The 48,132-nt window shown below is 50.6% G+C and carries 54 protein-coding genes, 5 tRNA genes and 1 pseudogene; 3 read left to right on the top strand and 57 right to left on the bottom strand.

From position 1 onward, the window contains the following. The 47 genes from PZA18_RS20275 to PZA18_RS20045 form a co-directional block, all read right to left on the bottom strand. A partial coding sequence (locus PZA18_RS20275; protein WP_284102699.1) for a transposase occupies window positions 1-242 on the bottom strand: 242 nt, incomplete at its 3' end. A 181-nt stretch (window positions 243-423) separates the two neighbouring features. Next, window positions 424-813, bottom strand: coding sequence for a 50S ribosomal protein L17 (gene rplQ / locus PZA18_RS20270; protein ID WP_284102698.1), 390 nt, complete (start codon window positions 811-813; stop codon window positions 424-426). A gap of 33 nt (window positions 814-846) precedes the next feature. Then, entirely contained in the window at window positions 847-1,830 is a 984-nt protein-coding gene (locus PZA18_RS20265; protein ID WP_284102697.1) for a DNA-directed RNA polymerase subunit alpha, read from the bottom strand. A gap of 29 nt (window positions 1,831-1,859) precedes the next feature. After that, window positions 1,860-2,480 carry a 30S ribosomal protein S4 gene (rpsD, locus tag PZA18_RS20260; RefSeq protein WP_284102696.1) on the bottom strand — a complete coding sequence of 207 codons (621 nt, stop codon included), beginning with the start codon at window positions 2,478-2,480 and terminating at the stop codon, window positions 1,860-1,862. Between the two features lie 15 nt (window positions 2,481-2,495). Continuing rightward, a complete protein-coding gene (rpsK, locus tag PZA18_RS20255) occupies window positions 2,496-2,888 on the bottom strand; it encodes a 30S ribosomal protein S11 (RefSeq protein WP_284102695.1) in 393 nt (130 codons plus the stop codon). 18 nt (window positions 2,889-2,906) lie between these two features. Next, on the bottom strand, window positions 2,907-3,269 hold the full coding sequence (rpsM, locus tag PZA18_RS20250) for a 30S ribosomal protein S13 (RefSeq protein ID WP_284102694.1): 363 nt from the start codon (window positions 3,267-3,269) through the stop codon (window positions 2,907-2,909). 58 nt (window positions 3,270-3,327) lie between these two features. Continuing rightward, complete coding sequence (gene rpmJ, locus PZA18_RS20245; RefSeq protein ID WP_284102693.1) at window positions 3,328-3,441, bottom strand: 50S ribosomal protein L36; 114 nt, start codon at window positions 3,439-3,441, stop codon at window positions 3,328-3,330. Window positions 3,442-3,470: 29 nt separating this feature from the next. Continuing rightward, the gene (gene infA, locus PZA18_RS20240) at window positions 3,471-3,689 is read right to left on the bottom strand and encodes a translation initiation factor IF-1 (RefSeq protein WP_284102692.1); all 219 of its coding nucleotides are present in this window, start codon (window positions 3,687-3,689) and stop codon (window positions 3,471-3,473) included. Window positions 3,690-3,720: 31 nt separating this feature from the next. Beyond that, the gene (gene secY / locus PZA18_RS20235; protein WP_407951199.1) at window positions 3,721-5,010 is read right to left on the bottom strand and encodes a preprotein translocase subunit SecY; all 1,290 of its coding nucleotides are present in this window, start codon (window positions 5,008-5,010) and stop codon (window positions 3,721-3,723) included. 33 nt (window positions 5,011-5,043) lie between these two features. Next, the gene (gene rplO, locus PZA18_RS20230) at window positions 5,044-5,478 is read right to left on the bottom strand and encodes a 50S ribosomal protein L15 (RefSeq protein ID WP_284102690.1); all 435 of its coding nucleotides are present in this window, start codon (window positions 5,476-5,478) and stop codon (window positions 5,044-5,046) included. A 1-nt stretch (window position 5,479) separates the two neighbouring features. Further along, the gene (gene rpmD / locus PZA18_RS20225) at window positions 5,480-5,665 is read right to left on the bottom strand and encodes a 50S ribosomal protein L30 (protein ID WP_284102689.1); all 186 of its coding nucleotides are present in this window, start codon (window positions 5,663-5,665) and stop codon (window positions 5,480-5,482) included. After that, window positions 5,658-6,179 carry a 30S ribosomal protein S5 gene (gene rpsE, locus PZA18_RS20220; protein ID WP_284102688.1) on the bottom strand — a complete coding sequence of 174 codons (522 nt, stop codon included), beginning with the start codon at window positions 6,177-6,179 and terminating at the stop codon, window positions 5,658-5,660. The genes rpmD and rpsE overlap by 8 nt, the downstream gene beginning before the upstream one ends. A gap of 13 nt (window positions 6,180-6,192) precedes the next feature. Then, on the bottom strand, window positions 6,193-6,552 hold the full coding sequence (gene rplR, locus PZA18_RS20215; protein WP_284102687.1) for a 50S ribosomal protein L18: 360 nt from the start codon (window positions 6,550-6,552) through the stop codon (window positions 6,193-6,195). A gap of 12 nt (window positions 6,553-6,564) precedes the next feature. Further along, window positions 6,565-7,098, bottom strand: coding sequence for a 50S ribosomal protein L6 (gene rplF / locus PZA18_RS20210; protein WP_284102686.1), 534 nt, complete (start codon window positions 7,096-7,098; stop codon window positions 6,565-6,567). A gap of 15 nt (window positions 7,099-7,113) precedes the next feature. After that, window positions 7,114-7,509, bottom strand: coding sequence for a 30S ribosomal protein S8 (gene rpsH / locus PZA18_RS20205; RefSeq protein ID WP_284102685.1), 396 nt, complete (start codon window positions 7,507-7,509; stop codon window positions 7,114-7,116). A 15-nt stretch (window positions 7,510-7,524) separates the two neighbouring features. Continuing rightward, window positions 7,525-7,830, bottom strand: a complete 306-nt coding sequence (gene rpsN, locus PZA18_RS20200; RefSeq protein WP_284102684.1) for a 30S ribosomal protein S14 — start codon at window positions 7,828-7,830, stop codon at window positions 7,525-7,527. Window positions 7,831-7,837: 7 nt separating this feature from the next. Next, window positions 7,838-8,377, bottom strand: coding sequence for a 50S ribosomal protein L5 (rplE, locus tag PZA18_RS20195; RefSeq protein WP_284102683.1), 540 nt, complete (start codon window positions 8,375-8,377; stop codon window positions 7,838-7,840). Window positions 8,378-8,388: 11 nt separating this feature from the next. Further along, entirely contained in the window at window positions 8,389-8,706 is a 318-nt protein-coding gene (gene rplX / locus PZA18_RS20190) for a 50S ribosomal protein L24 (protein WP_284102682.1), read from the bottom strand. Window positions 8,707-8,716: 10 nt separating this feature from the next. Next, window positions 8,717-9,085 (bottom strand): 50S ribosomal protein L14, encoded by a 369-nt coding sequence (rplN, locus tag PZA18_RS20185; protein ID WP_284102681.1) that lies wholly within the window; start codon window positions 9,083-9,085, stop codon window positions 8,717-8,719. 171 nt (window positions 9,086-9,256) lie between these two features. Then, a complete protein-coding gene (gene rpsQ, locus PZA18_RS20180) occupies window positions 9,257-9,523 on the bottom strand; it encodes a 30S ribosomal protein S17 (protein ID WP_284102680.1) in 267 nt (88 codons plus the stop codon). Then, complete coding sequence (gene rpmC / locus PZA18_RS20175; protein ID WP_284102679.1) at window positions 9,520-9,711, bottom strand: 50S ribosomal protein L29; 192 nt, start codon at window positions 9,709-9,711, stop codon at window positions 9,520-9,522. Before rpmC ends, rpsQ begins: the two co-directional genes overlap by 4 nt. Beyond that, complete coding sequence (gene rplP, locus PZA18_RS20170) at window positions 9,712-10,128, bottom strand: 50S ribosomal protein L16 (protein WP_284102678.1); 417 nt, start codon at window positions 10,126-10,128, stop codon at window positions 9,712-9,714. After that, the gene (rpsC, locus tag PZA18_RS20165) at window positions 10,112-10,816 is read right to left on the bottom strand and encodes a 30S ribosomal protein S3 (protein ID WP_308447433.1); all 705 of its coding nucleotides are present in this window, start codon (window positions 10,814-10,816) and stop codon (window positions 10,112-10,114) included. The genes rplP and rpsC overlap by 17 nt, the downstream gene beginning before the upstream one ends. 9 nt (window positions 10,817-10,825) lie before the next feature. Next, entirely contained in the window at window positions 10,826-11,155 is a 330-nt protein-coding gene (gene rplV / locus PZA18_RS20160; RefSeq protein ID WP_284102677.1) for a 50S ribosomal protein L22, read from the bottom strand. Between the two features lie 9 nt (window positions 11,156-11,164). Beyond that, window positions 11,165-11,440, bottom strand: coding sequence for a 30S ribosomal protein S19 (gene rpsS / locus PZA18_RS20155; protein ID WP_284102676.1), 276 nt, complete (start codon window positions 11,438-11,440; stop codon window positions 11,165-11,167). A 6-nt stretch (window positions 11,441-11,446) separates the two neighbouring features. Further along, window positions 11,447-12,280, bottom strand: coding sequence for a 50S ribosomal protein L2 (gene rplB, locus PZA18_RS20150; RefSeq protein WP_284102675.1), 834 nt, complete (start codon window positions 12,278-12,280; stop codon window positions 11,447-11,449). A gap of 11 nt (window positions 12,281-12,291) precedes the next feature. Then, entirely contained in the window at window positions 12,292-12,588 is a 297-nt protein-coding gene (gene rplW / locus PZA18_RS20145; protein WP_456238577.1) for a 50S ribosomal protein L23, read from the bottom strand. A gap of 5 nt (window positions 12,589-12,593) precedes the next feature. Continuing rightward, the gene (gene rplD / locus PZA18_RS20140; RefSeq protein WP_284102673.1) at window positions 12,594-13,211 is read right to left on the bottom strand and encodes a 50S ribosomal protein L4; all 618 of its coding nucleotides are present in this window, start codon (window positions 13,209-13,211) and stop codon (window positions 12,594-12,596) included. Then, a complete protein-coding gene (gene rplC / locus PZA18_RS20135; protein WP_284102672.1) occupies window positions 13,211-13,855 on the bottom strand; it encodes a 50S ribosomal protein L3 in 645 nt (214 codons plus the stop codon). Before rplC ends, rplD begins: the two co-directional genes overlap by 1 nt. A 96-nt stretch (window positions 13,856-13,951) precedes the next feature. Continuing rightward, window positions 13,952-14,263, bottom strand: coding sequence for a 30S ribosomal protein S10 (gene rpsJ, locus PZA18_RS20130; protein WP_284102671.1), 312 nt, complete (start codon window positions 14,261-14,263; stop codon window positions 13,952-13,954). A gap of 14 nt (window positions 14,264-14,277) precedes the next feature. After that, window positions 14,278-15,468, bottom strand: coding sequence for an elongation factor Tu (tuf, locus tag PZA18_RS20125; protein WP_284102659.1), 1,191 nt, complete (start codon window positions 15,466-15,468; stop codon window positions 14,278-14,280). 43 nt (window positions 15,469-15,511) lie between these two features. Next, window positions 15,512-17,608 carry an elongation factor G gene (fusA, locus tag PZA18_RS20120; RefSeq protein ID WP_284102670.1) on the bottom strand — a complete coding sequence of 699 codons (2,097 nt, stop codon included), beginning with the start codon at window positions 17,606-17,608 and terminating at the stop codon, window positions 15,512-15,514. 46 nt (window positions 17,609-17,654) lie between these two features. Continuing rightward, window positions 17,655-18,125 carry a 30S ribosomal protein S7 gene (gene rpsG / locus PZA18_RS20115; RefSeq protein WP_284102669.1) on the bottom strand — a complete coding sequence of 157 codons (471 nt, stop codon included), beginning with the start codon at window positions 18,123-18,125 and terminating at the stop codon, window positions 17,655-17,657. Between the two features lie 108 nt (window positions 18,126-18,233). Then, a complete protein-coding gene (rpsL, locus tag PZA18_RS20110) occupies window positions 18,234-18,608 on the bottom strand; it encodes a 30S ribosomal protein S12 (RefSeq protein ID WP_284102668.1) in 375 nt (124 codons plus the stop codon). 116 nt (window positions 18,609-18,724) lie between these two features. Next, window positions 18,725-22,924, bottom strand: a complete 4,200-nt coding sequence (rpoC, locus tag PZA18_RS20105) for a DNA-directed RNA polymerase subunit beta' (RefSeq protein ID WP_284102667.1) — start codon at window positions 22,922-22,924, stop codon at window positions 18,725-18,727. Window positions 22,925-23,015: 91 nt separating this feature from the next. Then, entirely contained in the window at window positions 23,016-27,185 is a 4,170-nt protein-coding gene (gene rpoB, locus PZA18_RS20100) for a DNA-directed RNA polymerase subunit beta (protein ID WP_284102666.1), read from the bottom strand. A gap of 162 nt (window positions 27,186-27,347) precedes the next feature. Next, window positions 27,348-27,716 carry a 50S ribosomal protein L7/L12 gene (gene rplL / locus PZA18_RS20095; protein ID WP_284102665.1) on the bottom strand — a complete coding sequence of 123 codons (369 nt, stop codon included), beginning with the start codon at window positions 27,714-27,716 and terminating at the stop codon, window positions 27,348-27,350. A gap of 46 nt (window positions 27,717-27,762) precedes the next feature. Continuing rightward, a complete protein-coding gene (rplJ, locus tag PZA18_RS20090) occupies window positions 27,763-28,260 on the bottom strand; it encodes a 50S ribosomal protein L10 (protein ID WP_284102664.1) in 498 nt (165 codons plus the stop codon). A gap of 248 nt (window positions 28,261-28,508) precedes the next feature. After that, a complete protein-coding gene (gene rplA / locus PZA18_RS20085; RefSeq protein ID WP_284102663.1) occupies window positions 28,509-29,204 on the bottom strand; it encodes a 50S ribosomal protein L1 in 696 nt (231 codons plus the stop codon). Continuing rightward, window positions 29,205-29,636 (bottom strand): 50S ribosomal protein L11, encoded by a 432-nt coding sequence (gene rplK / locus PZA18_RS20080; protein ID WP_284102662.1) that lies wholly within the window; start codon window positions 29,634-29,636, stop codon window positions 29,205-29,207. Between the two features lie 100 nt (window positions 29,637-29,736). Then, a complete protein-coding gene (gene nusG / locus PZA18_RS20075) occupies window positions 29,737-30,270 on the bottom strand; it encodes a transcription termination/antitermination protein NusG (protein WP_284102661.1) in 534 nt (177 codons plus the stop codon). An 18-nt stretch (window positions 30,271-30,288) separates the two neighbouring features. Next, window positions 30,289-30,651: a preprotein translocase subunit SecE gene (secE, locus tag PZA18_RS20070; protein ID WP_284102660.1), complete on the bottom strand. Its 363-nt coding sequence runs from the start codon at window positions 30,649-30,651 to the stop codon at window positions 30,289-30,291. A gap of 84 nt (window positions 30,652-30,735) precedes the next feature. Then, window positions 30,736-30,811 (bottom strand) — tRNA-Trp (locus tag PZA18_RS20065). 20 nt (window positions 30,812-30,831) lie between these two features. Continuing rightward, window positions 30,832-32,022, bottom strand: coding sequence for an elongation factor Tu (gene tuf, locus PZA18_RS20060; protein WP_284102659.1), 1,191 nt, complete (start codon window positions 32,020-32,022; stop codon window positions 30,832-30,834). Between the two features lie 40 nt (window positions 32,023-32,062). Next, window positions 32,063-32,137 (bottom strand) — tRNA-Thr (locus tag PZA18_RS20055). Between the two features lie 12 nt (window positions 32,138-32,149). Further along, window positions 32,150-32,223, bottom strand: a tRNA-Gly gene (locus tag PZA18_RS20050). 59 nt (window positions 32,224-32,282) lie between these two features. Then, window positions 32,283-32,367: transfer RNA gene (locus tag PZA18_RS20045), tRNA-Tyr, on the bottom strand. A 354-nt stretch (window positions 32,368-32,721) separates the two neighbouring features. Between PZA18_RS20045 and PZA18_RS20040 the strand changes: the two are divergent. Continuing rightward, window positions 32,722-33,703 (top strand): annotated as a pseudogene (locus PZA18_RS20040) (IS3 family transposase). 129 nt (window positions 33,704-33,832) lie between these two features. On the opposite strand, the gene acnB reads toward PZA18_RS20040, so the two are convergent. Further along, a complete protein-coding gene (acnB, locus tag PZA18_RS20035; protein ID WP_284102658.1) occupies window positions 33,833-36,427 on the bottom strand; it encodes a bifunctional aconitate hydratase 2/2-methylisocitrate dehydratase in 2,595 nt (864 codons plus the stop codon). Window positions 36,428-36,632: 205 nt separating this feature from the next. On the opposite strand from acnB, the gene gcvA reads away from it, so the two are divergent. Then, window positions 36,633-37,532, top strand: coding sequence for a transcriptional regulator GcvA (gene gcvA / locus PZA18_RS20030; RefSeq protein WP_284102657.1), 900 nt, complete (start codon window positions 36,633-36,635; stop codon window positions 37,530-37,532). Window positions 37,533-37,627: 95 nt separating this feature from the next. Here gcvA and ychF read toward each other — a convergent pair whose 3' ends face one another. From ychF to PZA18_RS19990, 8 genes are all read right to left on the bottom strand, one after another. Further along, window positions 37,628-38,719 carry a redox-regulated ATPase YchF gene (gene ychF / locus PZA18_RS20025; RefSeq protein WP_284102656.1) on the bottom strand — a complete coding sequence of 364 codons (1,092 nt, stop codon included), beginning with the start codon at window positions 38,717-38,719 and terminating at the stop codon, window positions 37,628-37,630. 37 nt (window positions 38,720-38,756) lie between these two features. Continuing rightward, window positions 38,757-39,383 (bottom strand): aminoacyl-tRNA hydrolase, encoded by a 627-nt coding sequence (gene pth, locus PZA18_RS20020; RefSeq protein WP_284102655.1) that lies wholly within the window; start codon window positions 39,381-39,383, stop codon window positions 38,757-38,759. A gap of 71 nt (window positions 39,384-39,454) precedes the next feature. Further along, window positions 39,455-40,039, bottom strand: coding sequence for a 50S ribosomal protein L25/general stress protein Ctc (locus PZA18_RS20015; RefSeq protein WP_308447432.1), 585 nt, complete (start codon window positions 40,037-40,039; stop codon window positions 39,455-39,457). Window positions 40,040-40,128: 89 nt separating this feature from the next. Continuing rightward, window positions 40,129-41,061 (bottom strand): ribose-phosphate pyrophosphokinase, encoded by a 933-nt coding sequence (locus tag PZA18_RS20010; protein ID WP_308447434.1) that lies wholly within the window; start codon window positions 41,059-41,061, stop codon window positions 40,129-40,131. A gap of 114 nt (window positions 41,062-41,175) precedes the next feature. Further along, window positions 41,176-41,250 (bottom strand) — tRNA-Gln (locus PZA18_RS20005). 13 nt (window positions 41,251-41,263) lie between these two features. Further along, entirely contained in the window at window positions 41,264-42,127 is an 864-nt protein-coding gene (gene ispE, locus PZA18_RS20000) for a 4-(cytidine 5'-diphospho)-2-C-methyl-D-erythritol kinase (RefSeq protein WP_284102654.1), read from the bottom strand. Continuing rightward, on the bottom strand, window positions 42,124-42,597 hold the full coding sequence (locus tag PZA18_RS19995) for an outer membrane lipoprotein LolB (protein ID WP_284102653.1): 474 nt from the start codon (window positions 42,595-42,597) through the stop codon (window positions 42,124-42,126). The genes ispE and PZA18_RS19995 overlap by 4 nt, the downstream gene beginning before the upstream one ends. A gap of 95 nt (window positions 42,598-42,692) precedes the next feature. Then, the gene (locus tag PZA18_RS19990; protein WP_284102652.1) at window positions 42,693-44,609 is read right to left on the bottom strand and encodes a tetratricopeptide repeat protein; all 1,917 of its coding nucleotides are present in this window, start codon (window positions 44,607-44,609) and stop codon (window positions 42,693-42,695) included. 42 nt (window positions 44,610-44,651) lie between these two features. Here PZA18_RS19990 and mutM point away from each other — a divergent pair, with 42 nt between their 5' ends. Next, on the top strand, window positions 44,652-45,464 hold the full coding sequence (mutM, locus tag PZA18_RS19985; RefSeq protein ID WP_284102651.1) for a bifunctional DNA-formamidopyrimidine glycosylase/DNA-(apurinic or apyrimidinic site) lyase: 813 nt from the start codon (window positions 44,652-44,654) through the stop codon (window positions 45,462-45,464). A 93-nt stretch (window positions 45,465-45,557) separates the two neighbouring features. Here mutM and PZA18_RS19980 read toward each other — a convergent pair whose 3' ends face one another. Further along, window positions 45,558-47,750 (bottom strand): PAS domain-containing sensor histidine kinase, encoded by a 2,193-nt coding sequence (locus PZA18_RS19980; protein WP_284102650.1) that lies wholly within the window; start codon window positions 47,748-47,750, stop codon window positions 45,558-45,560. Window positions 47,751-48,132: the final 382 nt, after the last annotated feature.

Below are 48,132 nucleotides of genomic sequence, written 5' to 3'. Positions count from 1 at the left end.
AGTTTTTCCCACACGCCCTTGTCGCGCCATCTGCCAAAGCGACGGTGGGTGTTATTCCAGTCACCATAACTTTCGGGCAGATCTCGCCAGGGGGCTCCAGTGCGCAGAATCCAGAACACAGCATTGACAAACAATCGGTTGTCTTTGGCTACGCCTCCCCACTGACCTGCCTGGCCCGGAAGATGAGGGGACAGCAAGGCCCAAGTGGCGTCGCTGATGTCATGCCGGTGGGGGCTGCTCATGTCAATCCTTATAAATCACACAATACTCTTATTCGCCTAAATCCTAACTCGTGACGACACTATCTAGCCTGAAATCAGTGAGCTCCACAAAAAGTCAAGGGCGTCTAGCATAAACATATACATAAAACAAAAGGCACTTGCAAAATGCAAGTGCCTCCCATTACAAGCCTAAGACGTAAAATTAATCGCCTTGCTCGTCTTCCGGCTGGGCCAGATCCTGATCAACCAACTGAACTAAAGCCATAGGCGCATTGTCACCTTGACGAAAGCCGTTCTTCAGAATCCGCAAGTAACCACCATTGCGGTTAGCATAACGCGGGCCTAGCACGTCAAACAACTTAACTACAATCTCACGGTCACGAGTGCGATCAAAAGCCAAACGACGATTTGCCAAAGACGGCTTTTTACCTAAGGTAATCAGCGGTTCAGCTACACGACGTAACTCCTTAGCTTTTGGCAAAGTGGTAGAAATAGTCTCGTGTTTCAACAGCGCGTTCGCCAAATTGCGAAGCATCGCCAACCGATGCGACGTAGTGCGATTCAGTTTGCGATTACTCAAACGATGACGCATTTTAAAACCTCATATAAATGGAACGACCAAATGTCAAGGTTTTTCCAACCCAACAGGTGGCCAATTTTCCAACTTCATCCCCAGCGTTAGACCCTTTGAAGCAAGAACTTCCTTAATTTCGTTTAAGGACTTTCTACCAAGATTCGGCGTCTTCAACAATTCAGTCTCTGTACGTTGAATCAAATCGCCAATGTAGTAGATATTCTCCGCTTTCAAACAATTCGCAGATCTAACCGTCAGCTCCAGATCATCCACGGGCCGCAGCAGTATCGGATCGACCTGCGGCGCTCTTGGCGCCTCCACCTCAACCTCAGTACCCTGTAGATCAGCAAATACCGACAGTTGCTCGACGAGAATCCTTGCTGCAGACCTCACAGCCTCCTCTGGTTCGACGGCACCATTTGTCTCGATCTCCATTACCAAGCGATCAAGATCAGTACGCTGCTCAACCCGTGCACTCTCTACGACATAACTTACACGGCGGACAGGGCTGAATGATGCATCAAGTAGAATAGAGCCGATTGTTCGACCTTCATCACTACCAGCACGATTCATCGCCGACTGATAGCCACGACCCCTAGAAACCTTCACTTCCATGGAAAGCCTGCCACCTGAGGACAGCGTAGCAATCACATGATCTGGATTAATAACTTCCACATCATGAGGAATCTCCAGATCTGAGGCTCTCACAACGCCCTCACCCTCGCGGCGCAATTTAAGCAGCACTTCCTCTCTACCATGAACCTTGAGAACAACCCCCTTCAGGTTCAACAACACATCAACGACATCCTCACGAACACCATCCAAGGCAGAATATTCGTGCACAACACCGTCGATCTTCACCTCTGTAGGAGCAAAGCCAGTCATTGAAGACAGCAAGATACGACGAAGTGCATTCCCAAGTGTGTGACCATACCCCCTTTCGAAGGGCTCCATGATCACCTTTGCATGCGTACGGGAAGCAGTCTGAACATCAATGATGCGCGGCTTAAGTAAATCATTTGCATTACCTTGCATAGCCACCGTTCCAATCCGCTCTTACAATATTACTTGGAATAGAATTCAACGACCAACTGCTCGTTGATATCCCCAGATAGATCCGAACGCTCAGGGTAAGCTTTATAAATGCCTTCCATCTTCTTAGCATCAACAGAAACCCAGTTCGCGAACCCAATTTGCTCAGCTAACGCCAACGCCTCTTGAACACGCACTTGCTTTTTCGCTTTGTCGCGAATAGCAACTACATCACCGGCTTTCACCTGAAAAGATGGAATATTTACCGTCTGGCCATTTACCAGAATAGCTTTATGGCTCACAAGCTGCCTAGCCTCTGCTCTCGTAGAGCCGAAACCCATTCTATATACCACATTGTCAAGTCGAGACTCTAAAATCTTCAAAAGGTTTTCACCGGTAGAGCCTTTTCTACGACTAGCTTCCTCAAAATAGCGCCGGAATTGACGCTCTAACACGCCATAAATTCTACGAATTTTCTGCTTTTCACGCAGCTGTACTCCATAACCTGACAAGCGCGGCGTCTTGGCACCATGTTGACCAGGAGCAGTATCCAACTTACATTTACTATCAAGCGCTCTTCGAGCGCTCTTTAAAAACAAATCTGTGCCTTCCCTGCGCGACAGTTTGCATTTAGGTCCAATATAGCGTGCCATAAAAAGTCTCCGATATTAGATTCGCCGCTTCTTAGGCGGACGGCAACCGTTGTGCGGAATGGGGGTAACATCCGAAATGCTTGTAATTTTAAACCCAAGCGAATTCAATGCACGCACCGCAGACTCTCGGCCAGGCCCTGGACCTTTGATACGAACTTCAAGATTCTTAACACCATACTCTTGGGCAACTTTTCCAGCTTGCTCCGCTGCAACCTGCGCAGCGAACGGTGTACTCTTACGAGAGCCTTTGAAACCAGCACCGCCAGAGGTAGCCCAAGATAACGCATTCCCCTGGCGATCTGTGATGGTAACAATAGTGTTATTAAAAGACGCGTGCACATGCACAATGCCTTCAGAAACACTCTTCTTGACTTTCTTTCGTACACGGACTGTGTTTGCTTTAGCCATTATCGTTCCTTACAAACTTTACTTTTTCGCACCCACAGCTTTACGAGGCCCTTTACGGGTACGAGCATTGGTCCTAGTCCGCTGACCGCGAACAGGAAGACCTCTGCGGTGTCGTAGACCTCGATAGCAACCCAAATCCATGAGTCGTTTGATACTCATGGTAACTTCACGTCGCAAATCACCCTCTACGGTAAATTTTGCTACTTCTTCACGCAGAAGTTCCATTTCCCCATCGGTCAGTTCCTTAATCTTTCGACTTGTAGGAACGCCTGCCGCGACGCAAATCATGTGCGCGCGAGTACTTCCGATACCATAAATCGCTTGCAAACCTATTACGGTATGCTGATGATTTGGTATATTTACCCCAGCAATGCGGGCCATACGCCACCACCCCACTAAAAAAGTTGCGGATTATAACATTACCTACAGCAACTCACAACTAACCTTGTCTTTGCTTATGACGTGGGTCAGTGCAAATCACACGCAGTATGCGATTTCTCCGAATAATCTTACAATTTCGGCAAATCTTCTTTACCGATGCCTGTACTCTCATAAAACCACCTCTTCATCCCAAAGAGCCTACTACTTCGCGCGAAATACAATTCGCGCCCTCGACAAATCGTATGGCGTTAACTCAACTGTAACTTTATCGCCAGGAAGAATACGAATATAGTGCATACGCATCTTACCAGAGATATGACCTAGCACCACGTGACCATTTTCAAGCTTCACTCTGAAAGTTGCATTTGGAAGCGTTTCCAGCACCTCACCCTGCATCTGAATGGTGTCTTCTTTCGACATCTCTCGCCTATTACCAGAACAGTCAAACAAATTAGTTACTTTTGAAGTTGGCTCTTTTCAGCAAACTCTCATACTGATGAGACAACAAATAGGACTGCACTTGCGCCATAAAATCCATAGTCACGACCACAACAATCAGCAATGACGTACCACCAAAATAAAACGGGATACTCCATTGAAGGATCAATAACTCAGGTATCAAACAAACCACGGATATGTATATAGCCCCGACAAGAGTTAGTCGTAATATTATCTTCTCGATATGTCTTGCGGTCTGCTCACCGGGCCTGATCCCGGGAATGAAAGCACCACTCTTCTTTAAATTGTCAGCCGTCTCTTTAGGGTTAAACACCAACGCCGTATAAAAGTAGCAAAAGAAAACAATCGCAGCCGCATAAAAGAGAACATATAAAGGCTGACCAGGATGTAGCATATCACCCAATTGCTTCAACCAAGCAAGCCTATCAGCATTTCCAGACCAACTTAAAACGGTAGCGGGAAAAAGAATTATGCTGGAAGCAAAAATAGGAGGAATTACACCCGCCATATTCAGTTTAAGAGGCAAATGGGTAGCTTGACCTTGCATTACCCGATTGCCAACTTGCCTCTTCGCATAATTAACAAGAACTTTTCTCTGCCCTCTCTCGACAAAGACCACAGCTGCTGTGACAAGAACAACACCAGCAAATAAAAATAAAACAAGCAACGGATGCAATGCACCTTCTTGTGCGAGTGTTAACGTCTTTCCAATAGATGCAGGAATACCTGCGGCAATACCCGCAAATATTAGTATAGAAATGCCGTTACCCAAACCCCGCTCTGTAACTTGCTCGCCAAGCCACATCAAAAATAACGTGCCAGTAACCAAAGTAATCACAGTAGTGAAATAAAACTCATACTGCGCAGTAAGTACTAAATTTGGCTGACGATAAAGCATCGCTGCAATGCCAAAGCTCTGGAACGTTGCTAAAAGAACTGTCGCATAACGGGTATACTGAGTAATCTTGCGTCTACCTGCTTCACCCTCTTTCTTCAATTCCTTGAGACTAGGGACAATTTCAGAGGCCAATTGCAAAATAATAGACGCGGATATGTACGGCATAATCCCAATTGCAAAGACCGTAAACCGCGCAAGCGCCCCACCAGAGAACATGTTGAACATATTCAAGAGGCCAGCGCCTGACTTGGTAGAGTCAAAAAGTGCAGCCAACTCAGCGGGATTAATCCCCGGAACCGGGACGTGCGCACCTACCCTATACACCAAAAGCGCACCAATCAAAAACCAAATACGCTTTTTTAGATCTGCAAACTTATCTGTCACAACGTTCATTCCAGCTTTGGCTATCGATTGATATTACTCAGCGAAACTACCACCGGCAGCTTCAATAGCGCGCCGAGCAGCCGCAGACGCGGAGATGCCCTTCAACAAAAGTGGCCTATCAACTGAACCTGTCAAAACTACTTTAGCGAATTTTGCTCCCTGAGGGATCAGACCCGCTTGTCTCAATACAAGCAAGTCCACTTCAGAGATTGGAAGCACTGACAAGTCGCCAAGACGAACTTCAGCATGCAAAGCCTTAGTCAATGAGACAAAACCACGCTTTGGCAAACGGCGCTGCAAAGGCATCTGACCGCCTTCGAACCCGACCTTATGAAAACCACCGGACCGTGATTTCTGCCCTTTATGTCCACGACCACAGGTTTTGCCCAACCCGCTACCTATACCACGGCCAACACGCTTTTTTGCATGCTTACTGCCTGGTGCGGGAACAATGGAATTTAACTCCATCTCAACCCTCAACTTTCAGCAAATAGCCAATTTTATTGATCATGCCACGGTTTTCCGGTGTAGCAATGACTTCCACAGTTTGATTAATACGCTTCAACCCCAAGCCTCTGGCGCATCCCTTATGAGCCTCGAGTCTACCAATCAAGCTCTTAACTAAAGTTACTCGAATCTTTGAAGAATCACTCATTGGCGCCAACTCCAAAAATCTCTTCGACTGACAACCCACGCTTCGCCGCAACATCCGAAGGCGTTGTCATCTTAGAAAGGCCATCAATTGTTGCCCTAACAACATTGTATGGATTTGTAGACCCATGGCACTTTGCAGATATATTTTGCACACCCATAACTTCAAAAACAGCACGCATAGGACCTCCAGCCTTTATACCCGTACCTTCGGGAGCAGGCTGCATAAACACCGTTGTCGCGCCATGTCTACCAACAACAGTATGTTGAATAGTCCCATTGCGTAACGATACCTTCTGCATCTTACGCCGAGCTTCTTCCATAGCTTTCTGGACAGCAACAGGCACTTCCTTAGACTTGCCTTTGCCCATGCCAATTGCGCCATCACCATCACCGACAACCGTCAAAGCAGCAAAACCGAGAATGCGGCCACCTTTAACAACCTTAGTCACGCGATTTACGCTGACCATTTTCTCGCGCAAGCCATCACCGCGATCTTCAATTTCAGTCTTCGCCATCAATCACTCCAATTTAGAACACGAGACCATTTTCGCGGGCCGAATCGGCAAGTGCTTTAACCCGACCATGATAAGCGAAACCTGACCGATCAAATGCCACCCTTTCGATACCAGCGGCTTTCGCCTTTTCAGCAATGCGCTTTCCAACCAATACCGCTGCGGCAACATTACCGCCTACACCACCGGAAATTTGAGCACGAAGCTCCGTCTCGACAGTAGAAGCGCTAGCCAATACCTTCGAACCAGTCTCGTCGATAATTTGCGCATACATGTGGCAATTACTTCTAAAGATCGAAAGTCGCGCAACTTTCTGCATTGCAATTCTTGCGCGAGTTTTACGCGCCCGACGCAAGCGAGTTTGTTTCTTATCCATAAATAGCCTCGATTACTTCTTCTTGGTCTCTTTCAAGACAACAATCTCATCAGAATATCGAACACCTTTGCCTTTATAAGGCTCTGGGGGGCGATAAGCGCGAATTTCGGCAGCAACCTGACCAATTTGCTGACGATTTATCCCTTTCAACACAATTTCGGTCTGGCTAGGTGTTTCAGCCTTAACACCGACCGGCAACCTATGTGCAACAGGATGAGAAAATCCCAATGTCAGATTAACAACATCACCTTGTGCTTGAGCCCTATACCCTACGCCAACCAGATTTAGTTTCCGCTCAAAGCCCTTGGAAACGCCAACTACCATATTTGCAGCCAATGCGCGTAAGGTACCCGACATCGCACGGGCATGCTTATCATCAGAATTGGCGAAAAATTTAAGCACACCTGTTTCAACCGTAACTGAAACACCATCACAAATAACCTGCTTCTGCATGCCAAGGGGGCCTTTAACTACAAGCTCCTTCCCCAACATACTCACTTCCACACCACCAGGAATGGTGATTGGATTCTTGGCTACACGAGACATTTTCCCTCCCCCGCCTTACGCTACCAGACACAAGAGCTCACCACCAACACCTTCAGCTCTTGCCTTCCGATCCGTCATAACGCCTTTAGAAGTGGACACAATTGCCACCCCCAGCCCATTCATAACCTTAGGAAGGTTCTCGCTACCTTTGTAGACCCGCAAGCCAGGGCGACTTACTCTCTCTATTTTCTCAATAACTGGACGACCGGCGTAATACTTAAGCACAACCGTCAGATTAGCCTTACCTTCCGAACTAGCTACTGAGAAAGAATCAATATAACCCTCATCCTTTAAAACTTGGGCTATTGCAACCTTCAATTTAGAAGAAGGCATTTGCACATTCGGCTTTTCTGCCCTCTGCGCGTTCCGAATACGAGTCAACATATCGGCGATAGGATCATGCATGCTCATTCTAACCTACCCCTATTACCAGCTAGCTTTAACAACGCCAGGAATCTCTCCCCGCATCGCAATTTCACGCAGCTTATTCCGACCAAGCCCAAACTTCCTAAAGACACCCCGTGCACGACCGGTAATAGCGCATCGATTGTGCAATCTGGTAGGGCTAGAGTTTCTAGGCAACTGCTGTAATTTCAATCTAGCTTGAAATCTCTCCTCGTCTGACACCGAGGAATCATTAATAATGGATGTCAAGTGTGCTCGCTTTGTAGAGAATTTCTCCACAAGCTTGCGACGCTTCTCTTCTCTGTTAATCAGTGACAACTTGGCCATTATCGCATCAACCTTTGAAAGGGAACTTAAAAGCAGCAAGCAACGCCTTTGCTTCTTCATCCGTCTTCGCTGTCGTTGTAATAGTAATATTCATACCACGCAACGCATCGATTTTATCGTACTCAATTTCCGGAAAGATAATTTGCTCTTTAACGCCCATATTGTAATTACCACGGCCGTCAAACGCCTTACCAGAAATACCCCGAAAATCTCGGATTCGCGGCATAGCGATTGTAATCAATCTATCCAAAAACTCATACATACGCTCCCGGCGCAGAGTAACCTTGCAACCAACGGGATAATTATCTCGAATCTTAAAGCCAGCGATAGATTTTTTCGACAAAGTCACTACAGGCTTCTGACCTGCAATCTTTTGCATATCAGATACAGCATGCTCCATGACCTTCTTGTCTGCTACTGCCTCACCGACACCCATATTAATGGTAATTTTCTCGATTCGAGGCACTTCCATGACAGAAGAATAACCAAACTGCTCTTTCAACTGAGGAGCAACCGTCTCTTTATAATATTGCTGCAAACGCGCCATCTCTAGACCCCTCAGCCGCCAACCACTTCGCCGTTTGACTTGAAGACGCGAACCTTCCCGCCATCAGCAAGCAATTTAAATCCAACGCGATCCGCTTTCTGCGTACCAGGATTGAAGATCGCGACATTAGAAACATCAAGCGGCATACTTTTCTCTATCAAGCCACCTGATTGACCTTTAAGCGGATTAGGCTTTTGGTGTTTCTTTACTACATTTACACCATCAACAAGAACCTGCCCTGTTGGAAAAACCTTTAAAACCACACCACGTTTACCGCGATCCTTACCGCAAATAACGACAATCTCGTCGCCCTTACGAATTTTATTCACAGAATTCCCCTTACAGTACTTCTGGCGCTAACGACACGATCTTCATGAACTTCTCCGTTCGAAGCTCGCGAGTAACAGGGCCAAAAATACGTGTACCTATTGGCTCCAGCTTATTATTCAACAATACCGCGGCATTGCTATCAAACTTAATAAGCGCCCCATCAGGTCGCCGAACACCTTTTGCCGTACGAACAACCACAGCGTTATAAACATCGCCCTTTTTAACGCGCCCTCTTGGAGAAGCATCCTTAATGCTAACCTTGATCACATCGCCAACAGACGCATACCTACGCTTAGATCCGCCCAAAACTTTAATGCACATAACCACACGCGCACCGGTATTGTCAGCGACCTCAAGCCTTGACTGCATTTGAATCATTTAATTTATCTCCAACTTATCCACAACGCTGCGATGCAGCCTCTAACTACAAACAGTGGGCAGTTTTGGACCCTGCAAAGGGAACGAACTCTGCGAGAACACGCAAAGAAGGGCATTATACATAAGTACAATGCCCCTTGCAACTAGCTCACTGTTCGGACTAGAGAGCCCTTACTCGCTCCGAGCCTTTTCAACCAAGCCAGTAACAACCCAAGTCTTAGTGCGTGACAGAGGCCTCGTCTCCTCAATGATCACCAAATCGCCTTCGCGGTACTGATTACTCTCATCATGGGCATGGTATTTCTTAGACAACCGGATAATCTTCCCGTAAAGAGGATGCTTGACCTTTCTCTCCACTAGAACAGTTACGGTCTTATCCATCTTGTCACTCACAACCTTACCCGTGAGGCACCGCTTCAACTTCGCTTCTGTCTTCATTTCGCCACCTTCTCAGCCAATAAGGTACGCACAGTCGCAATCTGCCTACGAACACGCTTTAACTCACTGGTTTTCGATAACTGCTGGGTAGCAAGTTGCATTCGAAGCCCGAACTGAGCTTTCAGTAACGCGGTCAGCTCAACTCCAAGCTCATCAACAGACTTTGTTCTCAATTCACTTGCTTTCATTTACTGCCCCACATGACGGGTAACAAAGGTTGTCGCAATAGGCAACTTAGCTGCTGCCAAGCGAAACGCCTCTCTAGCCAACTCTTCGCCAACACCATCCATCTCGTAAAGAACCTTGCCCGGCTGAATCTCTGCAACATAGTATTCCGGACTACCCTTGCCATTACCCATCCGAACTTCGGCAGGCTTAGAAGAGATGGGCTTATCCGGAAACACGCGAATCCATACGCGTCCGCCACGTTTAATATGCCGGGTCATCGCGCGTCGCGCAGCTTCGATCTGGCGGGCCGTCAACCTTCCACGCCCGATAGCCTTGAGACCCCACTCACCAAAACTCACTTTGTTGCCGCGAGTAGCGATACCAGTATTACGGCCTTTTTGATGCTTACGATATTTCAGTCTAGTTGGCTGAAGCATTTCGCCCCCCTCTTCTGGACTTCTTCTCTGTTTCGACCTGAGGGACAGCTACTTCAACGCCGCCTTTTACCTCACCTTTATAAACCCAAACCTTTATACCGATGATGCCATACGTCGTTTTTGCCTCAGATACCGCATAATCAATATCAGCCCGTAGCGTATGCAGAGGCACACGACCTTCGCGATACCATTCTGTTCGAGCAATCTCAATTCCATTTAATCGACCCGAACTCATAATCTTGATACCTTGAGCACCAAGACGCATTGCATTCTGCATCGCACGCTTCATTGCACGTCTGAACATGACGCGCTTTTCAAGCTGAGAAGCAATTCCATCAGCAATGATCTGGGCATCTATCTCCGGTTTACGAACCTCTTCAATATTGATATGAACAGGAACACCCATCAGCTTCTGCAGCTGCCCCTTCAGTACCTCGATATCCTCACCTTTTTTTCCAATCACAACACCAGGTCGTGCAGAAAAAATTGTGATGCGAGCATTTTTAGCCGGCCGCTCGATAACAATCTTACTAACAGCCGCATGAGACAACTTCTTCTTTAAGAAGTCACGAACTTTAATATCCTCATTCAACATACCAGCGAATTTCTTACTGCTGGCATACCATTTCGAGGACCAATTCTTAGTTACCGCAAGCCTAAATCCCGTAGGATGTATTTTCTGACCCATAGCGTCCTCTCAATCCCCAACCGTCAACTTGATATGACAAGTCTGTTTTTCAATGCGATTTCCACGCCCCTTCGCCCTAGCGGCGAAACGCTTCAGACTCGCACCCTTGTCAACGTAAATGGTTGTAATCCTAAGAGAATCAATGTCGGCACCTTCGTTATGCTCTGCATTTGCAATAGCTGACTCAAGTAGCTTCTTGATCAATACCGCACCTTTCTTGGGGGAAAAGGTAAGAATATTTAACGCCTGTTCAACCTGTAGGCCACGAACCAGATCAGCTACCAGCCGTGCCTTCTGCGCGGATAAGCGCGCGCCGCTCAATACTGCAGATACTTGCATGGTATCACCTTACTTTTTAGCCTTCTTATCAGCGGCATGACCCTTAAAGGTGCGAGTCAGAGCAAATTCGCCGAGTTTGTGCCCGACCATATTTTCGTTAACGTAGACAGGAACGTGCTGCCTACCATTATGAACCGCAATGGTCAAACCAACGAAATCTGGAAGAATAGTAGACCTACGAGACCACGTCTTAATTGGCCTCTTATCATTATTTGCCTTAACCGCATCTACCTTCTTCAGCAGATGACCGTCTACAAATGGTCCCTTTTTAGTAGAACGACCCATGCTCAATTATCCTTTGCTTGAGTAACGGCGACGAACAATCATGCCACCAGTCCGCTTGTTACGACGGGTCCGATATCCCTTAGTAGGAGTACCCCATGGACTGACGGGATCGCGACCCGCCGCAGTCTTACCTTCACCACCACCATGCGGGTGATCAATAGGATTCATTGCAACACCACGCACCGTAGGACGAATACCACGCCATCGCTGAGCTCCCGCTTTGCCGATCGAACGTAAGTTATTCTCTTCGTTACCTACCTCACCGATTGTGGCTCTGCAATCGACATGAACCCTCCGGATCTCACCCGAACGCAACCTTAACTGCGCATAGATTCCTTCTCGCGCTAACAGCTGGACGGAAGTGCCCGCCGATCTAGCGATCTGACCACCCTTACCCGGTAACATCTCAACACAGTGGATTGTCGTACCGACCGGAATATTCCTAAGAGGCAAGGTATTGCCAGGCTTAATGGGCGCTTCAGGACCATTAAATAATATTGAGCCTGCTTTCATCCCCTTTGATGCCAATACGTACCGCCGCTCACCATCTGCATAACATAACAGAGCAATATGCGCAGTCCTATTTGGGTCATACTCGATACGCTCAACAGTAGCCGGAATACCATCCTTATTGCGTTTAAAATCCACAATACGATAGTGCTGTTTATGCCCGCCACCCTGATGCCTTACAGTAATAACACCGCGATTATTACGGCCAGCGTTACGCTTCTGAACCTCTAGCAAAGGCGCATAAGGAGCACCTCTGTGCAAATCACGATTGACAACTTTTACTACCGCCCTGCGCCCGGGCGATGTAGGCTTTACTTTTACCAGTGCCATTGCAAGTCTCCTCACTCAGCTGCAGAAAAATCGATCTGCTGACCTGGCATCAGGCAAACATAAGCCTTCTTCCAACCCTTACGCCAGCCTTGCGTACGACCGAAGCGCTTTTGCTTCGCCTTCACATTGCTGATCTGCACCGCATCGACTTTGACCTTGAACAACAATTCAACCGCAGCTTTCACTTCAATTTTTGTGGCATCGCTTGCTACACGAAACACCACCTGCTCATTCCGATCAGCAACCAGTGTACTCTTTTCAGATACGATTGGAGCCAACAGCACCTGTAGCAATCTCTCTTGATTCAGCGCATTCATCCCAACATCTCCTCAAACTTCTTGAGCGCATCTCTAGTCAGGACAACATTCCGATACCGCACCAAGCTAACCGGGTCTGCCTGAGCCGGCTCTAATACCAGCACATTCGGAAGATTGCGTGACGACAAATATAGATTCTCATCAAGATTGTCGGTAATCAGCAAAACATGCTGCTCAACACCAAAAGACTGCAACCTCTCAGCAAACAGCTTGGTCTTTGGGCTTTCCAATTCGAAAGTCTCTACCACCATCAATCGCCCTTGACGAACCAGTTGAGACAATATGGTTGCAAGACCTGCACGATACATCTTACGATTTAGCTTGTGGCTAAAATTTTCTTCAGGCGAATTAGGGAAAATCTTCCCACCCCCCCGCCACAAAGGACTAGAAGCCATACCAGCCCGAGCGCGTCCAGTCCCCTTCTGCTTCCAAGGCTTACGCGTCGACTTTGAAACTTCACTTCTACCCTTTTGCGCACGATTTCCGCTGCGGGCATTTGCCAAATATGCGGTAACAACCTGATGAACCAGAGCCTCGTTATAGTCACGCGCAAAAAGTGCATCAGACCCTTGAACGACACCCTTACCTTGCGCTCCAACAAGTATTAACTCCATTACACACCTGCCTTTACGCTTGGGCGCACTACCACGTCATTACCTTTTGCTCCTGGCACAGCACCTTTAACCAGCAACAAACCCCGTTCCACATCAACACGAACCACTTCAAGACACTGTACAGTACGCTTTACATTTCCGTACTGACCCGCCATTCGCTTACCAGGAAAAACCCGACCAGGATCTTGAGCCTGACCAATGGAGCCTGGCTTATTGTGCGACACGGAATTACCGTGGGACGCGCGATTTGAGGCGAAATTATGCCTCTTGATCACACCGGAGAACCCCTTGCCCTGGCTAGTCCCGGTAACATCGACCAATTGACCGATCGAGAATCGCTCAACACCAATAGCCGTACCAACTGACAAATTCGACAGAGCTTCTGATGAAACAGAAAACTCCTTCAAACCGCGACCAGCCTCTACGCCGGCTTTACTGTAATGACCAGCAAGCGCGCGCGTAACCTTATTTGCCTTCTTCAACCCAAATGCAATTTGAACTGCAGAATAGCCATCAACATCCACAGTCTTTATTTGAGTTACTCGATTAAACGACATGTCAAGCACAGTCACTGGAATGGATGCACCATCCTCAGAGAAAATGCGAGTCATGCCGACCTTACGACCGACAAGTCCTAAGCTCATTTCTTTTCCCTTTTACAAGGACCGGCTACGATTGGCCGGCAAAAAATAACAGGCCCGCAGGATAGCGGGCCCATTATATTACCTCATTTCAATCACTTACTGCAACTTGATTTCAACATCAACCCCTGCAGGCAGATCTAATTTCATCAAAGCATCAACCGTCTTGTCTGTTGGGTCAACAATATCCATCAAACGCAGATGAGTACGAATCTCCAACTGATCACGAGAGGTCTTATTCACGTGAGGGGACCTCAACACGTCAAATCGCTCAATTTTCGTTGGCAACGGAACAGGGCCTTTTACCACCGCACCAGTACGCTTCGCGGTATCAACAATCTCCTGCGCGGAACGATCAATCAGACTATAGTCGAAAGCCTTTAGCCGGATGCGAATTTTCTGATTCTGCATTTAAATATCCCCGGTTATTCCAACACTTTCGACACAACGCCCGCACCAACAGTACGGCCACCTTCACGAATAGCAAACCGCAAACCTTGCTCCATCGCAATCGGAGCAATCAACGACACAGTAATCGCAACGTTGTCACCCGGCATGACCATCTCCGTACCTGCAGGCAATTCAACCGATCCAGTAACATCGGTCGTGCGGAAGTAGAACTGAGGGCGATACCCATTAAAGAACGGGGTATGACGGCCTCCTTCATCTTTGCTCAAAACATAGACTTCTGCAGCAAACTTCGTGTGCGGAGTGATACTACCCGGCTTCGCCAATACTTGACCACGCTCAACATCTTCACGTTTAGTACCGCGAAGCAAGGCACCAATATTGTCACCCGCCTGACCCTGATCCAACAACTTGCGGAACATCTCCACACCAGTACAAGTCGTCTTTTGGGTGGCGCGAATGCCAACAATTTCAATTTCTTCGCCAACCTTAACAATACCGCGCTCAACACGGCCAGTCACAACCGTACCCCGACCGGAAATCGAGAACACATCCTCAACCGGCATCAGGAAAGCGCCATCTACGGCTCGCTCAGGCTGAGGAATGTAAGTATCCAGCGCTTCTGCCAAACGGAAAATTGCCGGCTCACCCACCTCAGACTGATCACCTTCCAAAGCCTTCAGCGCAGAACCCTTGATGATAGGAATGTCATCACCAGGGAAATCATACTTCGAAAGAAGCTCACGAACTTCCATCTCAACCAGTTCAAGCAGCTCAGCATCATCAACCATGTCACACTTATTCATGAACACGATGATATAAGGAACACCCACCTGGCGAGCCAACAGAATATGCTCCCGAGTCTGAGGCATCGGACCATCAGCAGCCGACACAACCAAAATCGCACCATCCATCTGGGCCGCACCCGTAATCATGTTCTTCACATAATCAGCATGGCCAGGGCAATCTACGTGAGCATAGTGGCGATTCTCAGTCTCATACTCAACGTGCGCGGTATTAATCGTAATACCACGCGCCTTTTCTTCCGGAGCACTATCAATTTGATCGTAAGCTTTTGCAATACCGCCAAACTTGCGTGACAAGATGGTTGTAATCGCTGCGGTCAACGTGGTCTTTCCATGATCTACGTGACCAATAGTCCCTACGTTCACATGCGGCTTCGTCCGCTCAAACTTCTCTTTTGCCATTTTTCAAAATCCTTAAAAATTCTTCACAAAACCGAAAAATTGCTTACTTCTTATTAATGATCGCATCAGCAACGTTTTTTGGAGCTTCAGCATAATGCTTGAATTCCATAGAGTAAGTTGCACGCCCCTGCGACATAGAGCGAAGTGTCGTCGAATAGCCAAACATCTCAGACAGAGGCACTTCCGCTTTAATCATTTTTCCGCCAGCCGGATTGTCATCCATCCCCTGCACAATACCGCGACGAGAGGAAAGATCGCCCATAATATCGCCCATGTACTCCTCTGGCGTTTCAACCTCTACCGCCATCATTGGCTCAAGAATTACAGCCCCCGCCCGACGCATAGCCTCTTTAAATGCCATCGACCCAGCCAATTCGAACGCAATTTGTGACGAATCAACATCATGATAAGAGCCAAACGTCAAACGAACCGTCACATCAACAACAGGGAAGCCAGCCAAAATACCGGCCTTCAGAGTATCCTGAATACCCTTATCAACAGACGGGATAAATTCTCTAGGAATAACGCCGCCTTTGATCTCATCAAAGAAATGATACCCTTTACCCTCACCAGAAGGCTCAACAGTAATCACAGCATGGCCATACTGCCCCTTGCCACCAGACTGCTTAACATGCTTACCTTCGATATCTTTGGCAATTTTGGTAATGGTCTCACGATATGCAACTTGAGGAGCACCAACATTGGCTTCAACACCAAACTCACGACGCATACGATCAACAATAATCTCCAGATGCAACTCACCCATGCCAGAGATAATAGTTTGACCAGATTCCTCATCCGTGCGAACACGGAAAGAAGGATCTTCTTTAGCCAGCCGATTGAGCGCAACACCCATTTTTTCCTGATCAGCCTTCGTCTTTGGCTCAACAGCCACGTGAATAACCGGATCCGGAAATTCCATCCTCTCAAGAACAATTACTTTATCAGGGGAGCACAGCGTTTCTCCCGTCGTAACCTCTTTCAAGCCGATAGCCGCGGCGATATCACCAGCCCGAACTTCCTCTATTTCCTCGCGGTTGTTAGCGTGCATCTGAACAATACGCCCGATGCGCTCCTTCTTCCCCTTAACAGAGTTAACAACTGAATCACCGGAGTTCACAACGCCAGAATAAACGCGGAAGAAGGTAAGCTGTCCCACATACGGGTCATTCATCAACTTGAACGCCAATGCTGAGAATGCCGCCTCATCAGAAGCCTCTCTAACCTCCTCTTCCCCTTTCTCGTTGGTACCCTTTACTGGGGGAATATCAACAGGAGATGGCAACAGCTCAATAACAGCATCCAGCATTCGCTGAACACCTTTATTCTTAAAGGCCGTACCACACAGCATTGGTTGAATCTCGCACGCAATTGTACGCTGACGCAATGCAGCCACAATCTCATCTTCAGCCAGCTCACCCGTTTCGAGGTACTTATTCATCAAGTCCTCGTTAGCTTCTGCAGCAGCTTCAACCATCTTTTCGCGCCATTCCTGAGCCAATCCCTTCAACTCTTCAGGAATATCACGATATTCAAACTTCATCCCTTGCGAAGCTTCATCCCAGAAAATCGCCTGCATTTTTAGCAAGTCGATTACACCACCAAAAGTATCTTCAGCGCCGATAGGAATAACAATAGGGACTGGATTCGCCTTCAAGCGAATTCGCATTTGCTCAACAACGCGGAAAAAGTTGGCGCCCTGGCGATCCATCTTATTAACAAACGCCAAGCGAGGTACGCGATACTTATTGGCTTGACGCCAAACAGTTTCCGACTGAGGCTGAACTCCACCAACCGCACAATAAACCATACAAGCACCGTCAAGCACGCGCATGGATCGTTCAACTTCAATCGTAAAATCTACGTGACCAGGGGTATCAATAATATTGATACGGTGCTCGGGGAACTGCATCCCCATACCTTTCCAAAAGGTAGTCGTAGCAGCAGAAGTAATTGTAATTCCGCGCTCTTGCTCTTGCTCCATCCAGTCCATGGTAGCCGCGCCATCATGAACTTCGCCAATCTTATGATTGACACCGGTATAGAAAAGAATACGCTCGGTGGTAGTAGTCTTACCGGCGTCAATGTGTGCGCTAATACCGATATTCCGATAGCGCTCAATGGGTGTCTTGCGTGCCACAGCATGTACCTTTTAAAGAACAACTCAAGTCGAAAATACAATCTGATTAGAAGCGATAGTGCGAGAAAGCCTTATTAGCCTCCGCCATACGATGAACCTCATCACGCTTCTTCATTGCACCGCCACGACCCTCAGCCGCATCCAGCAACTCCCCTGCCAAACGCTGACCCATTGACTTCTCTCCACGCTTTCGTGCCGCCTCGCGCAACCAGCGCATCGCCAATGCCATACGACGCGACGGACGCACCTCAACAGGCACTTGGTAGTTAGCACCGCCAACACGGCGACTCTTTACTTCAACAACTGGTTTTACATTTGCCAAAGCCTGAGAAAAAACCTCAAGCGGAACCTTCCCGCTCTTCTTGCCAATAATTTCCAGTGCGCCATACACAATGCGTTCAGCAACCGACTTCTTGCCATCTTGCATTACAACATTCATAAATTTGGACAGCTCTTCGCTACCAAACTTCGGATCTGGCAACACTTCCCGCTTGGGGACTTCTCTACGTCTTGGCATTTTCTACCCTAACAATTAATAAGTTATTCAGCTGAGTCTCATTCAACTCAAGGTCATCCATCACGATGACCGCTTACTAGACAGTCTCCTGCCCACTAAACGGCAAGCTTAAGACTTAGGCCGCTTCGAACCATACTTAGAACGAGCTTGCTTACGATCCTTAACACCCGCCGTATCCAGAGAACCACGAACTGTGTGGTAGCGAACACCTGGCAAGTCCTTAACACGACCGCCACGGATCAGCACCACGGAGTGCTCTTGTAGATTATGACCTTCACCGCCAATGTATGAGATCACTTCAAAACCATTGGTCAGGCGAACCTTGCACACCTTACGGAGCGCAGAGTTAGGCTTCTTAGGGGTGGTGGTATACACACGCGTACATACACCACGCTTCTGAGGACATGCTTCCAGTGCTGGCACCTTGCTTTTCGCCTGCGCAGCAACACGCCCTTTGCGTACGAGCTGGTTAATCGTTGGCATTGTAACTTCCTAATTAATGAAAACGGCGACGCCGGCCGAACGCCAACGCCGCCCTACACGGAGGGGCATATTATAGAGAAATCAATAGATTGACGTCAATATACCCGTTCTATGCCTCAAATGACTTGAGACAAACCCTCTTTACCTACCGCACCGTCACCCAACATCGAAACGGTTTGTTGATCATCACCGGACTTCTGACGACGGCGACTATTATGATATGCCAATCCCGTACCAGCAGGAATCAAACGACCAACAATTACGTTTTCCTTCAGGCCACGCAAATCATCACGCTTACCCATGATTGCAGCTTCAGTCAAAACGCGTGTTGTTTCCTGGAAAGAAGCCGCAGAGATGAACGAATCGGTAGACAACGACGCCTTGGTAATACCAAGCAATACATTATCAAACGAAGCCGGCTCTTTACCTTCTGCCGCCATCCGGTCATTCGCTTCCAGCACTTCGGCACGTTCCACTTGCTCACCAGTAATGAAGTCCGTGCCTCCGGAGTCACTAATGACTACGCGACGCAGCATCTGCCGAACGATAACCTCGATATGCTTGTCGTTAATCTTAACGCCCTGCAGTCGGTAAACTTCCTGCACTTCTTCAGTAACGTAACGAACCAGCGCCTCAATCCCTTGCAGACGCAGGATGTCATGCGGATCCACAGGACCGTCAACAATAGTCTCGCCACGATTCACGACCTGACCATCATGAACTAAAACGTGCTTATCTTTCGGGATCAAGTATTCGTGCGCAACACCATCCAGATCAGTCAGAATCAAGCGCTGCTTACCCTTGGTATCCTTACCAAAGGACACTGTACCAGTAATCTCCGCGAGCATACCCGCATCTTTCGGAGATCTCGCCTCAAACAGCTCGGCAACACGTGGCAGACCACCAGTAATATCACGAGTCTTCGATGACTCCTGAGGGATACGGGCCAGCACCTCACCCACACCAACCTGCTGACCATCCTTAACCGTGATAATCGAACCAACCTGGAAGGTAATATTAACTGAGGTATCAGAACCGGCCAGCTTTACCTCCTCGCCGATCTCATCCAACAATTTAACCTGCGGGCGCAACATCTTCGACTGACTACCGGCCCTGCGCTTCGGATCAATTACGACCAAGGTAGACAAGCCCGTAACTTCGTCAATTTGCTTGGCTACGGTCACACCTTCCTCTACGTTCTCAAACTTCACCTGCCCCCCGTACTCCGTAATAATCGGACGGGTGTGAGGATCCCAAGTTGCCAAGACCTGACCAGCCTTGATCTGCTGCTCATCCTTCACCATCAAGGTGGCGCCGTATGGAACCTTATGCCGCTCACGCTCACGGCCATTGTCATCAAACACCATTACTTCGCCGGAGCGAGTAATGACAATCTGTTCACCTTTGGCGTTTGTAACATAGCGCATCATGGGGCCAAAGCCGATATGACCATTGGACTTCGACTCGACCTGACTTGCAGCAGCAGCCCGCGATGCGGCACCACCGATGTGGAAGGTACGCATGGTCAGCTGAGTACCAGGTTCACCAATCGACTGTGCTGCGATTACACCAACAGCTTCACCAACATTGACCAAATTACCGCGACCCAGATCGCGACCATAACACTGCGCGCACAAACCATAGCGCGTCTCACAGGTCAGCGGCGTACGTACTTTTACCTCATCGATACCCAAGGCCTCGATGCGCTCAACGATTTCTTCGTTCAGCAGGGTGCCTGCCTCAAAAATCGTTTCTTGCGAAGCTGGATCAATAATGTCTATAGCTGCAACGCGTCCCAGAATGCGGTCACGAAGCGCTTCGACTACATCCCCGCCTTGAACCACAGCCTTCATGTTCACACCATTTTTGGTGCCACAGTCACGCTCAATGACAACCAAATCTTGGGTCACATCAACCAAACGGCGAGTCAGGTAACCCGAGTTAGCGGTCTTCAATGCGGTATCTGCAAGACCCTTACGCGCACCGTGTGTCGATATAAAGTATTGAAGAACCGTCAAGCCTTCGCGGAAGTTAGACGTAATGGGTGTCTCAATAATCGAACCATCTGGCTTGGCCATCAGACCCCGCATACCGGCCAACTGGCGAATCTGCGCCGCAGAACCCCGCGCACCGGAATCCGCCATCATATAAATGGAATTGAAGGACTCCTGCATAACGTTGTTGCCTGCACGATCAACGACGGGCTCTTTACCAAGTTGATCCATCATCGCCTTAGCGACCTGATCACCGCAACGCCCCCAGATATCCACAACCTTGTTGTAACGCTCACCTTGCGTCACCAAGCCCGAGGTGTACTGAGCTTCGATCTCTTTGACCTCTTTCTCCGCCGCCCCCAATAACTCCATTTTCTGGTTGGGTACCAGCATGTCATCAACACAGATCGACAAGCCTGCACGGGTTGAGTAGGTAAACCCGGTATACATCAAACGATCAGCCAAAATAACTGTTTCGCGCAACCCACAGCGACGGAAGGAAACGTTGATAAGCTTCGAAATTTCTTTTTTCTTCAAAGCTTTGTTCACCACGTCAAAGGACAGGCCTTTGGGCAGAATTTCAGACAGCAGAGCACGACCAACCGTAGTCTCAACTCGCTTCATCCGATACTTCCACTCATTCTCAGAGTCAAGATACCAGTCTTTCAACCGAACAGTAATCTTGGCATTGAGTTCAACTGTACGGGTTTCGTAAGCGCGAGAAACCTCATCAACATCCGAAAAACTCATGCCTTCGCCCTTACCATTCACCCGCTCACGGGTCATAAAGTACAGGCCAAGCACGATATCCTGCGAGGGAACAATAATTGGTTCGCCATGCGCAGGAGATAGTACGTTATTGGATGCAAGCATCAGCGTACGAGCTTCCATCTGAGCTTCCAAGCTCAGAGGAACGTGTACGGCCATTTGGTCACCGTCGAAGTCGGCGTTAAATGCAGTACAAACCAAAGGATGCAACTGAATTGCTTTACCTTCGATCAACACTGGTTCAAACGCCTGGATACCTAGGCGGTGTAGCGTTGGTGCACGGTTCAGCAATACTGGATGCTCACGAATAACTTCTTCAAGAATATCCCATACCTCAGGAACTTCCTGTTCAACCAGCTTCTTGGCAGCCTTAATAGTGGTTGCAAGCCCAAGAATCTCCAGCTTGTGGAAAATAAACGGCTTGAATAACTCCAGCGCCATTTTCTTCGGCAAACCGCATTGATGTAACTTGAGAGTAGGCCCCACCACAATAACGGAACGACCTGAGTAATCCACACGCTTACCCAGCAAGTTCTGACGGAAACGACCACCCTTACCCTTGATCATATCAGCCAAGGACTTCAAAGGACGTTTGTTCGCGCCAGTCATCGCTTTGCCACGGCGACCGTTATCTAGTAGGGAATCAACAGCCTCCTGCAACATACGCTTTTCGTTGCGCACAATGATTTCGGGTGCACGCAACTCAAGCAGGCGCTTCAAGCGGTTATTACGGTTAATGACCCTACGGTACAGATCATTCAAGTCAGAAGTAGCAAAACGACCACCATCCAGTGGAACCAATGGACGAAGCTCCGGGGGCAATACCGGCAGGACATCCATGATCATCCACTCTGGCTTGATACCAGAGCGATGGAACGCTTCCAACACCTTCAGGCGTTTAGCGATCTTCTTAATCTTTGCATCCGAACCTGTATTTTCGAGTTCGTGACGCAGTGTTTCCATTTCAGCGATGTGGTCAATGCTCTTCAGCAGTTCGCGAACCGCCTCGGCACCCATCAGTGCGACAAACTCATCACCATACTCTTCGACCTTGTTGAGGTAATCATCTTCCGTCAACAACTGGCGACGATTGAGCGGTGTCATGCCAGGCTCAATCACTACATATGCTTCAAAGTACAGTACCCGCTCAATATCACGGAGCGTCATATCAAGAACCATACCCAGACGACTAGGCAAGCTCTTCAGGAACCAGATATGTGCAACAGGACTAGCCAGCTCGATATGAGCCATTCGCTCACGACGCACCTTCGACAGGGTGACTTCAACGCCACACTTCTCACAGATAACGCCGCGGTGCTTCAGACGCTTGTATTTACCGCATAAGCACTCATAGTCTTTGATCGGTCCAAAGATACGAGCACAAAACAAGCCGTCCCGTTCTGGCTTAAATGTGCGGTAATTAATGGTCTCCGGCTTTTTTACTTCACCATAAGACCAGGAACGTACTTTCTCAGGAGAAGCTAGACCGATCTTAATCGCGTCGAACTCCTCCTCCTGAGTCACTTGCTTAAATAAATCAAGTAGGGCTTTCATAACATCTTCCTCGCATTACAAGTGAGGCAATCCTAAAGCGGGTGCCAGACAGGGAGCGCCTCACGCCTCACTCCCTAGACACCACGCCAAGTCAGTAACGTTCCAAGTCGATATCAATACCGAGCGAGCGGATTTCCTTAACCAGAACATTGAAGGACTCCGGCATACCCGCATCAATCTTGTGATCACCCTTAACGATGTTTTCGTACATCTTGGTTCTACCACCGACATCGTCCGACTTAACGGTCAACATCTCCTGCAGGGTATACGACGCCCCGTATGCTTCTAGTGCCCAAACTTCCATCTCACCAAAACGCTGACCACCGAACTGCGCTTTACCACCCAATGGCTGCTGGGTAACCAGTGAGTATGGGCCAGTGGAACGAGCGTGCATCTTGTCGTCCACCAAGTGGTGCAGCTTGAGCACATGCATATACCCAACGGTAACCGGTCGGTCAAACGCCTCGCCAGTACGGCCATCGTACAGCGTCAGCTGTGTCTTGGTCGGGGTAAAGCCAAGCTGCTTGGTGCGCGGATCCTCATCCGGATAAGCCAAATCCAGCATAGCCCGGATTTCACTTTCCTTTGCACCGTCAAACACTGGCGTTGCAAACGGCACGCCACGGCGCAGATTTTGAGCGAGTTCCATGACTTCGGAATCCTGCATCTCATTGATGGCTTCTTGCTTGCCTGTAGAGTTATAAAGCCGATCAACAAAAGTCCTTAGCTCAGACACATTTCTCTGCTCGCGGAGCATCTCATCAATGCGTTTGCCTAAGCCTTTGGCAGCCCATCCCAGATGAGTTTCCAAAATCTGACCAACGTTCATACGGGACGGAACGCCTAGCGGATTCAGCACGATATCCATCGGGGTACCATCTGCCATATGCGGCATATCCTCAATTGGCAGAATCTTGGATACAACACCCTTGTTGCCGTGACGGCCCGCCATTTTGTCACCAGGCTGCAGACGACGCTTAACCGCAACATAGACCTTGACCATTTTCTGAACGCCGGGAGGCAATTCATCGCCTTGTGTCAGCTTGCGCTTCTTCTCATCAAAGCGTTGGTCAAACTCAATCCGCTTTTGAGCCAGGTTTTCTTTTACCAGCTCAAGCTGCTTGGCAATATCTTCGTCGGCCAAACGAATATCAAACCAGTCGTGACGGGACAGCGAATCCAGGTATTCCTTATTGACTTCCGCACCCTTCGCGAGACGCTTAGGACCTCCATTCGCGACGCGTCCGGTGATCATGCGTTCGATACGTTCGAAAGCATCATTCTCCAAAATCCGCAGCTGATCGTTCAAGTCAAGGCGGAAGCGCTTCAATTCATCATCAATGATGGACTGCGCACGCTTGTCCCGATCAATGCCCTCACGGGTAAACACCTGAACATCAATCACCGTACCGCTCATGCCTGATGGAACACGCAACGAGGTGTCTTTAACGTCGGAAGCTTTCTCACCAAAAATCGCGCGAAGCAGCTTCTCTTCAGGTGTCAGCTGCGTCTCACCCTTTGGCGTGACCTTACCAACCAAAACGTCGCCAGCTTCGACTTCAGCGCCGATGTAAACAATGCCTGACTCATCCAACCGACCCAGCATACGTTCGGACAGATTGGATATATCGCGCGTAATTTCTTCTGGTCCGAGCTTGGTATCACGAGCGACAACCGACAATTCCTCAATATGAATTGAGGTGTAGCGGTCATCAGCAACCACGTTCTCGGAAATCAGAATCGAATCTTCGTAGTTGAAACCGTTCCATGGCATAAACGCCACAAGCAAATTCTGGCCTAGCGCCAACTCCCCAAGATCGGTTGATGCGCCGTCAGCAATCACATCATTGCGGGCAATTACGTCGCCAACCCGCACAATCGGCCGCTGGTTGATATTGGTATTCTGGTTGGAACGCGTGTACTTGGTCAGGTTGTATATATCGACACCAACCTCACCAGCACTAGTCTCATCATCATTAACCCGAACCACCACACGGTTAGCATCGACGTAATCAACACGGCCGCCGCGTAGTGCCTTTACTGCGGTACCGGAGTCAACCGCGCAAGTCCGCTCAATACCAGTGCCGACAAACGGCTTCTCCGGACGCAAACATGGAACAGCCTGTCGCTGCATGTTCGCACCCATCAGCGCCCGGTTTGCATCATCATGCTCAAGGAACGGAATCAGCGACGCAGCAACTGACACGATTTGAGAGGGCGCAACGTCCATGTACTGGACACGCTCGGGACGGGCCACGATGGTTTCACCATGCTCTCGGCAAGTAACCAGCTCGTCCACCAAAATGCCTTCGTCATTTAACTTGGCATTAGCCTGCGCAATAACGTACTTGCCCTCTTCAATAGCCGACAGATATTCGATCTCGTCTGTTACCTTGCTATCGATCACTTTCCGGTAGGGAGTCTCTAAGAAGCCATACTGATTGGTTCTCGCATACACAGCTAGCGAGTTGATCAAACCAATGTTTGGACCTTCAGGAGTTTCAATCGGACACACACGGCCGTAGTGGGTCGGGTGTACGTCTCGGACCTCAAAGCCCGCCCGCTCACGAGTCAAACCACCCGGTCCGAGCGCAGAGACGCGACGCTTATGGGTGATTTCAGACAATGGGTTTGTCTGATCCATAAACTGCGAAAGCTGAGATGAACCAAAAAACTCCTTAATAGCCGCTGAAACAGGCTTAGCGTTGATCAGGTCATGCGGCATCAAGTTTTCACTTTCAGCCTGAGACAGCCTTTCTTTCACCGCACGCTCAACACGCACCAAACCTGCTCGGAACTGATTCTCCGCCAATTCACCGACCGAACGGACACGGCGATTACCTAAGTGATCGATATCGTCAACCTCACCTCGCCCATTACGCAACTCAACCAAGATGCCAATTACCGCAACGATGTCATCTGTAGACAACACGCCAGAACCGATAATCCCTTGCACCCCAACGCGCGAGTAGAAACGACGCTGCCAACCCGGTGCCTTCTCGTCGCTGCGATCAGGATATGCACGACGGTTAAACTTCATACGGCCAACGGCAGACAGATCATAGCGATCTTCGGAGAAGAACAGACCCTGGAACAATGCCTCAACCGCATCCTCTGTCGGCGGCTCCCCAGGACGCATCATGCGATAGATCGCCACACGCGCAGAGGTGCGGTCCTGAGTGTCATCGGTTCTCAGGGTTGCCGAAATATATGCACCCTGATCCAAGTCATTTGTATAGAGAACCTTCACCTCTGTAATGCCATGATCCTCGAACTTATCGAGTGTATCTTCGGTGATTTCCTCATTTGCACGCGCAATCAACTCGCCCGTATCCGCACTCACCACATTTCGGCCTAAAACACGGCCTAAAACAAAATCTGCAGGGATGGCAATCCGCGTAACGCCAGCCTGTTGGAGATCCTTGATAGTCTTGGCGGTAATTCGCTTATCTTTCTGAACCAATACCCGACCATCATCCAGAACAATGTCAAATTTTGCGACTTCACCCTTCAGACGCTCTGGCACGGCCTCCAGATACAACATGTCGCCATCAAACTGAATCGTATCAAAATCAAAAAACTCGCTAAGAATTTGCTCTGGCGTGTAACCCAGAGCCTTCATCAAGATAGAGACCGGCATCTTACGGCGACGGTCAATGCGGAAATATAGCAAGTCTTTTGGATCAAATTCGAAATCCAACCAAGAGCCACGGTAAGGAATGATGCGCGCAGAGAATAGAAGCTTGCCCGAGGAGTGGGTCTTACCACGATCGTGCTCAAAGAACACACCTGGTGAACGGTGAAGCTGAGACACAATCACGCGCTCGGTACCGTTGATGATGAAAGAGCCATTTCGAGTCATCAACGGGATCTCACCCATATAGACTTCCTGCTCTTTCGCTTCTTTAACCGTCGGCTTTGCAGAATCGCGATCAAAGATAGTCAATCGAACCCGTGCGCGCAGCGGTGCCGCAAAAGTAATCCCACGTTGCTGACACTCAACAACATCAAATGGAGGCTCGCCGAGCGCATAACTCACGAAATCAAGCCTTGCAAATCCATTATGGCTTACTATCGGAAAAATCGAGTTGAAAGCCGCTTGCAAGCCGATGTTAGTGCGAGCATCCACTGCGACGCCTAGCTGCAGAAATTCAGTATACGAATCGATCTGAGTAGCAAGCAGGTATGGCACATCCAAGACGCTCGCCCGCTTCGCGAAGCTTTTACGAATGCGTTTTTTCTCGGTGAACGAGTAACTCATAGAGTCTCCAATCAGAGCTGGGGCGCAAAAAACAAACCTAATCGGCCCTAGCGAGCCGCTTACGTTTGTTTTCTGAATTTAGAACCAAAAACCTAACAGCATACAAGCGCAAGAAGGCTGGCGGACTACTCCGCCAGCCTCTCTACATCTCTACAACAATACTTATTTCATTTCAGCTGTTGCACCAGCTTCGATCAACTTCTTGACCATAGCTTCGGCATCAGCCTTAGGAGTGCCTTCCTTAACGGTCTTAGGTGCGCCATCAACCAGGTCCTTGGCTTCCTTCAGACCTAAACCGGTCAGTTCGCGAACAACCTTAATCACGCCAACCTTGTTGGAACCGGCACCGGTCAAGATAACGTCAAAATCTGTCTTCTCTTCAACGGCAGCAGCTTGAGCCGGACCACTACCACTAACAACTGCAGCAGCAGAAACACCAAACTTCTCCTCGAATGCCTTCACCAGGTCATTCAATTCCATAACGGTCATGCCACCTACTGCTTCGAGAATGTCTTCTTTGGTCAGAGCCATTTTGTTACTCCTGAATACAAATATGTCTTAAAAACTGTGTCGAAAATCAAGCTGCTTCGGACTGCTTCTTTTCTGCCAGTGCAGCAACGGCACGTGCCATACCAGAAACAGGAGCCTGCATAACAAACAGAAGCTTCGAAAGCAACTCTTCGCGACTTGGAATCGAGGCGAGTTGAACAACTTCAGCAACACTCATCACCTTGCCGCTATACGAACCGGCCTTAATGACAATCTTGTCGTTGTTCTTTGCAAAATCGTGCAATACCTTTGCTGCTGCAACTGGATCAGCGGAAATCCCATAAACAAGCGGACCAACCATATGATCAGCCAGCCCTGCGAACGGAGTATCTGCCACCGCACGACGAGCTAACGTGTTCTTCAAGACACGCAAATAAACACCCTGACTGCGTGCGGCAGCACGCAGCTTGGTCATCGCGCCGACCTGAATACCACGATACTCAGCCACGACCATGGTTTCAGCTTTTGCAACTTCAGCCGAAATTTCAGCCACTACGGCTTTCTTATCGTCAATATTGAGACTCAAGGTCTACCTCCTATCAAGATTGCGACTTACTGCAAATCGCGATCCAAAGATATGGAAACCGAGGTCAGGAGTATCTAGGCACTACAAACTCGTAATACTGAATAACCTGTCCGGGCAACCATCTGCGTAGGGTTTCGTATATCATCGGAAAATTAAGACTGAGTTATCAGTCCCCTACGGTCTTTGACTGTCTAGCGAGACAACCTCGCTAGCCCAAAGTCTTACTGCATCAGAGCAACCAGCTCTGACTACGCCTGCAAGGACGTTTGATCTACGCGAACGCCAACACCCATAGTGCTAGAGACGGCGATTTTGCGCAGATAAGTACCTTTTGATGTAGCAGGCTTCGCTTTCTGTAACGCATCGAGCAAAGCAGATAAGTTTTCCTGCAAGGCAGCGACATCAAAGGAGGCGCGGCCGATTGTGCAATGAATCAAGCCCTCCTTAGTTGTACGGTACTGAACCTGACCAGCCTTGGCGTTCTTTACTGCCTCGGCGACGTTGGGAGTAACAGTACCGACCTTCGGATTCGGCATCAAACCACGAGGTCCCAAAATTTGACCAAGCTGACCGACTACTCGCATTGCATCAGGAGTTGCAATCACGATATCGAAATCCATGAAGCCGCCCTTGATTTGCTCCGCCAAGTCATCAAAACCAACAACATCTGCACCAGCAGACTTCGCGGTCTCTACGTTTGCACCCTGAGCAAATACTGCAACACGAACACTCTTACCAGTGCCCTTTGGGAGGACGACAGAACCGCGAACAATTTGGTCCGACTTGCGAGCATCAACCCCCAAGTTAATTGCCACATCAATTGACTCGTTGAATTTAGCCGTGGCGCCCTCTTTAACTAAGGACAAAGCCTCTTGGACCGGGTACAGCTTATTACGATCAATACGCCCCTGGAGAGCTTGCATACGTTTGGAAATCTTAGCCATTTATACGCCCTCCACTTCAATACCCATGCTACGAGCCGACCCAGCGATCGTGCGAACTGCCGCATCCATATCAGCCGCGGTCAGATCAGGTTGTTTAGCCTTCGCTATATCTTCAAGCTGAGCACGGCTCAACTTTCCAACCTTATCCAAATGAGGCTTGGAACTACCTTTTTGCACACCTGCAGCCTTCTTGATCAAGATTGTCGCTGGGGGCGTTTTCAGTACAAACGTGAACGACTTATCTGCATATGCAGTGATTACAACCGGAATTGGCAAGCCCGGCTCCATACCCTGGGTCTGAGCATTAAATGCCTTGCAGAACTCCATAATATTCAGACCGCGCTGCCCCAATGCCGGTCCAATTGGCGGGGATGGATTTGCTTTGCCTGCAGGAACCTGCAGCTTTACATAACCTACTACTTTTTTTGCCATCGAAGCTCACTCCAATAAAAGGGTATAGCGCAAACAATTGCTTGCTTCCCGTAAAAACTGGACATCAAACAATCCAGCTCAAAAACAATGATTTTGCCAATTAAATCTTTTCAACTTGAGAAAAATCAACTTCAACCGGCGTAGCACGGCCAAAAATCAAAACAGAAACACGCAATTTATTTTTGTCGTAATTAACTTCTTCTACCGTCGCATTAAAATCAGCAAATGGCCCTTCCGTTACACGCAATGTTTCCCCGACCTCAAAAAGGACTTTCGGCTTCGGTTTATCCACGCCATCTTGCATTTGCTGAAGAATGTTATCAACCTCTCGCTTGCTGATTGGAGTTGGGCGCATCCCTGAGCCGCCAACAAACCCCGTAACCTTTGGCGTATTTTTCACTAGGTGCCAAGTCTCGTCAGTCATGTCCATTTCAACCAGAACATAACCAGGAAAGAACTTTCGTTCAGTCAAAGCTTTGTGGCCATTCCTCATTTCCACAACCTCTTCAACCGGAACAAGAATCTGGCCGAACATATGCTGTACGGACGCACGTTCTATACGCTCTTTCAGAGCTTTCTGCACTGTCTTCTCAAAGCCTGAATAGGCATGAACCACATACCAGCGCATTGACATCACAATCCCCACAAATATTTATCGAGCGCGGCCAAGCAATTGCTCATATAGCAACCACTCCAAGCTCTTATCGACCGTCAGCATAAATACGGCCAACACCAATACAAAAAGAAAAACAAACCCCGTAATCTGCCATACTTCTTTTCGGCTCGGCCAAACTACCTTCTGAGCCTCCCTGTAAGACTCTCGTGCATATACTAAAAACTCTTTGCCCGGAGTCGAAAACAATAAAACGCCCCCTCCTCCAACAACCCCAAAAACCACAGAGAAGACTCGGACCCATTTCATTGAATCCCCAACAGGCATCACGTAGTAACCCGAAACCCCAAGCACAACCAACAGCAATGCAATTACGATCTTTAGCTTGTCTAAATTTTCCATCTAAGCAACCGCATTTCAGCAGTACATATGAGTTGGCCGCTTCCAAAAAATCAGGAAACGGCCAGCTAAGATTATATGACATTCTGGCAGGCGAGGAGGGCCTCGAACCCCCAACCCCCGGTTTTGGAGACCGGTGCTCTGCCAATTGAGCTACTCGCCTAAAAAGTCAAAAAAAGTCTTTTATTCCAACACTTTCGACACAACGCCCGCACCAACGGTACGGCCACCTTCACGAATAGCAAACCGCAAACCTTGCTCCATCGCAATCGGAGCAATCAACGACACAGTAATCGCAACGTTGTCACCCGGCATGACCATCTCCGTACCTGCAGGCAATTCAACCGATCCAGTAACATCGGTCGTGCGGAAGTAGAACTGAGGGCGATACCCATTAAAGAACGGGGTATGACGGCCTCCTTCATCTTTGCTCAAAACATAGACTTCTGCAGCAAACTTCGTGTGCGGAGTGATACTACCCGGCTTCGCCAATACTTGACCACGCTCAACATCTTCACGTTTAGTACCGCGAAGCAAGGCACCAATATTGTCACCCGCCTGACCCTGATCCAACAACTTGCGGAACATCTCCACACCAGTACAAGTCGTCTTTTGGGTGGCGCGAATGCCAACAATTTCAATTTCTTCGCCAACCTTAACAATACCGCGCTCAACACGGCCAGTCACAACCGTACCCCGACCGGAAATCGAGAACACATCCTCAACCGGCATCAGGAAAGCGCCATCTACGGCTCGCTCAGGCTGAGGAATGTAAGTATCCAGCGCTTCTGCCAAACGGAAAATTGCCGGCTCACCCACCTCAGACTGATCACCTTCCAAAGCCTTCAGCGCAGAACCCTTGATGATAGGAATGTCATCACCAGGGAAATCATACTTCGAAAGAAGCTCACGAACTTCCATCTCAACCAGTTCAAGCAGCTCAGCATCATCAACCATGTCACACTTATTCATGAACACGATGATATAAGGAACACCCACCTGGCGAGCCAACAGAATATGCTCCCGAGTCTGAGGCATCGGACCATCAGCAGCCGACACAACCAAAATCGCACCATCCATCTGGGCCGCACCCGTAATCATGTTCTTCACATAATCAGCATGGCCAGGGCAATCTACGTGAGCATAGTGGCGATTCTCAGTCTCATACTCAACGTGCGCGGTATTAATCGTAATACCACGCGCCTTTTCTTCCGGAGCACTATCAATTTGATCGTAAGCTTTTGCAATACCGCCAAACTTGCGTGACAAGATGGTTGTAATCGCTGCGGTCAACGTGGTCTTTCCATGATCTACGTGACCAATAGTCCCTACGTTCACATGCGGCTTCGTCCGCTCAAACTTCTCTTTTGCCATGATATTTCCTTGATTTGAAAGCCTGAAACTATCAAGCGAATGGAGCCCATGATGAGAATTGAACTCATGACCTCTCCCTTACCAAGGGAGTGCTCTACCTCTGAGCTACATGGGCATTCCGCAAAGCTGGAGCGGGTGAAGGGAATCGAACCCTCGTCGTAAGCTTGGAAGGCTTCTGCTCTACCATTGAGCTACACCCGCACACGAGAGCCTGAACATGATCCAACCGCACAGACCATTCTTCACACCGCAAATTACTTTGGTGGAGGGAGAAGGATTCGAACCTTCGAAGGCAGAGCCGTCAGATTTACAGTCTGATCCCTTTGACCGCTCGGGAATCCCTCCTGAAGAGCTGTGCATTATGGAGAAACAGGAAAGAGTTGTCAAAGCTTTTTTTGAAATTTATTCCTCTTTTCGTACGCCTCGCTTGTCTTAACCACGAAAAACTCACCCAACCAATTGATAATAAATCAAATTATTGAAAAACAAAACTCAATCATATTTATCTTTGAACCTTGATCAATGCGATGTCTATTTGCGTTGTTCAATCCGTAAGCCGCACTGAACATGCATACTTTTCTCAGCCATTGATTCGCTTGGCTACCATCAGCCATTACCCTTCGCTCCTCTTCGTCTTGCCCCCCGAAGAATCGCAGAGATCATAAATAGAATTTTGTCGAATAGAGGGAGTTCTCTCAGATACAAAGATCTAGGTTTGCGGACAGCCAGATCCAGGCGGTGCTGAAGCAGGGAGTAGGCGGCATGGATGCCTCGCTGATGACTCCGCTCACAGAGCTGGAAGCCGAGAATGCCCGGCAGAAGAAGAGGTATGCCGAAGAGCGGCTAAAGGCAGAGGTCGTCAGGGACGCCCTTAAAAAAAATGTTGAAGCCATCTCGCGCTCCAAGCCGTGAAACACCAGACCGGGGGATAGGTATCCGAATGGCCTGTTCGGCGTTCGGAATCAGCGAATCCTGCTACCGCTATCAGGCAAACGGCTCGTCAGAGCATGTCCAGATCGCCGACCACCTGATCCGCTCGACGCATGGTCTGTGCTTTCTGTTCCTGCGCAACGTGCAAGGCTACCTCTGGAATCACAAGCTGGTATATCGCATCCATCACGAGCTTAAGCTCAATTTGCGTATAAATCGCGCAAACGAATCGTACGCAACCGACTGGGGCCGCTGGCCGCGCCTGCAACGATCAATCAATCCTGGCGATGGACGTCATGCATGACCAACTGGCTGATGGGCGCAATTTCCGGTTACTGAACATTATTGATAACTTCAACCGCGAGGCGCTGGCGATGGATATTGATCTGTCCTTACCAACCGAACGGATTATGCGTGCCCTTGAGCAGGTCATCGAATGGCGAGGGAAGCCAGCTGCCATCCGCAGTGACAACGGCCCGGAGTACCTTGGTAAGGAGCTGACCGACCGGGTGCTGAAAAGCGGCATTCGGCTGGGCCGCATTCAGCTCGGCAAGCCGCAGCAAAACGCATACACATACATTGATCGAGTTAACCACACCGTCCGCTATGATTGGCTGGGTCATCACCTGTTCGAGCGATCTCCGAGGTTCAGGAGCACGCAACGCGCTGGCTCTGGCTTCGCCATCATGAACGCCCGAATATAGCCTTGGGCGGCATCATTCCAAAACAGCGGCTGGCCATAGCCACCTGACCCTACTTCTGATCCCCTTTAAAAATGGGGAATTACCATCGTCTTTGAACCAATAAAAAGGCCCCGCCATCGGCAGGGCCAAGTTTGAGATCAGCACACCCCGAATTCGGGGCGCCTCTGCTAATCGGTTTACTTTACCGCGACAGTGTCAGCGAGATCTTGATAATCCTTGATCTCATTGAAGTTCATGTATCTGTAAACCTCACTCGCCTTGGCATTCAAAACACCAATATCGGCCATGTACTCTTCTTTGGTCGGGATGCGGCCCAGCTTGGAGCAAATGGCAGCCAGCTCAGCCGAACCAAGGTAGACATTGGAGTTCTTGCCTAAGCGATTCGGGAAGTTACGTGTAGAAGTAGACATAACCGTTGCCCCTTCCTTCACCTGCGCCTGATTGCCCATACACAAAGAACATCCTGGCATTTCCATCCGGGCGCCCGCCGTGCCAAAGGTACCGTAGTGGCCTTCATTGGTCAGCTGTTCGGCATCCATCTTGGTAGGCGGTGCCACCCAGAGCTTCACAGGAATATCCCGTTTGCCTTCCAGCAGCTTGGATGCGGCACGGAAATGACCGATGTTGGTCATGCACGAACCAATGAACACTTCATCAATCTTGGCTCCAGCGACTTCGCTCAAGGTCTTCACGTCATCGGGATCATTCGGGCACGCAACAATTGGCTCGTGAATGTCTGCCAGATCAATTTCGATCACTGCTGCATACTCAGCATCGGCATCCCCCTTCAGCAACTCCGGCTTGGCAATCCAGGCTTCCATTGCCTTGATACGGCGCTCCAGCGTGCGGGCATCCTGATAACCATTCGCAATCATCGTCTTCATCAACGTGATATTCGACGTCATGTACTCAATGATCGGTGCCTTATCGAGGTGTACTGTGCAGCCTGCTGCGGAACGTTCAGCCGATGCATCAGACAGCTCAAATGCCTGCTCAACCTTCAGATCGGGCAGACCTTCGATTTCCAGAATACGGCCAGAAAAGATATTTTTCTTGCCAGCCTTGGCAACAGTCAGCAAACCTTGCTTGATGGCATACAGCGGAATGGCATTGACCAGATCACGCAAGGTTACGCCAGGCTGCATTTTGCCCTTGAAGCGAACCAGAACAGATTCCGGCATATCGAGTGGCATCACGCCCGTTGCCGCAGCAAAGGCTACCAAACCCGAACCAGCAGGAAAGGAAATACCAATCGGGAAACGGGTATGTGAATCTCCGCCAGTGCCCACGGTATCCGGCAGCAGCAAACGGTTCAACCAGCTGTGGATTACGCCATCACCTGGGCGCAATGCAACACCGCCACGGGTACTGATGAAGGCCGGCAGCTCCTTGTGCATCTTCACATCAACCGGCTTCGGATAAGCAGCGGTATGACAGAACGATTGCATAACCATGTCGGCGCTGAATCCAAGGCACGCCAAGTCCTTCAACTCGTCACGAGTCATCGGGCCGGTGGTGTCTTGCGAACCAACAGTAGTCATCTTAGGCTCACAGTAGGTACCGGGGCGCACGCCTTGACCTTCTGGCAGACCACAGGCGCGGCCAACCATTTTCTGTGCCAACGAGAAACCACGACCGGAATCAACCGGCGCCTTAGGCAAACGGAATACATTGGAAACTGGCAAACCCAGCGCCTCACGGGCCTTGGAAGTCAGGCCGCGACCGATAATCAGGTTGATACGGCCACCCGCGCGCACTTCATCCAGAATCACCTCGCTCTTCAGGGCGAATTCTGCAACGACAGCGCCATTCTTCTCGATTTTTCCGGAGTACGGATAGACGTCGATGACATCGCCCATTTCCAACTTGGAAACATCCACCTCAATCGGCAGAGAACCGGAGTCTTCCTGCGTGTTGAAGAAGATCGGCGCAATCTTGCCACCCAGCGTCACCCCACCAAAACGCTTGTTGGGCACAAACGGAATATCCTGGCCGGTCGCCCACACTACCGAGTTGGTAGCGGACTTGCGGCTAGAACCTGTACCAACCACGTCCCCTACATAGGCAACCAGATGACCTTTTTTCTTCAGCTCATCAATGAAAGCCATTGGGCCACGCTTGCCATCCTCCTCAGGCTTGAACGCCGCGTCGGGACGGGTGTTTTTCAACATAGCCAGATAATGCAGCGGAATGTCAGGACGGCTCCAAGCGTCGGGCGCTGGCGATAAGTCGTCAGTATTGGTTTCGCCCGGCACCTTGAATACGGTGACGGTAATCTTTTGCTCTACCTCTGGCCGGCTGGTAAACCATTCCGCATCCGCCCAGCTCTGCAATACCGCCTTGGCATTTGCATTGCCACCATCAGCCAGGGTTTTGACATCGTGGAAATAATCGAATACCAGCAGGGTCTTCTTCAGACCCTCAGCTGCAATGCCACCAACTTCAGCGTCCGCCAACAAATCAATCAGCGGCTTGACGTTGTAACCGCCAACCATGGTGCCAAGCAAACGCGTGGCATGAGCACGGTCGATAAGGGGGCTTTTGGTATGGCCATCGGCCACGGAGGCCAAGAATGAGGCCTTAACCTTGGCGGCATCATCCACACCCGGGGGAACGCGATGAGTGATCAGTTCTACCAGCGCACTTTCTTCACCTGTCGGGGGCGTCTTCAGCAGCTCAACCAGATCAGCAACCTGCTGAGCGGAAAGTGGTAGCGGGGGAATGCCGAGAGCGGCACGCTCTGCAACGTGCTGGCGATAGGCTTCTAGCATGGCTTGACCTTTCGAAGAATTAAGCAAGGAAGGGCACTCGGAGTGCCAGTAAACCCGGAATTTTAATTGGTATAGCCTGAAATAAGCATCTTCTCGAAGGAATCTGCACAGCCAGCCCAAAGGGTTTGATGAACGAAGATTACGCTTTTGCCATGTTGGACACAAACGAGTAATCGCCACATCACTTGTGAGATAAAATCACACAATGAGCCAGTCACTTCCCCCGCTGAATGCCCTGCGTGCTTTTGAAGCCGCAGCACGTCTCGGCAGTTTCTCCACCGCCGCCGATGAACTTTTTGTCACACACGGTGCCATCAGCAAACAGATCAAACAGCTGGAGGCATGGCTGGGAGTCACCTTGTTTGAACGCACAGGCCGACGGGTGAAACTCACCGACTCTGGCTGGCGCTATCTGGTGCAGATTCAAGATGGGCTGGATCTGATTGCCAATGCCACTGCCGAGGTCATGCAACCCAACCGGCAGCGGCGTCTTGTGGTCAACTCAACGCCCACCCTGGCAATGCATTGGCTCTTGCCTCATTTGCCAGAATTCCAGCGCAGTCACCCTGAAATTGAATTACGCATGGTGACATCGGACCGGGATATCAGCCGTCTGGATACGCCATTCGACATCGCCATCCGGCGCGGCCCTGGAGACTGGCCCGGATACATCGTCAAGCCGTTTCTCAATGAGTCGGAGCTTCCACTATGCAGCCCTGCCCTGCTGGAGCGTCTACCAATCAGGGAGCCAGCCGATCTTGCCAGACACACGCTACTGATTGCTGATACCCGGCCTACCGCGTGGCAACGCTGGCAGACCCTCGCTGGCATTCCAGATCTGAAGCCCGCCGCCACTCAGCAGTTCGATCACTTCTACCTCGCTCTACAGGCAGCAATCGATGGCTGGGGCATCACCCTGGGCCCCTTGCCAATGATGCAGGCGAAAATCGCCAGCGGCATGCTGGTCGCTCCACTCCCCGGCCCACAGGTTTCGGTACGAGGCTATTGCTGGATTATCCCGCGAGCCCTGATGAACGACCCAGCCATCACCAGCTTCTGCGAATGGCTGGAGGCAGATGCCTCCCAATCTGTCAGCCACGCCTGAACCCATCTACCCCACCTGTATAGCAATCCAACACCCCTGAAAACAAAAAACCCCGCCGAGGCAGGGTCTGTACTTCCAGCAAGGAGTTTGCAGTATTAGACGTTGAACAGAAAATTCATCACATCTCCATCCTGCACAACATACTCTTTGCCTTCAGAGCGCATCTTGCCGGCCTCTTTAGCACCTTGCTCACCCTTGTAGCTGATGTAATCCGCATACGAAATAGTTTGGGCCCGAATGAAACCGCGCTCGAAGTCGGTGTGGATCACTCCAGCAGCCTGCGGTGCAGTATCTCCAACGTGGATGGTCCAGGCGCGGACTTCTTTTACGCCTGCCGTGAAGTAGGTCTGCAGGCCAAGCAGCTTGTAACCCGCCCGGATCAAGCGATTCAGGCCAGACTCCTCCAGACCGAGATCTGCCAGGAATGCTACTTTGTCGTCCTCATCCAAATCGGCCAGTTCTGCCTCAATCTTGGCGCACAACGCCACAACAGGCGCCCCTTCTTTTGCGGCGTGAGCACGTAGCCGTTCCAGATGCGGATTGTTCTCCATACCGTCTTCAAGCACATTGCCAACGTACATTGCAGGCTTGATTGTCAGTAGGCACAAGGGTTTGAGCAGTGCCAGATCTTCTTCACCCAATGCGAGCGTCCGTGCCGGCTTGCCTTCATTCAAATGTGGCAGCAACTTTTCGCAAGCCGCCACCAGCTTCTGAGCTTCTTTATCGCCTGACTTGGCACGCTTACCTTCACGCTGGATAGCCTTCTCGACGGCGGTCAGATCTGCCAGAGCCAGTTCCGTCACGATCACTTCAATATCTGCAATGGGATCGACCTGCCCAGCCACATGCACGACATTTTCATCATCAAAGCAACGTACAACATTCACAATTGCATCGGTTTCGCGAATATTCGCCAGGAATTGGTTACCCAAACCCTCACCCTTGCTAGCACCTTTGACCAAGCCCGCGATATCGACAAACTCTACAATGGCAGGCTGAACTTTTTGTGGATTTACGATTTTCGATAATTCGGCCAAGCGCGGATCCGGTACTTCGACGATGCCTACATTGGGCTCGATAGTACAGAATGGGTAGTTTTCAGCCGCAATGCCTGCTTTGGTCAACGCATTGAATAAGGTGGATTTGCCAACATTGGGCAGCCCAACAATGCCGCATTTAAGACTCATGGGTGTTCCTTTGTGAAAAACGGTTGCGATTTGTCGTTCAGGCTGATTTGTCAGCAGTAGTCGGCTTGGATTTTGGCTTGGTATTGATTGTCATAGTCGCCTTGGCAAAATCCCCCTGGGACAACCACTTCCAGGCATTCAGCGTTCTCGCGATCGCATCATCGATTTGCGGTTGCTCTGGTTGCCTGGGGCGGTGCAGCACAAAATCTGCGACAGGTTGATTCAAACCCAGTGTCCGCGGATGGCCAATTCCAATCCTCAAGCGCCAGAAATTGGGGCTACCCAGCATAGCTTGTATATCGCGCAAGCCATTGTGCCCAGCATGGCTACCCCCCTGTTTGAGTTTCGATTCCCCTGGCAGCAGATCCAGCTCATCATGCACCACCAGAATTTCTTCCGGCAAAATCTTGTAGAAACGCGCAATGGCCGCCACTGCATGCCCCGAACGATTCATGTAAGTCATAGGCTGCAGCAGCCAAACTTCTCCATCTCCGGACCGGGCCTTTCCGGCCTGTCCGTGGAATTTGGTTTCAGGACGAAGCTCACACTTTAAATCATGCGCCAGTGCATCTACCCACCAGAAGCCGGCATTGTGCCGTGTATCAACATATTCAGCGCCGGGATTTCCCAAACCAACTACCAGCCGAATCACCGTTTGCGACATGAAACCTTCCTTCAAACGACAAAACGGCCCGCCTTGGCGAGCCGTTCCTGATTTCTTGATTCAAGCCAAGCTTACTCGGCCGAACCACCCTTAGGAGCGATGATCGAAACAACAGTAGCGTTGTCACCATGCTTGAGGGTAACAAATTCAAGACCTTCAGGCAGAGCAATGTCTGACAAATGGATCGACTGACCGGCTTGCAGATCCTTCAAATCAACAGTAATGAACTCTGGCAACTGACTTGGCAGGCAAGATACATCTGCATCAGTAGCAACGTGAGCAACAGTACCACCACCAGTCTTAACACCAGGAGCCACATCACCATTGATAAAGTGGAATGGCACCTTGATGTGAATCTTCTGAGTAGGATCTACACGCTGAAAGTCGATGTGCAGAATCTGCTGCTTCCATGGATGGTACTGAGCGCTACGCAGCAAGGCCTTTTCAGACTTGCCGTCAACAACCAGATCCAGAATGGAAGCGTGGAAAGCTTCAGCTTGCAATGCGTAGTACATCGCATTGTGATCCAACTCAATAGCCTTCGGCTCTTGGTTAGCACCGTAAACAATTGCAGGAACCTTACCAGTACGACGCAGGCGGCGGCTCGCTCCAGTACCCTGTACGTCACGGCTAGCGGCAATAACTTCAAACTTCATAACAACCTCCGATTAACAAGCGCAATCCGCGACCAGATTACGCCAAACAAAAGGAGGCGCATCGCGCCTCCCGAAAAACTTCAATCACCTCAATCCACAAATAAGGTGGAAACGGACTCTTCGTTATTAATCCTACGCATAGTCTCCGCCAGCAATGGCGCAATCGATACGACTCGAATACGGCCGGATTGGCGGGCAGCCTCAGACAATGGAATGGTATCAGTCACAACTACTTCATCCAGATCGGACTGAATAATCCGCTCCACAGCGGGGCCCGATAAGACAGGATGCGTCGCATATGCAAGAACGCGCTTCGCGCCGTGCTCTTTGAGAGCCTGAGCCGCTTTACACAGTGTGTTGGCGGTATCAACCATGTCGTCCATGATCAGACAGGTTCGACCGGACACATCACCAATAATGTGCATGACTTCAGCAACATTTGCTTTTGGCCGACGCTTATCAATGATGGCAAGGTCAGTATGCAACTGCTTAGCCATTGCGCGAGCACGTACAACACCTCCCACATCAGGAGAAACCACCATCAGATCTTCATATTGCCGAGCCTGAACATCTGCCAACAACACAGGGGTGGCATAAATATTATCGACCGGAATATCAAAGAAACCCTGAATCTGATCTGCATGTAAATCAACTGTCAACAGACGATCCACACCAGAAGCGGTGAGCATATTTGCGACCAGTTTTGCAGTAATGGGGACTCGGGCACTGCGCGGGCGACGATCTTGCCGGGCATAGCCATAGTAAGGAATAGCAGCAGTAACACGACCAGCAGAAGCACGCTTCAAGGCATCAACCGTCAGCAGAACTTCCATGAGATTGTCATTGGTCGGAGCACAGGTCGATTGCAGGACAAACACATCACGACCACGGACATTTTCAAGCAGTTCAACAGTGACTTCACCATCACTGAATCGACCTACGGAGGCACGGCCCAGAGAAATATCAAGATGCTTAACAACGCTCTCCGCCAACTGAGGATTAGCATTGCCAGTAAATACCATCAAACTCTCATAAGCCACTGCGTGCTCCTGAAAAAAATAAAGCGTGTAATCGTCATTACACGCTTTTTTTACCTTACTGTATTTCGTGGCAGCCATCAGCAACCACCTTAAATCTGGCAGGGGAGGTAGGGATCGAACCTACGAATGGCGGAATCAAAATCCGCTGCCTTACCACTTGGCGACTCCCCTAGAATCTTCCTGATCAAACAGGCCAACTCAATAAAGGATGCTGGTTTAAACCGAACGCTGAAAAACCATCGATATCAGCACACAAGACTTTTTTTGCTTCTTGCACGGCTTCGAGGCTTTCAAACTCAGCAAACACACACGCCCCAGACCCTGTCATCATTGCTTTAGACTTACCAGAAAGTAGATCTATATATTTTCTAACGACCGGGTATTTCCGACAAGCAACTGACTGCAAATCGTTTCGCATCGTCGTCATCGGAAAGACCGCCATATTAATGAGGGGCGTATCCCTTGTCAAGCCTTCATCACAAAAAATTTCCGCCGTAGAAATGGAAACAGGGGGAACAAGCACCAAGTAGTAGCGATCTGGCAGCTCAACAGCTTGTAATGATTCACCAATTCCTTCAGCAAATGCATTGCGGCCGAAAATAAATACCGGAACATCCGCTCCTAGTTTTAAACCGAGGCTCTGCAATTCCCTGCGGGACAAACCCAGTTGCCAGAGCGTATTGAGACCAATTAATACGGTAGCTGCATCGGAACTCCCCCCGCCAAGCCCCCCGCCCATCGGCAGCCGCTTTTCCAGACCAATGTCTACGCCCAACCGCGAGCCAGTATGGTCTTGTAGCAACTTTGCAGCACGTACAGTCAGATCAGATTCAGCAGGCACCCCGGGAATTGGATCAACACGGTTGATGGCCCCATCCTCTCTCACGCGAAGATAGACAGTATCGCCATAGTCGATGAATCGAAACAGTGTCTGCAGGAGATGGTAGCCATCAGGCCTACGACCATTTACATGCAGGAATAGATTGAGTTTGGCCGGGGCAGGCAAAGCCAGAAACCCCGGTCTTTGTTCGGGTGAGTGATATGTCATGGTTTGATTGAGGGGGTGTCGATACGCCAATCATGAAGGGCTATGCGCACCTCCAGCCCTTCCCGCCGCAGTATCAAGCGACTAGGCGCCTCATTCTGTGCGCCGGTAAACTCGACTTGCCAGCCATATTGGCTGAGTAGCCGTCCTTCGGAATTTTCGGACCAACTGGAGGGAGAGTCGGGATCTGCCAAGCCCAACAGCCAATAGCGCAGGCCCGCCGCCGGCAGCGGCCATCCCAGCTCACGAGCGGTCAGTCGCTCCATATCGCCATCGGCCCGCAGAGCACCATGTCTATCGAAAAAGCGGGCAGTACTACCCTGAAGCTCCATTCTTCCCAGCGTCAGTCCGAGAGGCGACTGAACATCTATTGCATCTCCATCCTGCAAATGGCGCCAGACAAAATTCGCTTGATAGCCTTCACCATCAACCTTTGCCGCAATACGTCCATCCACCTCAAAACGTTCTGGCAAGGATGTCAGCCCCATCAGACGAGGCGTGCTACCTGGTGTTGCACATCCCGTCAACAACAGCGCGACCAGGCTCGCGGTGAAAAGTCGGCCGCCACTCACTTTCCGGTCAACCGCTTGATGGTGTCTGCAAGCACGTCGTGCTTGGGATCAAGCTGCTTACCCTGATCCCAGACCTTAAGCGCCTCATCCCGCTGATTCAGTTGCCACAGGACTTCGCCCAGATGAGCAGCTATTTCTGGATCAGGCAACAGTTCAAAAGCGCGCTTCAATTGGCGCGCAGCTTCCTGAAAATTGCCGCGGCGATATTGCAGCCAACCGCTGCTATCAATAATGACCGGGTTATCCGGTTCAATCGCCAAGGCTTGCCCAATCAAATGCTCAGCTTCGTCCAGACGTGACGTTCTTGCCGCCAGGGTATAACCCAAAGCATTGAGCGCCGTTGCGCTGTTTGGTTTGATCTCCAGATAACGACGCAAGTCCCGTTCAGCCACATCAAGCTGCCCCAGCTGTTCGGAAATCAGGGAGCGGTCATAGAGAAGATCAGTGCTATTCGGAAACTCTTTCAATGCTGTATCAAGCACTTTACGCGCAGCGGTCAGATCTTTGTTCTCCCGATGGATCTGCGCCAAGGTCTGGGCCTTCATGATCTTGTTCGACTCGGTATCTACCGGCATTTTCTCGGCCAAAGCCAAGGCCGGCTCTTTCTGGCCCTGGCGCGAGTAGATGTGGACCAAGCGCCGATCTGCGTCATCGCGGTAATCCCCATCCGGCACGCTACGGTACCAGTCCATTGCCCGGTCAAAGTTACGCTGTTCTTCGGCAGTTACGCCCAGGTAGTAGCGAATGGCAGCAGGATTACGAGGCTTGAGATCCAATGCATGCACAAAAGCTGACTCTGCCTGACGGTAATCACGCCCCTGCATTGCCGTCATGCCCAGACCAACAACGATTTCCAGTGTATCGGGGAAGTCACGGTTTAATACGTCGTAAACCTTGCGCGCATCAGCCAAGCGACGGGCATCAATCAGATTGCGGGCATAAGACATCCGCACTTCCTTGGCCTGCGGATACCGTACCGACTGCTCAGCGAGAAACTCCAAAGCTTCCTTCTCGGAGCGCCCTTCCAGCAAGTGCGCCTTTAACAGGATGGCAATGTCCCAACCCGGTCTACGACTGAGAGCCAGATCAACCTGAACTAGCGCCTTATCCGCATGACCTGCCGCTTGTTCTGCGAATCCTAATGCCAACGCGGCTTCTGGCAGATCGGCATAGGGTTTGGCCAAAGCCTGGGTCAAGACCAGAACGGCTTGCTTATCAGATTGTTTATTCCACAGTGAACGTAGTTGCAGGAGTGAATTACCTGCTTCGGCAGGGCGCGCCGCAATCAGCTTGGCCAGATGCGGCTCGGCTTCGCTCAAGCGATTGGTGCGCACCAGCATGGAGACCAGGGTATGCAACGCCGTTGAGGACTTCGGATCAATCTCCAGCCACAACGTCGCGCTATCAATGGCAAAGTTGATCTGGCCGGAGGTAATCGCGTGTTCCAGTGCACGTCTGGCAAGGCGCGGGTCTCTGGTTTTCTTGGCCAGATCAAGATAAGTGGTCATGGCCAACTGTGGCTGACCACGCTGTGCGGCAATATCGCTGACAAGCAGGCTGTACAACAGACGCGAATCCATATCCAGCTTGGGTAGCAGCTGCTGCTCCGCCACTTCAGCCTCATCGACGGCGGCGGTTTCGGTCTTACCGGCTTTGTCGGTAGCCTCAGGCTCTGGCTGAACGGTCTCGTCATCATCGGTCTGGTCGGTCTGCGCCACCACGGATGTTGCGGGGACTTCAGCCGGAGAAGCTTTGACAGGCGTCACAACTGGCGATACGGCAGCGCAACCAGACAGTAATGCCAACGTGACAGCAGCAGCACACAAGCGTCGATGAAATATCGGTGGTAACACGGTATGAACAGGTAAGAGCATGAGGCGGGCCGGTAAGGCAATGAGCGAAGTGTATGACATGGTATAGTCGACCCCCTTTTTACAGCAAGAAAAGCACCAGCCATGCCCGAATTGCCCGAAGTCGAAACCACCCGGAGGGGAATCGCTCCGGCAATCGAGCACGAGGCCATCAGTGCCGTCATCGTCCGCAATCCCAGCCTGCGCTGGCCCGTTCCACCAGACTTGGCAGAGCGATCTGTCGGGAAGCGTGTACAGGCCGTTACACGGCGCGGCAAATATCTATTGTTAGACCTTGGTGATGGTTTTCTGATCCTTCACCTCGGCATGTCTGGCTCCTTGCGGGTAGTTGCGGCGGACTCACCTGCCGAAAAACACGATCATGTCGATCTCGTCTTTGGGAAACAGGCCTTACGGCTGCGCGACCCACGTCGCTTCGGTGCCTTGCTTTGGCAGCCGGGAATCGCAAACGTTCACCCATTATTAGCCAGTCTTGGCCCTGAGCCACTCGGTTCCGATTTCACACCCGAGATTCTTTTCCAGTCTCTGCAGCGCAGGCACTGCGCCGTGAAAATCGCCATCATGGATAGCAAGCTCGTTGTCGGCGTTGGCAATATTTACGCGAGCGAATCGTTATTTCGAGCCGGCATCCTTCCACTGCGAGCGGCCTCGTCGGTCAGACTTGCCGAGTGCATGGATCTGCACGCTGCAATCAGGCAAACCCTGCAGGCAGCCATTGAGGCGGGCGGCAGCACCTTGCGTGACTTCGTTGATTCGAGCGGCAAGCCCGGCTACTTCCAGCAGCAATACTTTGTGTACGACCGGGCAGAACAACCATGCCTGTGTTGCGGCAGCCCGATTCGCAGCAGCCGTCTCGGCCAGCGTTCCACCTACTGGTGCATAAACTGTCAGCACTAGGTGCTGTTGACGTTAGGCTCTGTTGACATTTTATTTCCGGATCGGAAACAAAACGTCAACAGAGCCAGGTTCCGACAGGGAAATGACGCCGCTTTATGATGCCTGGCCATTTCGCATCGCCTCTGGGGCCGGGCACTCCGGCAGATCAAAATAAAAAACAGAGCCCTGCCCTTCTGCACTTTCAAAGCCCATCCGACCGCCCATACGCTCGATCAGCGCCTTGCTGATCCACAACCCCAATCCAGTCCCTCCGCTACGGCGACGATCGGAAGAATCCAGCTGGGAGAATTTCTGAAACAACCGCTCCTGCTGTGCTGCCGGAATACCTTTGCCGCGATCCTGCACCGCCACCCTCAGCCAGCCGGGCTCCTGCTGGTGAATGCTGACCCGCACCAGACGACTGGCAGGATCATCCGGGTCCGGCACTGAAAATTTCGCTGCATTCGAGAGCAGATTGGCCAGCACCTGCTCAACCCGGTTGCTATCCACCCATACCCAGCCATCCGCATCGCCATCCAGTGCGAAATACACATTGAAGCGCTCAGCGTAGGGCTGCATCGCCACGACGGACTGCGCGACCAGCTTGGCCAGCTGGCAGGTACCGGTATCGAACATCATTTTGCCGGAGGCAATCTTGTCGATATCCAGCAGGTCGTTGATCAGCACCAGCAGGCGCTGGGTATTGCGGTCCGCCACTTCGACCAGCTCTCGCGCCGGCCCAGGCAGCGCCGCCCCCAGTGGACCCAACAGCAAACCCAATGAACCACGGATGGATGTCAGCGGTGTGCGTAGCTCATGGCTCACCGTCGCGACAAATTCGCTTTTCAACCGGTCGGCCTCGCGCTGCTCGGTAATGTCCTGCAAAGTGCCAAACAGCTTGACCACACGGCCATATTCGTCCGTCTGCGGTGCGCCCAAACCCCTTACGGAGCGGATAATCTGATCCGGTCTTACCACCCTCAGCACCAGATCAAACGCCTCGCGTTTTTCCACGGCCTGCGTATTGGCAGCTCGGAAAGCTTCGCGATCTGCGGGATGAATACTGTTAACGATGGTCGCGTAATTCGGCGCCCCGAGCTCTGGCGGAAACCCGAAGATCAGCGATGTCTCGTCTGACCACAGGATGCGTCCGCTCTCGATATCCCACTCCCAGAACCCCAGGCGGGCCTGATGCTGAGCTTCGGCCAAGCGGGATTCAGAAGCCTTGAGTGCCAGCTCCATCGCCTTGCGGCTCGAAATATCCCTGGCAAAGCAGATTGCCAGCTCCTGGCCATCAAACGTCAGCAGCACGGTGTTCAAGTCCAGATAGAGCACCTGTTGCTGCCCGTCTGTCATCTTCAGCTCACTGTGCGAATCGCCACAGTGGCTCAGATAACGCCAGAAAGCCCGCCAGCGGGAAGGATCAATCTCGGCGATCTGCCAGATGTACTCGGCGCCCTGTTTTTCCAGTCGCTGTGCCAGCGCCATACCGTACTGATTGATGTAGCGCACACGACCACTGGGTTCCAGCCACAGCACCACACCCGGCGCATGATCAAGCGTGAACAGGCTCATGCGTAGCTGGACATCAATTTCCAGACGGGAAGTGACATCCTCTTCATAGGCAATCACACAGCGCCGACCTGTTACCGGGTCCGTGCCTCGGGCCAGCTCCAGCAGGTGGCTGCAGATATGCAACCGACTGCGAACCGGCACATTCGGCATGCGTGCCGACCCAAGCTTGAGCGCCTGGGAAAACAGGGCTCTGCCAATGACCGGGTCCACCAGGCGCCGGAAGAACTCCGGCTCGCAGACACCAATGGCGCCATAGGCCTTGTCTGCGGCGATGTTCTGGGTCAATACCTGACCATCGGCGCTGAATACGCTGATCATGGCCGAGGTATGGCGTATCGCCTCGACCCCTCGCAGCGTAGCCGAGTCAGCCTCGTGCGAAGGAGTCCGCGCCTCACACAGAATCAGCTGCCGGCCTTCCTCATCAACGATCGGGGCACGCGTCACCAAAGCGTGCAGCGGTTCTCCCAAGGGGTAAAAGATCATGCTGTCGTGGCCGATCTGACCCGTTGCCACCATATCTGCCAGCGCATCCAGCCGTGTTCGGGCGGCCGGCGAGATGGCCGAGAAGTCTCGCCGCAACAGCTCCTCAAGCGACTCGGCGCGCCAGAAGCGCACAGCGGCGGCATTGGCCCAGCAAATACCGACCGTTTGCGGATCGAGCACCCATACCGGAGTCTCCAGCCATTCAAATGCTGGTAACGCGGACCAGTGCAGAGGAGAGATGGCAGTCATTGCTCGGTCGTCAGAATTGTCGCCAGGGTGTTGTCAAACACTGTTCTGAGTGTAGGAGGTCTTGAAAGCTTTTGTGCTCGATTGATGAGACACATGGCATCGCGGATTGGTGTATGCGTTGGGGGTCGAATCTCGGTCATGTCAGCACTCTCCTCAAAGCGACGGCGGGCACATCAAGAACACAAAAAAATTTCCTCAAGCTGCCATCCAAAATGTAATTCGTGCGTTAAAGGGTTTATCGGTACGCAATTCGAGCGCGCTGATCCACCTAGGCTCTGTTGACGTTTTGTTTCCGGTCGCGCCGGGCCGAGTTTTGGGGCAGGGCGAGGCAGGGTGAGTGAGGTTTAGCGAGCTAAATAAACGAACCCTAACGACGCCCTGC

Source organism: Parachitinimonas caeni (genome assembly GCF_030129945.1).
GTDB lineage: Bacteria > Pseudomonadota > Gammaproteobacteria > Burkholderiales > Chitinimonadaceae > Parachitinimonas > Parachitinimonas caeni.
Note: the sequence above shows the minus strand (reverse complement) of the source record. Positions and strands in the feature narration are given on the sequence as shown.

What these genes read in the sequence shown, in the direction of transcription:
- rplN (WP_284102681.1), bottom strand. Translation starts at nt 9,085, where the DNA reads ATGATTCAAATGCAGTCAAGGCTTGAGGTCGCTGACAATACCGGTGCG.
- rplO (WP_284102690.1), bottom strand. Translation starts at nt 5,478, where the DNA reads ATGGAGTTAAATTCCATTGTTCCCGCACCAGGCAGTAAGCATGCAAAA.
- rpsE (WP_284102688.1), bottom strand. Translation starts at nt 6,179, where the DNA reads ATGGCGAAGACTGAAATTGAAGATCGCGGTGATGGCTTGCGCGAGAAA.
- PZA18_RS20010 (WP_308447434.1), bottom strand. Translation starts at nt 41,061, where the DNA reads ATGGTATTTACTGGCAATGCTAATCCTCAGTTGGCGGAGAGCGTTGTT.
- rplF (WP_284102686.1), bottom strand. Translation starts at nt 7,098, where the DNA reads ATGTCTCGTGTAGCCAAGAATCCAATCACCATTCCTGGTGGTGTGGAA.
- rplK (WP_284102662.1), bottom strand. Translation starts at nt 29,636, where the DNA reads ATGGCAAAAAAAGTAGTAGGTTATGTAAAGCTGCAGGTTCCTGCAGGC.
- rplR (WP_284102687.1), bottom strand. Translation starts at nt 6,552, where the DNA reads ATGGATAAGAAACAAACTCGCTTGCGTCGGGCGCGTAAAACTCGCGCA.
- rpsC (WP_308447433.1), bottom strand. Translation starts at nt 10,816, where the DNA reads ATGGGTCAGAAAATACATCCTACGGGATTTAGGCTTGCGGTAACTAAG.
- gcvA (WP_284102657.1), top strand. Translation starts at nt 36,633, where the DNA reads ATGAGCCAGTCACTTCCCCCGCTGAATGCCCTGCGTGCTTTTGAAGCC.
- rplE (WP_284102683.1), bottom strand. Translation starts at nt 8,377, where the DNA reads ATGGCGCGTTTGCAGCAATATTATAAAGAGACGGTTGCTCCTCAGTTG.
- PZA18_RS20265 (WP_284102697.1), bottom strand. Translation starts at nt 1,830, where the DNA reads ATGCAAGGTAATGCAAATGATTTACTTAAGCCGCGCATCATTGATGTT.
- rpmJ (WP_284102693.1), bottom strand. Translation starts at nt 3,441, where the DNA reads ATGAGAGTACAGGCATCGGTAAAGAAGATTTGCCGAAATTGTAAGATT.
- ychF (WP_284102656.1), bottom strand. Translation starts at nt 38,719, where the DNA reads ATGAGTCTTAAATGCGGCATTGTTGGGCTGCCCAATGTTGGCAAATCC.
- rpsK (WP_284102695.1), bottom strand. Translation starts at nt 2,888, where the DNA reads ATGGCTAAAGCAAACACAGTCCGTGTACGAAAGAAAGTCAAGAAGAGT.
- tuf (WP_284102659.1), bottom strand. Translation starts at nt 15,468, where the DNA reads ATGGCAAAAGAGAAGTTTGAGCGGACGAAGCCGCATGTGAACGTAGGG.
- rpoC (WP_284102667.1), bottom strand. Translation starts at nt 22,924, where the DNA reads ATGAAAGCCCTACTTGATTTATTTAAGCAAGTGACTCAGGAGGAGGAG.
- infA (WP_284102692.1), bottom strand. Translation starts at nt 3,689, where the DNA reads ATGTCGAAAGAAGACACCATTCAGATGCAGGGTGAGGTGCTGGAAACG.
- rpsH (WP_284102685.1), bottom strand. Translation starts at nt 7,509, where the DNA reads ATGAGCATGCATGATCCTATCGCCGATATGTTGACTCGTATTCGGAAC.
- rplL (WP_284102665.1), bottom strand. Translation starts at nt 27,716, where the DNA reads ATGGCTCTGACCAAAGAAGACATTCTCGAAGCAGTAGGTGGCATGACC.
- nusG (WP_284102661.1), bottom strand. Translation starts at nt 30,270, where the DNA reads ATGTCAATGCGCTGGTATGTGGTTCATGCCTATTCAGGCTTTGAGAAG.
- rplV (WP_284102677.1), bottom strand. Translation starts at nt 11,155, where the DNA reads ATGCAAGTATCTGCAGTATTGAGCGGCGCGCGCTTATCCGCGCAGAAG.
- rpmD (WP_284102689.1), bottom strand. Translation starts at nt 5,665, where the DNA reads ATGAGTGATTCTTCAAAGATTCGAGTAACTTTAGTTAAGAGCTTGATT.
- mutM (WP_284102651.1), top strand. Translation starts at nt 44,652, where the DNA reads ATGCCCGAATTGCCCGAAGTCGAAACCACCCGGAGGGGAATCGCTCCG.
- rpsG (WP_284102669.1), bottom strand. Translation starts at nt 18,125, where the DNA reads ATGCCAAGACGTAGAGAAGTCCCCAAGCGGGAAGTGTTGCCAGATCCG.
- rpsS (WP_284102676.1), bottom strand. Translation starts at nt 11,440, where the DNA reads ATGGGTCGTTCTACTAAAAAGGGACCATTTGTAGACGGTCATCTGCTG.
- rpsQ (WP_284102680.1), bottom strand. Translation starts at nt 9,523, where the DNA reads ATGAAGACAGAAGCGAAGTTGAAGCGGTGCCTCACGGGTAAGGTTGTG.
- rpsN (WP_284102684.1), bottom strand. Translation starts at nt 7,830, where the DNA reads ATGGCCAAGTTGTCACTGATTAACAGAGAAGAGAAGCGTCGCAAGCTT.
- rpmC (WP_284102679.1), bottom strand. Translation starts at nt 9,711, where the DNA reads ATGAAAGCAAGTGAATTGAGAACAAAGTCTGTTGATGAGCTTGGAGTT.
- PZA18_RS19980 (WP_284102650.1), bottom strand. Translation starts at nt 47,750, where the DNA reads ATGACTGCCATCTCTCCTCTGCACTGGTCCGCGTTACCAGCATTTGAA.
- rpsD (WP_284102696.1), bottom strand. Translation starts at nt 2,480, where the DNA reads ATGGCACGCTATATTGGACCTAAATGCAAACTGTCGCGCAGGGAAGGC.
- pth (WP_284102655.1), bottom strand. Translation starts at nt 39,383, where the DNA reads ATGTCGCAAACGGTGATTCGGCTGGTAGTTGGTTTGGGAAATCCCGGC.
- rpoB (WP_284102666.1), bottom strand. Translation starts at nt 27,185, where the DNA reads ATGAGTTACTCGTTCACCGAGAAAAAACGCATTCGTAAAAGCTTCGCG.
- rpsM (WP_284102694.1), bottom strand. Translation starts at nt 3,269, where the DNA reads ATGGCCCGCATTGCTGGGGTAAATATACCAAATCATCAGCATACCGTA.
- rplP (WP_284102678.1), bottom strand. Translation starts at nt 10,128, where the DNA reads ATGCTTCAGCCAACTAGACTGAAATATCGTAAGCATCAAAAAGGCCGT.
- rplQ (WP_284102698.1), bottom strand. Translation starts at nt 813, where the DNA reads ATGCGTCATCGTTTGAGTAATCGCAAACTGAATCGCACTACGTCGCAT.
- rplA (WP_284102663.1), bottom strand. Translation starts at nt 29,204, where the DNA reads ATGGCTAAGATTTCCAAACGTATGCAAGCTCTCCAGGGGCGTATTGAT.
- ispE (WP_284102654.1), bottom strand. Translation starts at nt 42,127, where the DNA reads ATGACATATCACTCACCCGAACAAAGACCGGGGTTTCTGGCTTTGCCT.
- PZA18_RS19990 (WP_284102652.1), bottom strand. Translation starts at nt 44,609, where the DNA reads ATGTCATACACTTCGCTCATTGCCTTACCGGCCCGCCTCATGCTCTTA.
- rplC (WP_284102672.1), bottom strand. Translation starts at nt 13,855, where the DNA reads ATGAGCTTAGGACTTGTCGGTCGTAAGGTCGGCATGACTCGCATTTTC.
- tuf (WP_284102659.1), bottom strand. Translation starts at nt 32,022, where the DNA reads ATGGCAAAAGAGAAGTTTGAGCGGACGAAGCCGCATGTGAACGTAGGG.
- rpsL (WP_284102668.1), bottom strand. Translation starts at nt 18,608, where the DNA reads ATGCCAACGATTAACCAGCTCGTACGCAAAGGGCGTGTTGCTGCGCAG.
- rplB (WP_284102675.1), bottom strand. Translation starts at nt 12,280, where the DNA reads ATGGCACTGGTAAAAGTAAAGCCTACATCGCCCGGGCGCAGGGCGGTA.
- secE (WP_284102660.1), bottom strand. Translation starts at nt 30,651, where the DNA reads ATGGAAAATTTAGACAAGCTAAAGATCGTAATTGCATTGCTGTTGGTT.
- PZA18_RS20015 (WP_308447432.1), bottom strand. Translation starts at nt 40,039, where the DNA reads ATGAAGTTTGAAGTTATTGCCGCTAGCCGTGACGTACAGGGTACTGGA.
- rpsJ (WP_284102671.1), bottom strand. Translation starts at nt 14,263, where the DNA reads ATGCAGAATCAGAAAATTCGCATCCGGCTAAAGGCTTTCGACTATAGT.
- rplD (WP_284102673.1), bottom strand. Translation starts at nt 13,211, where the DNA reads ATGGAGTTAATACTTGTTGGAGCGCAAGGTAAGGGTGTCGTTCAAGGG.
- acnB (WP_284102658.1), bottom strand. Translation starts at nt 36,427, where the DNA reads ATGCTAGAAGCCTATCGCCAGCACGTTGCAGAGCGTGCCGCTCTCGGC.